At 70.5% G+C, this 53,730-nt stretch carries 63 protein-coding genes and 1 pseudogene (1 of these 64 only partly in view); 28 read left to right on the forward strand and 36 right to left on the reverse strand.

Features of this window, described 5'->3' with window-relative positions:
• Positions 1-189 precede the first annotated feature (189 nt).
• Both IFU40_RS08475 and rpsA read right to left on the reverse strand, forming a co-directional pair.
• Positions 190-363: a hypothetical protein gene (locus IFU40_RS08475; RefSeq protein WP_156458758.1), complete on the reverse strand. Its 174-nt coding sequence runs from the start codon at positions 361-363 to the stop codon at positions 190-192.
• Between the two features lie 107 nt (positions 364-470).
• Entirely contained in the window at positions 471-1,925 is a 1,455-nt protein-coding gene (rpsA, locus tag IFU40_RS08480; protein WP_055835770.1) for a 30S ribosomal protein S1, read from the reverse strand.
• A 415-nt stretch (positions 1,926-2,340) separates the two neighbouring features.
• Between rpsA and IFU40_RS08485 the strand changes: the two genes are divergently transcribed.
• Complete coding sequence (locus IFU40_RS08485) at positions 2,341-3,345, forward strand: aggregation-promoting factor C-terminal-like domain-containing protein (protein ID WP_055835766.1); 1,005 nt, start codon at positions 2,341-2,343, stop codon at positions 3,343-3,345.
• A 28-nt stretch (positions 3,346-3,373) separates the two neighbouring features.
• Here IFU40_RS08485 and IFU40_RS08490 read toward each other — a convergent pair whose 3' ends face one another.
• A complete protein-coding gene (locus tag IFU40_RS08490) occupies positions 3,374-6,331 on the reverse strand; it encodes a DEAD/DEAH box helicase family protein (protein ID WP_191926064.1) in 2,958 nt (985 codons plus the stop codon).
• 69 nt (positions 6,332-6,400) lie between these two features.
• On the opposite strand from IFU40_RS08490, the gene IFU40_RS08495 reads away from it, so the two are divergent.
• A complete protein-coding gene (locus IFU40_RS08495; RefSeq protein WP_191926065.1) occupies positions 6,401-7,522 on the forward strand; it encodes a hypothetical protein in 1,122 nt (373 codons plus the stop codon).
• Between the two features lie 29 nt (positions 7,523-7,551).
• Here IFU40_RS08495 and IFU40_RS08500 read toward each other — a convergent pair whose 3' ends face one another.
• From IFU40_RS08500 to IFU40_RS08530, 7 genes are all read right to left on the reverse strand, one after another.
• The gene (locus IFU40_RS08500) at positions 7,552-9,246 is read right to left on the reverse strand and encodes an ABC1 kinase family protein (protein WP_191926066.1); all 1,695 of its coding nucleotides are present in this window, start codon (positions 9,244-9,246) and stop codon (positions 7,552-7,554) included.
• 52 nt (positions 9,247-9,298) lie between these two features.
• Positions 9,299-9,877 (reverse strand): PadR family transcriptional regulator, encoded by a 579-nt coding sequence (locus tag IFU40_RS08505; protein WP_055835753.1) that lies wholly within the window; start codon positions 9,875-9,877, stop codon positions 9,299-9,301.
• Between the two features lie 90 nt (positions 9,878-9,967).
• Positions 9,968-10,873 (reverse strand): aggregation-promoting factor C-terminal-like domain-containing protein, encoded by a 906-nt coding sequence (locus tag IFU40_RS08510; protein ID WP_191926067.1) that lies wholly within the window; start codon positions 10,871-10,873, stop codon positions 9,968-9,970.
• Positions 10,874-11,250: 377 nt separating this feature from the next.
• Positions 11,251-12,966, reverse strand: a complete 1,716-nt coding sequence (pgi, locus tag IFU40_RS08515; protein ID WP_191926068.1) for a glucose-6-phosphate isomerase — start codon at positions 12,964-12,966, stop codon at positions 11,251-11,253.
• Between the two features lie 27 nt (positions 12,967-12,993).
• Positions 12,994-13,725, reverse strand: coding sequence for an NUDIX hydrolase (locus IFU40_RS08520; RefSeq protein ID WP_055937492.1), 732 nt, complete (start codon positions 13,723-13,725; stop codon positions 12,994-12,996).
• A gap of 88 nt (positions 13,726-13,813) precedes the next feature.
• Complete coding sequence (locus tag IFU40_RS08525; protein ID WP_191926069.1) at positions 13,814-14,338, reverse strand: hypothetical protein; 525 nt, start codon at positions 14,336-14,338, stop codon at positions 13,814-13,816.
• Between the two features lie 81 nt (positions 14,339-14,419).
• Positions 14,420-15,394, reverse strand: a complete 975-nt coding sequence (locus IFU40_RS08530; protein ID WP_191926070.1) for a dioxygenase family protein — start codon at positions 15,392-15,394, stop codon at positions 14,420-14,422.
• Positions 15,395-15,563: 169 nt separating this feature from the next.
• On the opposite strand from IFU40_RS08530, the gene IFU40_RS08535 reads away from it, so the two are divergent.
• Positions 15,564-15,875: a hypothetical protein gene (locus IFU40_RS08535; protein ID WP_055835734.1), complete on the forward strand. Its 312-nt coding sequence runs from the start codon at positions 15,564-15,566 to the stop codon at positions 15,873-15,875.
• Positions 15,876-15,924: 49 nt separating this feature from the next.
• Here the strand turns inward: IFU40_RS08535 and IFU40_RS08540 are convergent, their stop codons facing one another.
• Complete coding sequence (locus tag IFU40_RS08540) at positions 15,925-16,752, reverse strand: SDR family NAD(P)-dependent oxidoreductase (RefSeq protein WP_055835731.1); 828 nt, start codon at positions 16,750-16,752, stop codon at positions 15,925-15,927.
• 186 nt (positions 16,753-16,938) lie between these two features.
• Between IFU40_RS08540 and msrB the strand changes: the two genes are divergently transcribed.
• Together msrB and msrA are read left to right on the forward strand one after the other, a co-directional pair.
• The gene (gene msrB / locus IFU40_RS08545; RefSeq protein WP_070408086.1) at positions 16,939-17,397 is read left to right on the forward strand and encodes a peptide-methionine (R)-S-oxide reductase MsrB; all 459 of its coding nucleotides are present in this window, start codon (positions 16,939-16,941) and stop codon (positions 17,395-17,397) included.
• A 38-nt stretch (positions 17,398-17,435) separates the two neighbouring features.
• Positions 17,436-17,990 carry a peptide-methionine (S)-S-oxide reductase MsrA gene (gene msrA / locus IFU40_RS08550; protein WP_055835725.1) on the forward strand — a complete coding sequence of 185 codons (555 nt, stop codon included), beginning with the start codon at positions 17,436-17,438 and terminating at the stop codon, positions 17,988-17,990.
• Between the two features lie 48 nt (positions 17,991-18,038).
• Here the strand turns inward: msrA and IFU40_RS08555 are convergent, their stop codons facing one another.
• Complete coding sequence (locus IFU40_RS08555) at positions 18,039-18,437, reverse strand: arsenate reductase ArsC (protein ID WP_055835721.1); 399 nt, start codon at positions 18,435-18,437, stop codon at positions 18,039-18,041.
• A 63-nt stretch (positions 18,438-18,500) separates the two neighbouring features.
• Here IFU40_RS08555 and IFU40_RS08560 point away from each other — a divergent pair, with 63 nt between their 5' ends.
• Complete coding sequence (locus tag IFU40_RS08560) at positions 18,501-19,736, forward strand: FAD-dependent oxidoreductase (RefSeq protein ID WP_191926071.1); 1,236 nt, start codon at positions 18,501-18,503, stop codon at positions 19,734-19,736.
• A gap of 32 nt (positions 19,737-19,768) precedes the next feature.
• Here the strand turns inward: IFU40_RS08560 and IFU40_RS08565 are convergent, their stop codons facing one another.
• The 3 genes from IFU40_RS08565 to IFU40_RS08575 are packed head-to-tail and all read right to left on the reverse strand — an operon-like array spanning position 19,769 to position 22,006.
• Positions 19,769-20,284: a GNAT family N-acetyltransferase gene (locus tag IFU40_RS08565; RefSeq protein ID WP_191926072.1), complete on the reverse strand. Its 516-nt coding sequence runs from the start codon at positions 20,282-20,284 to the stop codon at positions 19,769-19,771.
• Complete coding sequence (locus IFU40_RS08570) at positions 20,281-21,234, reverse strand: dipeptidase (RefSeq protein ID WP_191926073.1); 954 nt, start codon at positions 21,232-21,234, stop codon at positions 20,281-20,283. The genes IFU40_RS08565 and IFU40_RS08570 overlap by 4 nt, the downstream gene beginning before the upstream one ends.
• A gap of 1 nt (position 21,235) precedes the next feature.
• On the reverse strand, positions 21,236-22,006 hold the full coding sequence (locus IFU40_RS08575; protein WP_191926074.1) for a sulfurtransferase: 771 nt from the start codon (positions 22,004-22,006) through the stop codon (positions 21,236-21,238).
• Between the two features lie 86 nt (positions 22,007-22,092).
• Here IFU40_RS08575 and IFU40_RS08580 point away from each other — a divergent pair, with 86 nt between their 5' ends.
• From IFU40_RS08580 to IFU40_RS08590, 3 genes are read left to right on the forward strand one after another with little or no spacing between them, the layout of a single operon-like run.
• A complete protein-coding gene (locus IFU40_RS08580) occupies positions 22,093-22,926 on the forward strand; it encodes a glycosyltransferase family 2 protein (RefSeq protein ID WP_342343506.1) in 834 nt (277 codons plus the stop codon).
• Positions 22,926-23,756 (forward strand): endonuclease/exonuclease/phosphatase family protein, encoded by an 831-nt coding sequence (locus IFU40_RS08585; RefSeq protein WP_191926076.1) that lies wholly within the window; start codon positions 22,926-22,928, stop codon positions 23,754-23,756. Before IFU40_RS08580 ends, IFU40_RS08585 begins: the two co-directional genes overlap by 1 nt.
• 40 nt (positions 23,757-23,796) lie before the next feature.
• On the forward strand, positions 23,797-24,384 hold the full coding sequence (locus tag IFU40_RS08590) for a hypothetical protein (RefSeq protein WP_082509377.1): 588 nt from the start codon (positions 23,797-23,799) through the stop codon (positions 24,382-24,384).
• Between the two features lie 45 nt (positions 24,385-24,429).
• Here the strand turns inward: IFU40_RS08590 and IFU40_RS08595 are convergent, their stop codons facing one another.
• Positions 24,430-25,977: a catalase gene (locus IFU40_RS08595; protein WP_191926077.1), complete on the reverse strand. Its 1,548-nt coding sequence runs from the start codon at positions 25,975-25,977 to the stop codon at positions 24,430-24,432.
• Positions 25,978-26,159: 182 nt separating this feature from the next.
• On the opposite strand from IFU40_RS08595, the gene IFU40_RS08600 reads away from it, so the two are divergent.
• Positions 26,160-26,375, forward strand: coding sequence for a DUF2945 domain-containing protein (locus IFU40_RS08600; protein WP_191926078.1), 216 nt, complete (start codon positions 26,160-26,162; stop codon positions 26,373-26,375).
• A 151-nt stretch (positions 26,376-26,526) separates the two neighbouring features.
• Here the strand turns inward: IFU40_RS08600 and IFU40_RS08605 are convergent, their stop codons facing one another.
• Both IFU40_RS08605 and IFU40_RS08610 read right to left on the reverse strand, forming a co-directional pair.
• The gene (locus IFU40_RS08605; RefSeq protein ID WP_191926079.1) at positions 26,527-27,984 is read right to left on the reverse strand and encodes a cryptochrome/photolyase family protein; all 1,458 of its coding nucleotides are present in this window, start codon (positions 27,982-27,984) and stop codon (positions 26,527-26,529) included.
• Entirely contained in the window at positions 27,981-28,136 is a 156-nt protein-coding gene (locus IFU40_RS08610) for a DUF2256 domain-containing protein (RefSeq protein WP_082509373.1), read from the reverse strand. The genes IFU40_RS08605 and IFU40_RS08610 overlap by 4 nt, the downstream gene beginning before the upstream one ends.
• Positions 28,137-28,249: 113 nt before the next feature.
• Between IFU40_RS08610 and IFU40_RS17040 the strand changes: the two genes are divergently transcribed.
• Positions 28,250-28,384 (forward strand): hypothetical protein, encoded by a 135-nt coding sequence (locus tag IFU40_RS17040; protein WP_268773221.1) that lies wholly within the window; start codon positions 28,250-28,252, stop codon positions 28,382-28,384.
• Positions 28,385-28,427: 43 nt separating this feature from the next.
• Here IFU40_RS17040 and IFU40_RS08615 read toward each other — a convergent pair whose 3' ends face one another.
• On the reverse strand, positions 28,428-28,919 hold the full coding sequence (locus IFU40_RS08615) for a pyridoxamine 5'-phosphate oxidase family protein (RefSeq protein ID WP_055835696.1): 492 nt from the start codon (positions 28,917-28,919) through the stop codon (positions 28,428-28,430).
• 51 nt (positions 28,920-28,970) lie between these two features.
• The gene (locus IFU40_RS08620; RefSeq protein ID WP_191926080.1) at positions 28,971-29,327 is read right to left on the reverse strand and encodes a biopolymer transporter Tol; all 357 of its coding nucleotides are present in this window, start codon (positions 29,325-29,327) and stop codon (positions 28,971-28,973) included.
• Positions 29,328-29,856: 529 nt separating this feature from the next.
• On the opposite strand from IFU40_RS08620, the gene IFU40_RS08625 reads away from it, so the two are divergent.
• Positions 29,857-30,060: a cold-shock protein gene (locus tag IFU40_RS08625; RefSeq protein WP_055835690.1), complete on the forward strand. Its 204-nt coding sequence runs from the start codon at positions 29,857-29,859 to the stop codon at positions 30,058-30,060.
• Between the two features lie 246 nt (positions 30,061-30,306).
• Complete coding sequence (locus IFU40_RS08630; protein ID WP_082509371.1) at positions 30,307-31,422, forward strand: fatty acid desaturase family protein; 1,116 nt, start codon at positions 30,307-30,309, stop codon at positions 31,420-31,422.
• An 84-nt stretch (positions 31,423-31,506) separates the two neighbouring features.
• Here IFU40_RS08630 and IFU40_RS08635 read toward each other — a convergent pair whose 3' ends face one another.
• Together IFU40_RS08635 and IFU40_RS08640 are read right to left on the reverse strand one after the other, a co-directional pair.
• Positions 31,507-32,115 carry a M15 family metallopeptidase gene (locus tag IFU40_RS08635; RefSeq protein WP_191926081.1) on the reverse strand — a complete coding sequence of 203 codons (609 nt, stop codon included), beginning with the start codon at positions 32,113-32,115 and terminating at the stop codon, positions 31,507-31,509.
• A 68-nt stretch (positions 32,116-32,183) separates the two neighbouring features.
• Positions 32,184-32,687, reverse strand: a complete 504-nt coding sequence (locus tag IFU40_RS08640; RefSeq protein ID WP_191926082.1) for a metallophosphoesterase family protein — start codon at positions 32,685-32,687, stop codon at positions 32,184-32,186.
• 51 nt (positions 32,688-32,738) lie between these two features.
• On the opposite strand from IFU40_RS08640, the gene IFU40_RS08645 reads away from it, so the two are divergent.
• Together IFU40_RS08645 and IFU40_RS08650 are read left to right on the forward strand one after the other, a co-directional pair.
• Entirely contained in the window at positions 32,739-33,407 is a 669-nt protein-coding gene (locus tag IFU40_RS08645) for a response regulator transcription factor (RefSeq protein ID WP_055835675.1), read from the forward strand.
• Positions 33,400-34,497, forward strand: coding sequence for a sensor histidine kinase (locus tag IFU40_RS08650; protein ID WP_191926083.1), 1,098 nt, complete (start codon positions 33,400-33,402; stop codon positions 34,495-34,497). The genes IFU40_RS08645 and IFU40_RS08650 overlap by 8 nt, the downstream gene beginning before the upstream one ends.
• Here the strand turns inward: IFU40_RS08650 and IFU40_RS08655 are convergent.
• Positions 34,470-34,934: a VanZ family protein gene (locus IFU40_RS08655; protein WP_191926084.1), complete on the reverse strand. Its 465-nt coding sequence runs from the start codon at positions 34,932-34,934 to the stop codon at positions 34,470-34,472. The genes IFU40_RS08650 and IFU40_RS08655 overlap by 28 nt on opposite strands.
• Before the next feature lie 126 nt (positions 34,935-35,060).
• Here IFU40_RS08655 and IFU40_RS08660 point away from each other — a divergent pair, with 126 nt between their 5' ends.
• Entirely contained in the window at positions 35,061-35,444 is a 384-nt protein-coding gene (locus IFU40_RS08660) for a DUF3054 family protein (RefSeq protein WP_191926085.1), read from the forward strand.
• Between the two features lie 57 nt (positions 35,445-35,501).
• Here the strand turns inward: IFU40_RS08660 and IFU40_RS08665 are convergent, their stop codons facing one another.
• Positions 35,502-36,014 (reverse strand): glycine cleavage system protein R, encoded by a 513-nt coding sequence (locus IFU40_RS08665; RefSeq protein ID WP_191926086.1) that lies wholly within the window; start codon positions 36,012-36,014, stop codon positions 35,502-35,504.
• Between the two features lie 61 nt (positions 36,015-36,075).
• On the opposite strand from IFU40_RS08665, the gene IFU40_RS08670 reads away from it, so the two are divergent.
• Positions 36,076-36,354, forward strand: a complete 279-nt coding sequence (locus IFU40_RS08670) for a DUF6412 domain-containing protein (protein WP_055937451.1) — start codon at positions 36,076-36,078, stop codon at positions 36,352-36,354.
• Between the two features lie 164 nt (positions 36,355-36,518).
• Entirely contained in the window at positions 36,519-37,250 is a 732-nt protein-coding gene (locus IFU40_RS08675) for a membrane protein insertase YidC (RefSeq protein ID WP_191926087.1), read from the forward strand.
• Here the strand turns inward: IFU40_RS08675 and IFU40_RS08680 are convergent.
• The 4 genes and pseudogenes from IFU40_RS08680 to IFU40_RS08690 all read right to left on the reverse strand — a co-directional run bounded on the left by IFU40_RS08680 (position 37,180) and on the right by IFU40_RS08690 (position 39,105).
• On the reverse strand, positions 37,180-38,094 hold the full coding sequence (locus IFU40_RS08680) for an MFS transporter (protein WP_342343519.1): 915 nt from the start codon (positions 38,092-38,094) through the stop codon (positions 37,180-37,182). The genes IFU40_RS08675 and IFU40_RS08680 overlap by 71 nt on opposite strands.
• Before the next feature lie 20 nt (positions 38,095-38,114).
• Positions 38,115-38,404: pseudogene (locus IFU40_RS17305) on the reverse strand (MFS transporter); the annotation flags it as partial.
• Between the two features lie 122 nt (positions 38,405-38,526).
• Complete coding sequence (locus tag IFU40_RS08685) at positions 38,527-38,742, reverse strand: SCO4848 family membrane protein (RefSeq protein ID WP_055835654.1); 216 nt, start codon at positions 38,740-38,742, stop codon at positions 38,527-38,529.
• A gap of 9 nt (positions 38,743-38,751) precedes the next feature.
• On the reverse strand, positions 38,752-39,105 hold the full coding sequence (locus IFU40_RS08690; RefSeq protein ID WP_082516519.1) for a TraR/DksA family transcriptional regulator: 354 nt from the start codon (positions 39,103-39,105) through the stop codon (positions 38,752-38,754).
• A gap of 52 nt (positions 39,106-39,157) precedes the next feature.
• Between IFU40_RS08690 and IFU40_RS08695 the strand changes: the two genes are divergently transcribed.
• Positions 39,158-39,511 carry a DUF2834 domain-containing protein gene (locus IFU40_RS08695; RefSeq protein WP_055835647.1) on the forward strand — a complete coding sequence of 118 codons (354 nt, stop codon included), beginning with the start codon at positions 39,158-39,160 and terminating at the stop codon, positions 39,509-39,511.
• A 72-nt stretch (positions 39,512-39,583) separates the two neighbouring features.
• Here IFU40_RS08695 and IFU40_RS08700 read toward each other — a convergent pair whose 3' ends face one another.
• Entirely contained in the window at positions 39,584-40,444 is an 861-nt protein-coding gene (locus IFU40_RS08700; protein WP_191926088.1) for an SDR family oxidoreductase, read from the reverse strand.
• A 92-nt stretch (positions 40,445-40,536) separates the two neighbouring features.
• Here IFU40_RS08700 and IFU40_RS08705 point away from each other — a divergent pair, with 92 nt between their 5' ends.
• The 3 genes from IFU40_RS08705 (at position 40,537) to IFU40_RS08715 (ending at position 42,694) form a co-directional block, all read left to right on the forward strand.
• Positions 40,537-40,905, forward strand: coding sequence for a winged helix-turn-helix transcriptional regulator (locus tag IFU40_RS08705; RefSeq protein WP_070408105.1), 369 nt, complete (start codon positions 40,537-40,539; stop codon positions 40,903-40,905).
• A gap of 27 nt (positions 40,906-40,932) precedes the next feature.
• Positions 40,933-41,964, forward strand: coding sequence for an FUSC family protein (locus IFU40_RS08710; RefSeq protein WP_191926089.1), 1,032 nt, complete (start codon positions 40,933-40,935; stop codon positions 41,962-41,964).
• A 79-nt stretch (positions 41,965-42,043) separates the two neighbouring features.
• Positions 42,044-42,694 (forward strand): LON peptidase substrate-binding domain-containing protein, encoded by a 651-nt coding sequence (locus IFU40_RS08715; RefSeq protein ID WP_191926090.1) that lies wholly within the window; start codon positions 42,044-42,046, stop codon positions 42,692-42,694.
• A 90-nt stretch (positions 42,695-42,784) separates the two neighbouring features.
• Here the strand turns inward: IFU40_RS08715 and IFU40_RS08720 are convergent, their stop codons facing one another.
• The 3 genes from IFU40_RS08720 to IFU40_RS08730 form a co-directional block, all read right to left on the reverse strand.
• Positions 42,785-43,561 (reverse strand): isocitrate lyase/PEP mutase family protein, encoded by a 777-nt coding sequence (locus tag IFU40_RS08720; protein WP_055835633.1) that lies wholly within the window; start codon positions 43,559-43,561, stop codon positions 42,785-42,787.
• Positions 43,558-44,232, reverse strand: coding sequence for an SDR family oxidoreductase (locus tag IFU40_RS08725; RefSeq protein WP_191926091.1), 675 nt, complete (start codon positions 44,230-44,232; stop codon positions 43,558-43,560). Before IFU40_RS08725 ends, IFU40_RS08720 begins: the two co-directional genes overlap by 4 nt.
• 84 nt (positions 44,233-44,316) lie before the next feature.
• Positions 44,317-44,715 (reverse strand): YchJ family protein, encoded by a 399-nt coding sequence (locus tag IFU40_RS08730; protein WP_191926092.1) that lies wholly within the window; start codon positions 44,713-44,715, stop codon positions 44,317-44,319.
• Positions 44,716-44,763: 48 nt separating this feature from the next.
• Between IFU40_RS08730 and IFU40_RS08735 the strand changes: the two genes are divergently transcribed.
• A complete protein-coding gene (locus IFU40_RS08735; protein ID WP_191926093.1) occupies positions 44,764-45,675 on the forward strand; it encodes a 5'-3' exonuclease in 912 nt (303 codons plus the stop codon).
• A 3-nt stretch (positions 45,676-45,678) separates the two neighbouring features.
• On the opposite strand, the gene IFU40_RS08740 is transcribed toward IFU40_RS08735, so the two are convergent.
• Positions 45,679-46,671 (reverse strand): PHP domain-containing protein, encoded by a 993-nt coding sequence (locus IFU40_RS08740; protein ID WP_070408112.1) that lies wholly within the window; start codon positions 46,669-46,671, stop codon positions 45,679-45,681.
• Between the two features lie 6 nt (positions 46,672-46,677).
• The gene (trpD, locus tag IFU40_RS08745) at positions 46,678-47,739 is read right to left on the reverse strand and encodes an anthranilate phosphoribosyltransferase (RefSeq protein ID WP_191926094.1); all 1,062 of its coding nucleotides are present in this window, start codon (positions 47,737-47,739) and stop codon (positions 46,678-46,680) included.
• Positions 47,740-47,872: 133 nt separating this feature from the next.
• Between trpD and ctaE the strand changes: the two genes are divergently transcribed.
• From ctaE to IFU40_RS08770, 5 genes are all read left to right on the forward strand, one after another.
• Complete coding sequence (gene ctaE / locus IFU40_RS08750; protein WP_055835614.1) at positions 47,873-48,544, forward strand: aa3-type cytochrome oxidase subunit III; 672 nt, start codon at positions 47,873-47,875, stop codon at positions 48,542-48,544.
• Positions 48,545-48,560: 16 nt separating this feature from the next.
• A complete protein-coding gene (gene qcrC, locus IFU40_RS08755) occupies positions 48,561-49,373 on the forward strand; it encodes a cytochrome bc1 complex diheme cytochrome c subunit (protein ID WP_055835609.1) in 813 nt (270 codons plus the stop codon).
• 39 nt (positions 49,374-49,412) lie between these two features.
• On the forward strand, positions 49,413-50,471 hold the full coding sequence (qcrA, locus tag IFU40_RS08760; RefSeq protein WP_055835606.1) for a cytochrome bc1 complex Rieske iron-sulfur subunit: 1,059 nt from the start codon (positions 49,413-49,415) through the stop codon (positions 50,469-50,471).
• Entirely contained in the window at positions 50,468-52,309 is a 1,842-nt protein-coding gene (gene qcrB / locus IFU40_RS08765; protein ID WP_191926095.1) for a cytochrome bc1 complex cytochrome b subunit, read from the forward strand. The genes qcrA and qcrB overlap by 4 nt, the downstream gene beginning before the upstream one ends.
• A gap of 220 nt (positions 52,310-52,529) precedes the next feature.
• A complete protein-coding gene (locus tag IFU40_RS08770; RefSeq protein ID WP_191926096.1) occupies positions 52,530-52,937 on the forward strand; it encodes a rhodanese-like domain-containing protein in 408 nt (135 codons plus the stop codon).
• A gap of 218 nt (positions 52,938-53,155) precedes the next feature.
• Here the strand turns inward: IFU40_RS08770 and IFU40_RS08775 are convergent, their stop codons facing one another.
• Positions 53,156-53,584 (reverse strand): hypothetical protein, encoded by a 429-nt coding sequence (locus IFU40_RS08775; RefSeq protein WP_191926097.1) that lies wholly within the window; start codon positions 53,582-53,584, stop codon positions 53,156-53,158.
• 127 nt (positions 53,585-53,711) lie between these two features.
• On the reverse strand, positions 53,712-53,730 hold the 3' portion of the coding sequence (locus IFU40_RS08780) for a hypothetical protein (protein ID WP_191926098.1). 245 nt of this gene lie beyond the right edge of the window; the window shows 19 of its 264 coding nt (coding positions 246-264); the start codon falls outside the window, past its right edge; its stop codon occupies positions 53,712-53,714.

Raw genomic sequence — 53,730 nt, forward strand, 5'->3', positions numbered from 1 at the left:
CTGCGGGGCCTTTCGGCCGCTCCGCTCTCCCCTGTGGGGCGAACAAGTAAAAGACTACGTGCGACACCCCGACTCGGCCAATCCAGCCACATCCCGGGCGTGTCGCACTCCCACACCCCCGGAAACACGCGGGAAACGACGAAGGCCCGCACGACGTGGAACGTCGCCGGGCCCGTGCTGCCGGATCGATCAGACGCGGAGAGCAGCGCTCGAAAACTGCAGGGCAGCCTCGGTGTGTCCACCGGTGAACTCGATCCCGCCGAAGAACATCGCGCCGATGACGAGGGCGAACACGAACGCGATCGACAGGAACAGCACGGCGACGCCGGCGAGGGTGATCAGAAGGGGAAGTCGAGAAGCCATGCATCCATCCTGCCCTGTCCCGCGCCCGGGAAACTAGGGCTTGTCTCCACCAACGACCGAAGGCCGACACCTCCGAAGAGGTGCCGGCCTTCGATGTGAAGCGGTGATCAGCGACCGGAGAGCTTCTCGCGAAGCGCAGCCAGCGACTCGTCATCGGCCAGGGTGCCCTGGGCGGGCGACTCCGACGAGAACGAGCCACCGAACGTACCGGCGTCGGTCGGGTTCGCAGCCTCGGCCTCGAGAGCCTTGGCAACGGCAGCCTTGTGGGCCTCCCAACGACCCTGGGCAGCGGCGTACTCCTGCTCCCACTGCTCGCGCTGGGTGTCGAAGCCCTCGAGCCATGCACCCGACTCGGGGTCGAAGCCCTCGGGGTACTTGTACTCGCCGCGCTCGTCGTACTCGGTGGCCATGCCGTACAGCGCCGGGTCGAACTCGGTGCCGTTGGGGTCGACCGACTCGTTGGCCTGCTTGAGCGACAGCGAGATGCGACGACGCTCGAGATCGATGTCGATGATCTTGACGAAGACCTCTTCGCCGACCGACACGACCTGCTCGGCGAGCTCGACGTGCTTACCCGACAGCTCGGAGATGTGCACGAGGCCCTCGATGCCGTCGGCCACGCGGACGAACGCACCGAACGGAACGAGCTTGGTGACCTTGCCCGGAGCGATCTGACCGATCGCGTGGGTACGGGCGAACACCTGCCACGGGTCTTCCTGCGTCGCCTTGAGCGAGAGCGACACGCGCTCGCGATCGAGGTCGACCTCGAGGATCTCGACGGTGACTTCCTGGCCCACCTCGACGACCTCGGAGGCGTGCTCGATGTGCTTCCACGAGAGCTCGGAGACGTGCACGAGGCCGTCCACGCCGCCCAGGTCGACGAACGCACCGAAGTTGACGATCGACGAGACCGTGCCCTTGCGGACCTGACCCTTGTGCAGGTTGTTGAGGAACGTGGTGCGCGACTCGGACTGCGTCTGCTCGAGCAGGGCGCGGCGCGAGAGCACGACGTTGTTGCGGTTCTTGTCGAGCTCGAGGATCTTCGCCTCGATCTCCTGGCCGAGGTACGGCGTGAGGTCGCGGACACGGCGCAGCTCGATGAGCGATGCCGGGAGGAAGCCACGGAGGCCGATGTCGACGATGAGACCACCCTTGACGACCTCGATCACGGAACCGGTGACAACACCGTCGTTCTCCTTGATCTTCTCGACGTCGCCCCACGCACGCTCGTACTGTGCGCGCTTCTTGGACAGGATCAGGCGGCCTTCCTTGTCCTCCTTCTGGAGAACGAGGGCCTCGACGTGGTCGCCGACGTTGACGACCTCGTTGGGGTCGACGTCGTGCTTGATCGAGAGCTCGCGGGAGGGGATGACACCCTCGGTCTTGTAACCGACGTCGAGGAGGACCTCGTCGCGGTCGATCTTCACGACGGTGCCCTCGATGAGGTCTCCGTCGTTGAAGAACTTGAGCGTCTTCTCGACCGCGGCCAGGAAGTCTTCGGCCGAGCCGATGTCGTTGATCGCGACCTGCTTGATAGCGGGGGCGGTCGTTGCGGTAGTCATGTAGTGGGTTGTCCTAGTGGGTTTGGTATCGGGCTCCGACTCCTGCGCCCAGAGATCAGGGAGACCCGGGCCGTCGGCACTCGGCCGCCCGAGGGCGAACGGATGCCATGAGTCGAAGCAGAGCGGATTGTGTGATGCGGTGCCACGGGGTCGAACGAGAACGGTCGAAGCCCCAGGAGTGACACTCCAGCCTAGCGCACCCATCCACTCGGCACGGTGGTCCGCTCGCGCCCCGTGCGGAATGCGGGCGACGGCATTCGGATTCCGCCTCGGATCGGCAGTTTTGCCCGTGCTGTGACCCGACGTCTGCCCAGGTGGCATCCAGACTGGCATGCCAGGCTCCCGGTTTTGTGCCCGCTGGACGCGGGCCGGACGTGCGACACCCGCGCCGTCCCCTCTACGTGAAACCGGTTCTATGCGCTCTGATTCGACACCCCTGTCCAACCGCCGTGCCCGCCGTATCGCCTCCCGCCGCTCGCGTCGTCGCCCCGTGCTGACGGTCGGGGCGCTCGTCGTCGGCGTCTTGGCCGCCGCCACCCTGACCGGCACCGCTCCGGCCGCGACGGCCTCGCCCGCCGACCTGTCGACCGCGACGTTCACTCTCGCCTCGACCACCACTCCGACGGCCCTCTCGGTCTCGGCCGGCCCCGAGGCCTACGAGGCACGTGCCGCCACCGCCACGGCCACTCAGACCCTCGCCGCGGCGACGGCCGTGCAGAACGACATCGCGGCATCGGGTCTCGACATCGGCCAGCCGGCCGTCGTCGACACCACCGCTCTCGAGCAGGCGACCGATCGACTCGAGGACGCCGCGGTGCTCCCGCCCGCCTTCCTGCCCGAGATCTCCGACAGCGTCTCGGCTCTGACGACGACCGTCGACCAGCGCGTCGCGGAACTGCGCGGCGGTCTCGACGCCGCGATCGCGAAGAAGGCCGAAGAAGAAGCTGCCGAGAAGGCCCGCCAGGAGGCGGAGGCCGCCGCGGCCGCCGCGGAGAAGGCCGCGGCCGAGGCGCGCGAGTCGTCGTCGTCGGGCAGCGGAAGCGGCGGCGGCAACACCGGCGGTGGCGGCGGTGCGTACGTCCCCGCCCCGTCGGGCGGAGGCACCGGCGACAACAGCGTGTCCGGAGCGCAGGCCAGCGCCCGCGCCATGCTCGGCAACTACGGGTGGGGCGACGACCAGTTCGGGTGCCTCGTGTCGCTGTGGAACAAGGAATCGGGCTGGAACTACCAGGCTTACAACGGCGGCAGCGGTGCCTACGGCATTCCGCAGGCCCTGCCCGGCAGCAAGATGTCGTCGGCTGGCGGCGACTGGCAGACCAACGCCGCCACCCAGGTCGCGTGGGGCCTCGGCTACATCTCGGGCCGCTACGGCAGCCCGTGCGGAGCCTGGTCCCACTCGCAGTCGGTCGGCTGGTACTGACCCCGGCGCGCTGATCGGCCTCGACCGGTCAGCGCCACCGCACCATCGAGCGCGTCGCCGCGGAGGATCTTCCGCGGCGGCGCGCTTCGCTGAGCAGCGGAAGATTCTCGGCCGACGTCAGCTCGTGGAGCACGACAGGTCCGACCCTGCGCCGCCACTCCCCCGCGAATCGGACGGCGTCTTCCCGACGGCGCGCGATGCGCGACGGCACGGGGAGGAAATCGCGCGCGGTCGTCGGCGAGGCGCGATCGAGCACCGCGCGGACGATCCAGGGGCCGCCGCGGTCGATCTCGAGCACGAAGCGCGGTGAGCGGATCGGGCCGTACAGCTCGTCGAGGGCCGCCGCGAAGGTGCGTTGATCCTCCGGGGCCGCCTGCGGGATCCGCACGTCGAGTCGCACGCGTCGGGCGTCGAGACCGGTGCCCGTCACGACCGGGGTGCCCGATACCGAGGCGACACGGTCGGTCGTCACGAGCGACTCCCAGACCACCTCCGCCATGCGGCGGTGCGATTCGACGGCGTCGACCGCCTGTCGGCGGACGTTCGCCCATACCCGTCCGACGGGAACCGCGAGCCACACGCCGGTCGCCGTGGCCGCGAGGGCGATCACCGTGCCCACCGCGGAAGGCAGAAGGAACGCCGCCACCACGAGCAGCGCCGGAACAGCCAGGGTGCCCGCGAAGAGCCCGCCGAGGGACCGTGCCGCGCCGACGGTCGTGCGGAACACGGGCGTCGCCCGATCCCGCTCCAGAACCGTGGACACCTCTTCCCGATCGTCGTACGGCTCGCCGATCCGCCACTCGAGACGCGTCTGCGCGCGGGGCGGAACGCTGCGCAATCCGTCGACGTCGGCGAGGGCCACCCCCGGGACCTTCGCGATGACGTCGCTCAGGGCGCGGCGGCGGGCGACATCGAGGGCGGCACCGAGCCCGCGGACGATCTGCGTGGAGTCGTCGGCGTCGAGCCCCCACAGCCGTGCGTGTTTGCGGCGGAGGCGGGCGGCATCCGGTTGCGCCTCCAAGCCCACCGAAGGAGGGAGGACCGCCGTCACGGTCCAGTTGTGCGCGACCTTCTCGGGCCAGTCGGGGTCGAGGCGCAGGGTGCGTCCGCGCAGCTGCTGCGTGGCCGCCGCGGTGGCGACCATGCTCAGATCGATCAGCGTGTTGACCGCCGGGCAATCCCATCCCTCGCCGAACAGGCCACGGGTCCCCACGACGACGTGGATCACCCCGCGGTCCAGCAGGCGGGAGGCAGCGCCCACGATCCCGCTCCCCCCGATCCCCCGCACGACGGCGACCTGTGCGTCGTCGTCGCTCGCCTCGGCCGAGACCTCGACCCCGAGTTCCGCCGACAGCGCGGGCAGCAGCATCGACGCGTCGCGCGCCGCGATGCGCACGGTCGAGGAGGTGACGAGGAGGGCACGGAGGCCGGAGGTCGCGGCATCCGTCACCAGGACCGAGAACGTCCGCACGGCGCCGGCTCCGCCCAGGAGACCGCCGTGGACGTTCCCGTGCCGCACGAAATCGGTGACGACGAGGGCGCGCAGTCGATCGTCGCCCACCTCCCGCCGCTCGATCGCGAGGATGTCGCACGCCCCGCGGTCCTTCGCCGACGACGATGCCAGGACCGTGTCGATCGGGTCACGCGTGCGGCGGATGCCGCGATCGGTGAGGGCGTATCCGAAGTCGGCCAGGACGCGGCGGATCCGCCGCCACTCGTCGGCGCGCTCGGGATCGGGCAGCACCCGATCGAGCGCGTACCGCCCGAGAAGACGCAGGGTCTCGTCGGTGGTCGGTGGGCGCCGCGCGACGGCCGGGAGGCGGGCGATCACCGGGTCGTCGGGAGCGACGAGCGAAAGCATGGCCGCCGCGGCCTCGGCGGCGGGGAAATCGTCGGCGAACGCGGCCGCGAGGCGGCGATCGAGCGCATCGGGGACGGCGCCCGGCGCGGGCGGGGCGAGCGGATCGGTCGGGGCCGGCGCAGCGAGGGGCGGCTGGAGCACGTCGAGCAGGAAGGCGCGGCCGGGTCCCCCCGCGAAGGTGGTGCGCAGCGACACCTGCAGGGCCTCGGCGTGCGCGGAGAGGAAGAGCTGCTCCTCGGGTGTCGGCTCGACGACGTGCACGAGATCGCGGTAGGGCGCGAGATCCCCCTCCCGCACGACCGCCGGCACCGGCACCTCGAGATCGACCTCGCCGAGCAGCGACACGTAGTTGTCGTATTCGTCGGCGTCGTCGGGAGACGGGAGCGTCGCCGTCAGTCCGATGACCAGCGGCTCGCGTCCCCCCGCGCGGATACGGGCGAGCAGCGCGGCGACGACGAGCGCCCAGTGGTCGAGCAGGTGGTGGCATTCGTCGAGCACGACCGTCTCGACCCCGGCCTCGACGAGCCGGTCGAGCAGGGCGCGGGCGTTCGGGTGGAGCGCGGAGGCCAGAACATCGGCGTCCTCGCGGGCGAGGGACCGGCGGATCGACCGCGAACGCGAGCGGATGCCGCGCCGGTAGGCCGCGGGATTGCTCTCGGCGAGGGCGCGGAGCCACTCAGCCGCGGCCTCCGGCGTGCGGTCGTCGGCTTCGAGCTGGGTCTCCCACCGGCGATGCGCCAGCGCGGCGAAGGGCGAGGTCGCATCCTGCACGCTGATCGCCTGATACGTCAGCGCCGTGAGGTCGGCGGGCGCGGAGGGATCGTCGGACACCGCCGCATCGGACACCGCCGCATCGGACACCGCCGCGTCGGATGACGCGAGGCCCCTCGCCGCATCGACCCACTGCGCACGGATGGCGGTGGTCGGGGCGAAGACGACGGTGCGCCGGCCGCGGCGCGCGGCGAGCAGCAGCCCGAGAAGCGTCTTGCCCGAGCCGGGAGGCGCGACCAGATGCACGGGCGAACCGGCGTCGACGTCCACCCGGGCGAGCGCATCGGCCTGATATGCGCGCAGCGTGCCGTCGAAGCGCCACGCCGAGAGCGGGCGCGGGGTTTCGGGCGTCACCGGGCCAGTCTAGGTACGCGCCCACGAGCGGGCGGGAGCGGGCGCGAGACCCGCGGAACAGGAGTCGGCGTGGATCTGCGCTGGTTGGACGCCCCCGCCGCCGACGTGGCCGCCGCTCTCGCCGCCGCGGCCCCTCGACCACGGCCACCCTGGGTACCCACCCGGCGGCAGTTCGCGCTGCACGTCAACAACGGGTTCTTCCTGTGGTTCCTCTTCTTCGCGTTCCTGTCGATCGGCATCCGGGTCGACGGTGTGCAGGACGGCGTGGTGCGCGAGGCGGATGCCACGGCCTTCGTCGTGTCGTCGGTGATCGCCGCGCTGTGGCTCGCCGGAACGGCCGCGCTGTGGTGGTGGTCGCGGCAGCCGATGGCCTCGCGCACCCGTGTGCGTCACGGTCGCCGCGACCTCACTGCGCTGGCCAACGGGTACGAGCCGTCGCCCAGCTCCGCGGCGACGTTCTCGTCACTCGTCACCGATCACCGCCTCGGGGTGCGCGAGTATCCGCGGTTCACCGCGGGGCGGGTCGAGTTCGGCACCGTGCGCCCCCGCACCGCGCGCTCGCGACCACGACAATACGTCACCGTCACGCTCGCCTCGCCGCTCCCCCACCTCGTCCTCGACGCACGGGGCAACGACGGATGGGGCGCCGCCCTTCCGGCATCCATTGCCCGTCACCAACGGATCTCGCTCGAGGGCGACTTCGACCGGACGTTCCGCACCTACTCCCCGCGCGGCTACGCCGGCGACGCGCTGTACGTGCTGACCCCCGACGTGATGGCGGGGCTCGTCGACCACGCGTCGGGCTTCGACGTCGAGGTCAAGGACGCCCGGGTCGTCTTCTTCCGCTCGGTCGACGCCGACTACACCCGCGCCGACGATTGGGAGAGCGTCGACGCCGTGCTCACCCACGTGGCGCCGAAGATCCTCGCGTTGTCGCACCGCTACGTGGACGAGCGCGTCGACGGGCAGGACGCCGTGCAGGTGTCACGGGCATCGCGGGACACGGCCGCGTGGCGACCGCCCCACCCGATCATCGGACCGAGCGGGCGACGCCTGGACGCGCGCACCCCGCAGACGGGGTGGTGGCCCCTCGTCGGCCGAGTCGCCTGGGTGGTCTTCCGCACGGGCCTGTACGTCTTCCCGGCGATCTTCGCGTTCGCCGGGTTCATGTCGATCGTCGACGGGCGCTGAGACCGCGCCGCACAGGGGCGTCCGAGGCGTCAGGCTCCGTTGCGGCGCGCGATGAAGCCGGCGAGCAGGGCGTGCGACAGCGGAACCACCGACACGATCATCAGGATCGTGCCGAGCACGGACTGCTCGACCTGCAGCAGCACGCCGCCGACGAGCAGGCCCGTGAACAGCACCGACGACACGACTCGACGGATCATGCGCTCGAGATCGCGCAGACGACGCTCGATGCGCGGCGTCTCGACCGAGAGCGAGCCCTCTTCCAGGCGCGAGATGAGGTTGTCGGCCCGGCGCGGCAGGCGCGCGGTGACAGCGGCGACCGCTCCCACCTCGCGAACGAAGGCCTGAGCGGTGTTGCCGCTCTCTTCGCGGATCAGGCGCTGGGCGTAGGGCTCGACGGCATCCCAGATGTTGAAGGACGGGTCGAGCGCGCTGCACATTCCGCTGGTCAGCGACATGGCACGCACGATGAGGAGGAAGTTCTCGGGCAACTGGAACGGGAGGGCGCGCACCACGTCGCCGAACTCGATCGCGAACGACCGGAACTCGCGCGGATCGACCTCTTGGAGCTCGGCGAAACCCATTCCGCCGAAGCGCGAGAACAACTGGGTCATCGCGCGTTCGAGCTGGATGGTGTCGGCGGAGGGCAGCAGCACTCCCACATCGCGGATGCCGTCGACCAGACCCTTGCCGTCACGCGAGGCCGCGGCGATCAACACGCGTCGAAGCCCCCGACGGAGGCTGGGAGGCACCTCGCCCATCATCCCGAAGTCGATGAACGTGAACCGCCAGGCCGGGGTGGCGGCATCCGGGGTCGAGACGGGCGTGACGAAGACGTTGCCGGGGTGCGGGTCGGCGTGGAAGAACCCGTCGTCGAAGAGCTGGTCGAACATCACGGCCGCGAAACGCGCCGCCACCTCGGACGGGTCGATGCCCGCCGCACGGAGCGCGTCGACGTCATTGATCTTGATGGCCGTGACGTCTTGCAGGGTCAGCACGCGACGGGTGGTGCGCTCCCACACGACCTCGGGCACCGCGACTCCCCCCTCGCCGCCGAAGTCGGCGGCGAAGCGCTCGGAGTTCGCGGCCTCGTGCAGGTAGTCGATCTCTTCGAGGCTGGTGATCGCGAACTCCTCGACGAGCGAGGGCATGTCGACGCGGTCGCGGACGAGCGCGACTCTGCTCAGCCAGACGCCCACCTTGCGGAGCGCCCGCAGGTCGACGTCGACGATCCGGTCGATTCCGGGGCGCTGGATCTTCAGCACCACCGCGCTCAGGCCCGTCTCGGCGGCCAGCTCGTCGGTGAGAGTCGCGCGGTGCGCCTGGCCCAGCGACGCCGCGGCGAGCGGACGCTCGTCGACCCGGGCGAAGGCCCGTTCCAACGGCATCCCCAGCTCGGCCTCGGCGCGGGCGCGCATCTGGGCGAACGGCACCGCCGGCACCTCGTCCTGCAGGCCCTCGAGCTGCTTGGTGATCGAGGGGGGCAGCACGTCGAGGCGCGACGACATGAACTGTCCGACCTTGATCATGAGACCGCCCAGGTCGACGGCCAGCACGTGGAAGCGCTGGGCGATGCGCTCGAGCCGCCGGGTGCGGCCCCGGGCGGAGATCCACCCGAGACCGAACCGCGGCAGGAACAGCTCATACCACCAGGCCTGCACGAGGTATCTCGCGGCGAACCGCGTGATCCGTCGGTAGCGGGCCTTCATGAGGGCGTCGTCGGTCATCGAATCTCCTGGATGCCGACGAGCGCTCCGCACGCGTCGAGCTCGGGCAATCTCAGCCCTGGGCGAGGATGGAGTAGAGCTTGCGACGCGCCTCGTCGAGGATCTCGACGGCCTGCGCGACCTGCTCCTTGTCGCCCGTGCGCGCGACCTGCGCCGCCGCCTGGGCCAGCTCGACGCCGGCCTTGGGCAGTGCCGTCATCCGGCCGCTGTCGCGCGAGGTCGCGGACTCCCACGGCGCGGTGCGCTCGGTGGTCTCGTCTCCCGCGGCCGCGCGGCCCTCGGCGGTGAGCGAGTAGGTCTTGCGACCGTTGGACTCCTCGGACTGCACGAGTCCTTCGTCGGTCAGCAGCTGCAGGGTGGGGTACACCGAGCCGGGGCTCGGCTTCCACGATCCCCCGCTGCGGTCCTCGATCTCGCGGATGATCTGGTAGCCGTGCATGGGCTGCTCGATCAGGAGCGAGAGGACGGCCGAACGCACGTCGCCCTTGTTCATACGCGGGGCGGCGTTGGTCTTCTGCTCGAACTGCGTGCGCAACTGCTCCATCGCGTCGAGGATGTTGGACATCGGCCAGCCGGGGGTGTTGTTGCCACCGCGTCCGCCGAACGCGTCTCCCAGGAATGAACCACTCATGACGACCTCCTTCGCGCGGACCCGATCTGGGTCAGCGATACATAACGATATATCGCTATCGGTCGGCGAAGGTCGCTCGCGGGCGAATTCTCAGTACCAGTTCACCGACTGCGAGTGCCCCCAGGCGCTGCACGGCGTGCCGTATCCGCGCGAGATGTAGTCGAGGCCCCACGCGATCTGCGTGGCGGCGTTGGTCTGCCAGTCGTCGCCGAACGACGCCATCTTGCTGCCGGGCAGCGACTGCGGGATCCCGGTGGCACCGCTGGAGTTGTACGCCTGGTAGTTCCAGCCCGATTCCTTCTGCCACAGCGACGAGAGACACGAGAACTGGTCGCTTCCCCAGCCGTACTTCTGGGCGGAGAGCTGCGCGGCGTAGTCGCGCGCACCGTCGGGGGTGTTCACGCGGGCGAGCATCGCGGCGGCGTCCGCCTGTCGCTGCGCCTCGGCGGCGGCTGCGGCCTCGGCCTGTCGCTGCGCTTCGGCGGCGGCATCGGCGGCCGCCTTGGCGGCCTTCGCCTCGTCGAGGCTCCCCTGCACCTGCGCCACGCGCGCGGTGACGCGCTCGGTCTCGGTCTGCGCGTTCTGGCTCAGTGCGGGCACGAGCAGGACCGGCAGCAGGTCGGTCGAGTCGAGGCGCTCCACCGCGTCTTGGAGCGCGCTCGTGTCGATGGAGGCATCGCCGATCGACAGCGGAAGGCCGGTCGTCGCGACATCGGCCTCGACGGCCGTTGCGCTCGACAGCGCGGCCTGCGCCGCCGAGGTCGCGTTGGCGGCGCCGGTGCTGATGGCGTCGAGGGTCGGCGCCGTCGACACCGGTGCGGCGGTGCCGGGAGCAGAGAAGGAGGATGCCGAGGCATCGGGCAGCGACGTGGGCGCGGCGATCGCGAGCCCCGTGGTCGCCACGAGCCCGAAGGCGAGTCCGGCGCACGTGGCGGCAGTGACGAGGGTGCGACGGGCGCGGTGGACGTGGGCGAGCTTCAGGTCGGAACGCAGCAAGGAGGAATCTTTCGTCGGGGGCGCGACTCGTCGGGATCGAGCGCGAAATCGTGCCGTCGGGTCGGCACAAGTCCCCGAGTGTGGGTGGCGCTTCTGAGCGTTATCTCTTCGTTACCTGGGAGGGGCGTGAGAGCGCAGTGTCACGGGATCCCCGTGGGCGGAGGCGGAGCGGGGCACGGCCGTTCGCATCGGACACGGCGGAACGGGGAGACCGATAAGCCCCTGACCAGGCTTTTCTCTTCTCTTTCGCGCGCGCGGTCTCGAGTCACCAGCCTGCTGCGCGGGCATCGCCAGCGCTCCCACGCGAAACGGGCCGATCCGCGAGCGAAAATTCTCGGCGGATCGGCCCGTTCGGCCGCGGTCGGCGGAATCGACCGTCAGGCTCGGTGCGCGCGGTAGTACTCGAGCAGGGCGGCGGTGGAGGCGTCTTGGGCGGCGAGGGCCTCGTCGTCGCCCTCGATCGCCGGAGCGATCTGGAGGGCCAACTGCTTGCCCAGCTCGACACCCCACTGATCGAAGGAGTTGATGCCCCAGATGGTGCCCTGCGTGAAGGTGATGTGCTCGTAGAGGGCGATGAGCTGGCCCAGCACCGACGGCGTCAGCGACGGCGCGAAGATCGACGTGGTCGGGCGGTTGCCCGGGAAGGTGCGTGCGGCGACGAGGGCGCCGGTCGTTCCTTCGGCCTCCACCTCTTCGGCGGTCTTGCCGAAGGCCAGGGCCTTGGTCTGGGCGAGGAAGTTCGCCAGGAACAGCCCGTGCACGTCGCGTCCGTCGTCGGCGAGCGGGTAGGCCGGGTTCGCGAAGGCGATGAAGTCGGCCGGGATGAGCCGCGTGCCCTGGTGGATCAGCTGGTAGAACGCGTGCTGACCGTTCGTGCCGGGCTCGCCCCAGAAGACCTCACCGGTGTCGGTGGTGACGGGAGTGCCGTCCCACCGGACCGACTTGCCGTTGGACTCCATCGTGAGCTGCTGCAGGTACGCCGCGAAGCGGTGCAGCTGCTGGGCGTACGGCAGGACGGCGTGCGACTGCGCGCCGAGGAAGTTGGTGTACCAGACGTTCAGAAGGCCCATCAGCACGGGCACGTTCTGCTCGACGGGCGTGGAGGCGACGTGCTCGTCGACGACGTGGAAGCCGGCGAGCAGCTCGCGGAACGCGTCGGGGCCGAGGGTGATCGCCAGCGACAGACCGATCGCCGAGTCGACGGAGTAGCGGCCGCCCACCCAGTCCCAGAAACCGAACGCGTTGGTCGGGTCGATGCCGAAGGCGGCGACCTTGTCGAGCGCCGTCGACACGGCGACGAAGTGGTGGGCGACGGCCTCGGTGCGCGCGGCGTCGGTGTCGTCGATCGCCCCCGCTGCGGCGAGCTTCTGCCACAGCCAGTCGCGAGCGAGGCGGGCGTTGGTCAGGGTCTCGAGCGTGGTGAAGGTCTTGGACGCGACGATGAACAGCGTGGTCTCGGGGTCGAGATCAGCGGTCTTCTGCGCGATGTCGGTGGGGTCGATGTTGGAGACGAAGCGCGCGTGGATGCCGGCGTCGGCGTACGGAAGAAGGGCCTCGTAGACCATGACCGGACCGAGGTCGCTGCCGCCGATGCCGATGTTGACGACGGTGGTGACCTTCTTGCCGGTCACCCCGCGCCACTCGCCCGCCCGCACGCGATCGGCGAAGGCACTCAGGCGGTTGAGCACCTCGTGCACGTCGTGATCGATCTGCTGGCCGTCGACCACGAGGGCAGGCGCGGCGCCCGCCGGGCGACGCAGGGCCGTGTGCAGCACCGCGCGGTCTTCGCTGGTGTTGAGGTGTGCGCCCCGCAGCATGTCGGCGAAGCGCTCGCGCACGCCCGTCTCGCCCGCGAGAGCGACGAGGGCGTCGAGCACCTCGGCGGTCACGAGGTTCTTGGACAGGTCGACGTGGAGGTCGCCGACGCTGCGCGTCAGGGTGCTCGTGCGGTCGGCATCCGCGGCGAACCAGCCGCGCAGGTCGGGATCGAAGGCGTCGCGCAGGGCGGTCAGTCGGGACCAGGCGGCGGTGGTGGTGGGGTCGATAGGCGCAGTCACGAACTCCACGCTAGCGATCCGGACGGCAGCGCACATCGCGGATGACGAAGCCGGGGGAACACGCTAATGATCAGCGGTGTGGGGAGAAGGGGTCGAGCCCGGGTCGGGGAGCGCGATCTCGCGCTCGGCATCCCACGGCTCGGTCCAGCCCAGGCGGTCGAACAGCCCGTCGAGCACCATCGCGGTGAACCCCCAGACCGTCTGCGGACCCCCGGCCGTCTCGAGCGAGAACGCAGGCCCCCTCCACTCCCGTCCGTCGCGGCGGATCACCGTCGACCCGCGACGCGCCGGGTCGAGCAGATCTGCGACGGGCGCGCGGAACACCTCGGCCGACTCGGCCCGGTCCACGGCGCGCACGGGCGTCGGACGCGACCACCAGCCGATCACCGGGGTGACCTCGTGCCGGGAGAACGCCAGGGGGACGGCGTCGAGCGCGCCCAGCACCTCGACCCCGGCCGGATCGAGCCCCGTCTCCTCTCGTGCTTCCCGCAGCGCCGCCGCCACGGCATCCGCATCGTCCGGGTCGACCCGCCCACCGGGGAAGGCCACCTGGCCGGGGTGGGCGCGCAGCGTGCTCGCCCGAGCCAGAAGCAGGACGTCGAGGTCGCTCGGAACGTGGGTCGCCCGTCGCCGACTCGGGATGCCGTCGAGCACGCCGAACAAGATGAGCACGGCCGCCGCGCGCGCCTCGCCCTCGACTGGCAGCGCCTGCAGGGCGGTGAAGGCGTCGGCGGGTGCCGGTCCGGTCCGCGGCCGACGGACGAGGTCTTGCAGTTGTGCGCGGGGCGAGGGCATGGATCGATTAGATCACCGCGCCCGCCGCTCGCTCAGCCGTTGCAGGCCCAGCCGTCGCCGTCGCGTGGGTCGGTCAGTCTCGGCGCGATCAGCCCGCCGCCCGGAAAGCGAACCTGTCGTCGGGCGACCATTCGTGCTGGTCGTCGCAGCGGTATCCCCGCAGCCAGGGTCGGTCGTCGATCACCCTGAGGTAAAGGCCCGCCGGGAAGTCGGGGTCGTCTCGAAGGCGCGGAGCGGCGACGGTGAGGGATCCCGACGGCGCGCGACCGGCGCTCAGCACCCTGTCGGGGGCGGACGCCTGGTCGTGCAGAGCCAGTCGCAGGTACGCCGCGGTGACCGGGGGGCAGAGTCCGAGCCCGTGGGCCAGCGCGCGTTCGTAGATCTCAGGCAGGGTCCCCCCTTCGGGAAGACCGAGCTCGCGCACCGAACGCTCCACGATCACGAGCGTCTCGGCCTCGGAAGGGCTTTCGACCGCCGCCGCGGCCAGGAGCGTTTCGGCGTGTACGTTGAGGAGGACGCCCGCGTCGCCGAGTCGCGCGAGAAGCTCCTCGTGGGAGAGATCGCCGACGAGAACACGCCGCCCCGGCGTCGCATCGTTCTGAAGTCCTGTCACTCACCGAGGCTACTCGCGGCGAGATCTCACCGTGAGGCGGTGGCGTTCAGGACGGTGAGGGTGGGGTGGGGTCCTCGTCGGTCAGCCGCGTCCGCCGGGAGCGGCGCCCGCGGTCGGGGTGGTGGTGTCGACGCGGACGCCCAGGGCGACCGTCCAGCCGGCGGCGTTGTCGCCGGAGGCGGTGGGGAGCTCGAGCGCTCCCCCGTCGTCGCCGAACACGTTGTCGCTGTCGAGCGAGACGCGGGAGAGATTGGATGCCGACGACGGATACGCCGCGTCCGCATAGACGACGTCGCACGCGGCCTGCGGCAGGGCCACCTGCGAGGTCGCGATCGCCTGGGAGGCATCGGTGATGGCATCCACGTTCGGATACACCTCGAAGTGGATGTGGGGCCAGCGGCCGTCGTAACAGCCGGGGAAGATCGAGGTGAACGACACGACGCCGTCGGATCCGACGACCTGCACGCCCCGGAGGTACGTCTGGTCCTCGATGCCCGAGGAGTACATCGAGTAACGCCCCTCGGTGTCGCAGTGCCACACGTACACGGCGGCACCGGCGAAGGGCACGTCGCCGCCGGCGGTGTCGAGAATCGTGAGGTTCAGGGTCATGGGCACGCCCGTGGCCGTAGCGCCTCCGTCGAGGCTCGTGCGCAGGTCGCTGCGCACGATGCCGGACCGCTCGAGGACGTCGGGGCCGTTCGACCCGTCACCCGGGTAGGGCCCCGCGGTCTCATCGGGGATCTCACCGGCGGGCAGAGCGGCGGCCGCGCTCGCGGCCGAGGCGGTGGGTGTCGCCGAGACGGTCGGGGTGGCGGTGGGCGTGGCGGTGGGCGTCGTTGTGGGCGCGGTCGTCCCGGTCGCGGCCGGGGTGCAGGCGGCGAGCGCGACCGCACCGGCACTGAGGGTGACGAGACCCAGGATGCCGCGGCGCGATACGAGCGTTCGGATGTCGAACGGTGCCCCCTGGTCGACGACCGGCTCGTCGGCCCGGTCGAGCAGACGGCCCTCGTACGCGGGGCCGTCGGGGGTCATCTGGGTGTCGGGGATCCTGGTCATGGCCGCCTCCGGGTATCGGGTGATGTCGATGGGTCGACTGTGCGCGACGCACCCTGTCCGAGACTTGACCGATCCTGTGCGCGAGCTATGCGATCCGCCGCCCCGCGATCGTCGCCCGCGACCCGCGCGCGGAATTCGCGTGTGAAGATGAAGCGACAGGAGGTGGGCGATGTCCGAGACGCTGCACGCGGTGACGCTGGTCGTCGACATGCCCATCACCAAGATCGACGCGTTGGATGTCATCGCGCTCGCTGCCGACGGAGGGGTCGACGACGCCGGAACGGCGCGCCCCCGGGTCTGGTTGGCCCCGCACGCCTGGGCCGAGGTCGAGATCCCGAAGTTCGCCGATCCGCCGCCGTTCGCGATCGACGTCTACTCCGACGTGTCAGGAGAGATCGCCTGGGCGCAGGCGCGCCGCTTGCACGACGGCCTCGAGCGCCTCGGATGGAACGTCGGGCCGCCGCGCGCGGGAGTGCGCTGACCGCACCCGCGGGAGCCGTCCGCGCGGCGGCGACCCGCGACCGCTCGGCTCAGAGCGGCAGGTCCGCCAGCACGGCGCTGCGCTCCCAGAGCTGTCGCGCCACCACGGGGTCGTCGGCCAGCCGGTTGGTCTTGGCCGCCTTGTTGTTCGAGTAGAAGCCGCCGGGCACCCAGTCGACGCCGGGCTTGCCGAGGGCGAGCCAGGTCAGGCGCGCGCCGCCGACCGACGTCGACGTCATGAGGCGTTGGGCGAGGGGTCCGCCGTAGAGGAACTTCCACGGTCCGTCGCTGGTCGATCCGAAGTTCGAGGCGATCACGCCCGGGTGGAAGGCCACGGCCGAGAGACCGGCATCGCCGAAGCGACGGTTCAGCTCCTTGGTGAACAGCACGTTCGCCAGCTTCGCGTTGCCGTACGCCGCGGTCGACGAGTAGCGGTGCTCTCCCTGCAGATCGTCGATGTCGAAGCGGGGGAAGAGCCTGGCCGCGGCGCTCGAGGTCTGAATCACCGACGCCTGCGACTCGATGAGCCGCTCGCGCAGCAGGTTCGTGAGCAGGAAGGGCGCGAGATGGTTCACCTGGAACGTGGTCTCATAGCCGTCGGCCGTCAGGGTGCGCTCGCCGAACACGCCCCCGGCGTTGTTGGCGAGCACGTCGATGCGGGGGTAGCGCTCCAGAAGGGAGGCCGCGAGCTCGCGCACCTGCGACAGCTCGCTGAAGTCGGCGACGAACGACTCCACCCCGAGCGTGCGCGCCACCCGGGCGGTCTTCTCGGGGTTGCGCCCGACCACCACCACTTCCTCGCCGAGCTGGGCGAGTTGTTTCGCGGACGCGGCGCCGATGCCGTCGCTGGCGCCGGTGATGACGATGGTGCGGGTCATGCGAACCTCCTGGTCGATGTCGTCACGCTAGTGCGGGCACCGGTGACAACCGCGGGGCTTGCCCTCGGCATCCGCCCTCCCCGACAACTCACAGCCCGCTCCCAGCCCCACGGGACCAAAACCGGCGGCGACGACGTTCTTCCCCGTATCGCCCGATTCCGGGCGTCTGAACGAGAGGACACACCCGTGAGCACGGAGTACCGGAAGACGTCGGAGGCGTTGAGCCGTCTCACCGACCGCCAGTTCGCCGTCACGCAGGACGACGCCACCGAGCCGCCGTTCCGCAACGAGTACTGGGACAACCACGAGGACGGGATCTACGTCGACGTCGTGTCGGGGCAGCCCCTGTTCTCGTCGAGGGACAAATTCGAGAGCGGTTCGGGCTGGCCGAGCTTCACCCGCCCCCTCGACGACGCCGCCGTCGTCGAGAAGAAGGACCGCACCCTGTGGATGACGCGCACCGAGGTGCGCTCCGCCGGAGCGGACAGCCACCTCGGGCACCTGTTCGACGACGGCCCCCGCGATGCCGGCGGGCTGAGATACTGCATGAACTCGGCGGCGATGCGTTTCGTGCCGGTCAACGAGCTCGACGCCCAGGGGTATGGCGCGTACCTCCCCCTGTTCCGCGAGAGCCCCGCCTCGTGAACCTCTTCCCGTTCCGCAACCGCAAAAGGAGCACCACCATGACCAGCGGACCTTCCGACACCGGCGAGATCACCCGCCGCCCCGGCACCGAGACCGCCGTCCTCGCGGGCGGCTGCTTCTGGGGTGTCGAAGACCTCATCCGTCGCCAGCCCGGCGTGCTCGACACGCGCGTCGGGTACACCGGCGGTCAGAACGAGCACGCCACTTACCGGAACCACCCCGGGCACGCCGAGGCCGTTGAGATCGTCTTCGATCCCACGCAGACGAGCTACCGCGACATCCTGGCGTTCTTCTTCCAGATCCACGACCCCTCGACCCTGAACCGTCAGGGCAACGACGTGGGTACGAGCTACCGTTCCGCGATCTTCCCGCTCTCCCCCGAGCAGGAGAAGGTCGCGCGCGACACGATCGCCGACGTCGACGCCTCGGGCATCTGGCCCGCGAAGGCCGTCACCACGATCGAGCCCGAGGCCGCGTTCTGGGAGGCCGAGCCCGAGCACCAGGACTACCTCGTGCGCATCCCCCACGGCTACACGTGCCACTTCGTGCGCCCCGGTTGGGTGCTGCCGAAGCGCGAGGAAGCCTCCGCGTAAGTCGCCTGACGAGGGCCCGGATGCCACGGCATCCGGGCCTTCGTGGCGTCAGGCGAGCAGTTCGTCGAGCAGGCGCTGCACCCGGGTCTTGATGTCGTCGCGGATCGGCCGCACCTCGTCGAGGCCCTTTCCCGCCGGGTCGGTGAGCTCCCAGTCCTCGTAGCGCTTGCCGGGGAAGATCGGGCACGCGTCGCCGCAACCCATCGTGATCACCGCGTCGGAGGCGCGCACGTCATCGGTCAGCAGCAGCTGCGGCACCTCGGCGCTGATGTCGATGCCCTCCTCGGCCATCGCCGCGACCGCCATCGGGTTGAGCGTTGCGCCCGGGGCGCTGCCTCCGGACAGGACGGTGACGCGGTCGCCGCCGAGCGCGCGCGCGTAACCGGCGGCCATCTGCGAGCGTCCGGCGTTGTGGACGCAGACGAAGAGGACGGTGACGGATTCCATGCCCTCATCATCGCGCACGGCAACCCCCGCTCCCACCCGTCACGCGCTGCATAGGCTCGCCGGATGAGCGCATACGACGTCATCGTGGTGGGCGCGGGCCTGGCCGGGCTCCGCTGCGCGATCCACCTGGCCGAGGCCGGCCGCGACGTCGTCGTGCTGGAGGCCGGCGACACCGTCGGCGGACGAGAACGCACCGACGTCGTCGACGGGTTCCGCCTCGACCTCGGGTTCCACGTGCTGAACCCGGCGTACCCGGCCGTGCGACGGTGGGTCGACGTCGACGCCCTCGCCCTCCGGCGCTTCCCCGTCGCCGTCGGCGTGCGGCTCGACGACCGTCTCGCACGGCTGGCGCATCCGCTGCGCCACCCGCTGTCGATCCCCGCGACGCTGTCGAGCGGACTCGTGCGACCCGCCGACCTCGTCGCCCTGGCGCGCTGGGCGGCCCCCACCCTCGCCTCCGGCCGCGCGGCGAAGACCGGCCCCGACCGCACGCTCGCCGAGGCGTGGGATCGCACCGGGCTCCGCGGCGCGCTGCGCGAGAGCGTGCTCGAGCCGTTCCTCGCCGGTGTCCTCGCCGACGATCGGCAGGAGACCTCCGACGCCTTCGTGCGCCTTCTCATCCGCAGCTTCGCCCTCGGCCGCCCGGGCGTCCCCGCCGCGGGCATCGGCGCGCTTCCCGCGCAGCTCGCCGACACCGCGCGGCGCGCCGGGGCCGGCATCCGGCCGTCGCACCGGGTCGTCTCCACCCGCCGCCGCGCGCACGGCTGGCACGTGGGCGTCGAGGGCCACGAGGCCGTGACGGCGCGCGCCGTCGTCGTCGCCACCGGGCTCGCGCCCGACCTCGACGTCCCGCTCCCCCGCCCGCGGGGCCTGCAGACGTGGTGGTTTGCCACCGATCGAGCGCCCAGCACCGACGCCGCCCTGCGCGTCGACGGGCGCCGTCGCGGACCGATCGTCAACACCGCGATCATGACGAACACGGCCCCCACCTACGCGCCGCGCGGGCAGCACCTCGTGCAGGCGACGTGCGTGATGCCGTCGGAGGCGTCGGAGGACGGCATCCGTCGCCAGCTCGCCGAGATCTGGGATGCCGACACCCGCCCCTGGCGCCTGCTCCGCCGCGACGACGTCGTCGGCGCGCTCCCCGCGCAGGACCCGCCGCTGCGGCTGCGTCGACCCGTCAGGCTCGACGACGGACGGTACATCGCGGGCGACCACCGCGACACCGCGTCGATCCAGGGCGCGCTGGTGTCGGGGCAGCGGGCCGCCGAAGCCGTGCTCGCAGACCTCGCCGGCTGAACGGGCACCCGGGCGGTCGGCGGAATGCCGTCTCAGACCGCTCCGGCGACCTCGCCGCGCGCCGCCAGCGCCGTCAGCGCCTCGCCGGTCACGCGACGCGTCGTCCACTCCTCCATCGCCTCGGCCCCGAGCGCGCGGTAGAAACCGATCGCAGGCTCGTTCCAATCGAGCACCGTCCACTCCAGACGCGTGTACTGCTTCTCGAGGCACTCCGCGGCGAGCGCCGACAGCAGGGCGACGCCGTAGCCGTGCGAGCGGTACTGCTCGTGCACGTACAGGTCTTCGAGCCAGATGCCGTGGCGGCCGGTCCACGTGGAGTAGGTGAGGAACCAGATCGCGATGGCGCGGATGCCGTCGGGCCCCTCCACGACGAACGCGAAGGCGCGGGGATCGTCGCCGAACAGGGTCTCGGCGATCATTCCGGCCGTGTTGTCGACGGCATCCGGCTCCTTCTCGTAGTCGGCCAGCGCCTGGATGCACGCCAGGATGCCGTTCTCGTCGCGGGCACGCGCGGCGCGCAGCACGGCGCCGTCTCGAAGGTCGGTCATGGGCGGGGCTCCCAGCTCTCGGCTGCGACCCGGCGGAAGTTGCCGCCGAGCACCGCAGCGACGTCGGTGTCGCTCCATCCTCGCGCCTGCAGCGCTGCGCCCAGGTCGACGAACGTCTCGGGCGGCATCCACTGCATCGGCCCCCACCGGGTGTAGCTCTCGTCGTACAGCTCGGGGGTCCCGGCGATCGTGGCGCGGAAGGTCTGCCAGTCGAACGAGAAGTCGGTGCTCACACCGACGTGCCGGATGCCGACGACCTCGACGGCGTGATCGAGGTGGCGCACCATCGCCTCGAGGGTCGGGGTGTTGGGGCCGAGGAAGATCCCCACCCCCGTGATGCCCACCACTCCCCCGGTGTCGGCGACGGCTCGCGCCTGGTCGTCGGTGATGTTGCGCGGGTGCTCCCACACCGCACGCATGTTGGAGTGGCTGAAGACGACCGGTCGGGTCGAGACCGCGCACAGGTCGAACGTCGTCCGCGCACCGACGTGCGAGCCGTCGGGCACCATTCCGCGCGCGTTCATCTCGGCGACGAGGTCGCGTCCCCACCCGGTGAGACCGTCGTCGACCGCGTCCAAGCAGCCGCCGCCGGCGCGGTTGGCGTGGTTGTAGGTCGGCGCCAGCGTGCGCACGCCCTGCGCGACGAGTCCCTCCACCGCGTCGAGGTCCCCGCCGAGCGGCGCGCAGTCCTCGAGGTCGAAGGCCACGGCGGTGTCGCCTCGCGCGGCGATGCGGTCGATGTCGGCGACCGTGGCGGCCAGCTCGAGCCCGTCGATCGCGGTCACCTGCGCCCGGAAGGAGCGGAGCAGGGATGCCGTGAGCGCGGGCGGATGGGGAGCGAAACCGACGTTGAGAGAGACGTATCCCCCGCCGCCGCCGCGATAGCGGAGCAGTTCGCCGAGGTCGGCCGTCTCGACGAGCTCGACGCAGGCGTGCTGATCCCAGAGCATCTCAGACGCCCGTGGGAGAGACGCCCGCGGGAGCGAGGGCCGTGCCCGTCGGGGCGAGCGCCGGGTCGACGGCCTCGCGCTCGTCGAAGACGAAGCACTCGCCGTTCCAGTGCGCACCGCCCTGGGCGGCGAACCACCCGAGGATGCCCCCGTCGAGCTGATAGGCGTCCAGCCCCTCGTCGCGCAGGTACAGCGCCGCCTTCTCGCAGCGGATCCCCCCGGTGCAGAAGCTCACCACCGTCTTGCCTGCGAGTTCGTCGCGGTGGGAGTCCGCGGCATCCGGGAACTGGGTGAAGCGCTCGATGCGCCAGTCCTTCGCACCCGCGAAGGTGCCGTAGTCGACCTCGAACGCGTTGCGGGTGTCGACGAGCACGACCTCGCGGCCGTCGTCGTCGCTGCCCCGATCCAGCCACCGGCGCAGGGTCTCGGGCGACACGGCGGGAGCCCGGCCGTCCTGCGGGCGCACCTCGGGGCGGTCCATGCGGATGATCTCGCGCTTGACCTTCACCAGGAGCCGCCCGAACGGCACGGCGTCCGACCAGCTGTCCTTCGTCTCGAGGGCGGCGAACCGCTCGTCGGCGAGCAGTCGGTCGACGAAGGCGCGCACGGCCTCCGGCGCTCCGGCCAGGAAGAGGTTGATGCCCTCCTCGGCCAGCAGGATCGTTCCCCGCAGTCCCGCCGCCCCGGCCCGATCGCGGAGCGTCTCGCGCACGACCGCGGGATCGTCGATGCGTGTGAAGAGGTACGCCGAGACGTTGAGGACGGATGCCATGTCTCCAGCGTACGAAAGCGTCAACCCGGCGAGCGCCCCTCGACGCATCGCTTAGCGTGGCAGGACGACCCCGTCTGGAGCCCGCCGTGCCCGAAAGATCCGCTGCGACGCCCGATACTGTGCCGCTCAACACCGTGTCGGTCGTCATCCCCGTTCTCGACGACGGACCGCACCTGCGGCGGTGTCTGCGCGCCCTGGCGGCGCAGACCACCGTCGCCGACGAGATCGTCGTCGTCGACAACGCCTCGACCGACGACAGCGCCGACATCGCCCGCGCCGCGGGTGCCCGCGTCGTGTTCTGCGGCGAGCGCGGCATTCCCGCCGCCGCTGCCGCCGGATACGACGCCGCCCACGGCGACCTGATCCTGCGTCTCGATGCCGACAGCATCCCCGAGCCCACGTGGGTGGCGAGCATGATCGACGCGCTGAGCGACCCGGCGGTGGATGCCGTGACCGGCGGCGCCGTCTTCCACGACGGTCCCGTCGCCGGACGGGTGGCCCTGTCGCGCGCCTTCTTGGGCACATACGCCGCCTTCGCTTTCCCCGCGCTGGGCCACACGCCGCTCTGGGGGTCGAACATGGCGTTCCGGCGACGCGCCTGGAACGCGGTCCGCGGTGAGGTGCACGTGGACCCCGAGCTCCACGACGACCTCGACCTCGCGTACCACCTCGGCCGACGTCACCGTATCCGCTTCGTCCCCGGCCGGCACATGCGGGTGTCGTCGCGCACGGTCGAGCCGCGCCGCTTCGTCCGCTGCTTCCGCCGCGGGGCGGGGACGGTGTTCGCACACTGGCCGGGCGACCTCCCGCCCGCACGGTGGGCGCGGCTCGTGCGCCGACGCGCGACCCGTGGCGATCGCGCCCGCGAGGTCAGCGCGCCGGGTGAGTCGCGCGGCTCGCGCAGCGGGGCTGCTCGCTGATGGCCGGCATCCTGTTCCCGACCGTCGACGCACCCGACCTGCACGTCATGAGCTTCAACGTGCGACGCCGCTTCGAACGCCTCACGTGGCCGCCCGCCGACCGGTGGCCCCTGCGCAAGCAACGCCTGCGCACCTTCCTCGGCGCGAACCGCCCGCATCTGCTCGGCTCCCAGGAGGCGATGCCCGACCAGGCTCGCTGGGTGCAGGACTCGCTGGGCACGCGCTACGGACGGGTGGGCCTCGGTCGCGGCAAGGATCGCGGCGGCGAGGGCACACCGCTGTTCTACGATCGCGACCGCATCGAACTGGAGGACTGGGAGCAGGTCATGCTCTCCGACACCCCGACCGTGCCGGGTTCGACGGGGTGGGGCAACACCATCCCCCGCGTCGCGGTGATCGCGCAGCTGCGCGACCGCGCGACCGACGCGCGCTTCACCTTCGTCAACACCCACTTCGACGCGTTCTCACGACGAGCCCGCAAGCGCTCGGCCACGTGGCTGCACGACCTGGTCGCCGACCGCACGCGACCGCTGCTGTTCACCGCCGATGTCAACGCGCCCATCCGCTCAGACGAACTCGCCGGGATGTTCGCCGCGGGTCTGCTCGTCGACACCTGGTCGTACGCCCCCACCCGACGGACCGCCGAGTGGGGCACCTTCAACAACTACGCGCGCCCGAAGCTCGGCGCTCGGCGCATCGACGCCGTGCTCGCGACCCCCGACGTCGGGGTGCGCGCCGTGGGCATCGACCCCCGGCCGACGGGCACCCAATGGCCGAGCGACCATCTGGCCGTGCAGGCCGTCCTGCGCATTCCCACCGTGGCGGCGTGATGGCGAACGGACGAGCTGTCGACACAAGGGAGGGGCACCCGTGATCCGGGCCATGTACGCCAACCTGAAGCGCCCGCCGCGAAGCGTCACGGATTGGGTGACCGATGCCGTTCGTGCGCTCGCCATCGTGCTCGTGATCGTCTCGCTGTTCACCCTGCCGTTCACGGACTTCGCGGTGCTGTCGATGTCGCTGCCCGCGGTGATGCTCTCGCGCATGATCGGCCTGCGTTCGGGCCTCGACCTCGTCACCTGCGTCACCGTGTTCGTCGCCGCCGGCAGCAACGTGCTCGAGCTGTATCGGGCGTGGACGGGATGGGATCTCGTCGTTCACCTCGCCTGTACCGGTCTGCTCGCCGCCGTCGCCCTCGTGCTGCTCGACGACGCCGGAGTCGTCGCGCCGACCGGGCGTCGCCGCACGCCGATCGTCGTCGCCACCCTCGCGGGCCTCGCGCTCAGCGCCGTGTGGGAGATGATCGAGTGGTTCGGCTACCGCTTCATCACCGACGCGATCTTCGTCACCTACGACGACACCATCGGCGACATGATCGCGGGCGGGGCGGGAGCACTCATCGCCGGCGTGCTGGCCTCCCGCTTCCGGCTGACGCGCGAGGAGCGCGCGCCGCTCTGAGCGACGAACCGGCGACACCCCGCGGGGCGCCGCCGGTCGCCGACCTCAGATCTTCCCCGCCACATCCGTTCCGACGAGGTCGCCGTCGGGGTTCGGCTCGCTCAGCTGCTCACCGGGCGCAGTCGACCCCTCGAGCGGGGGCAGTGCGGCCTCGACGCGTGAGCCGATCTCGGCATCCACGTTCTTCCAGTACTGCACGGCGCGCTCGCGCACCTCGGCGCGGGTCACTCCGCCGACGTGCCCGGTGATCGTCTCGACGAGGCGGTCGCGCTGCTCGGCCGACATGACCTCGCGCACCAACGTGCCCGCCTGACCCCAGTCGTCGTCTTCGACGTGCAGGGTGGCCGCCGAGCGGACGAGGTCGCCGTCGCTCTGCCAGCCGCCGTCGCCCGCGCGGCGCGGGTCGGCCGCGGGGCCGCCGACCGAGTTGGGCGCGTACACGGGCACCTCGGGCGGGTTGTACTCGTAGCGCATCGCGCCTTCCTTCGAGTACGAGTGCACCTCGGTGTGCGGCCGGTTGACCGGCAGCTGCTGGTAGTTCGTTCCCACGCGATAGCGGTGCGCGTCGGCGTAGCTGAAGATGCGGGCCTGCAGCATCTTGTCGGGGCTGCCGTCGATGCCGGGCACGAAGTTCGACGGCTCGAAGGCCGCCTGCTCGATCTCGGCGAAGTAGTTGCCCGGGTTACGGTTCAGCTCCATCGCGCCGACCTCGATCTCGGGGTAGTCGCTGTGCGGCCACACCTTGGTCAGGTCGAAGGGGTTGAACCGGTACGTCTTGGCGTCGTCGTACGGCATGATCTGCACCTTGAGCGTCCACGTCGGGAACTCGGCCCGCTCGATCGCGGCGTAGAGGTCGCGAATGTGGAAGTCGGCGTCTTGACCGGCGATCTGGTCGGCCTCGTCTTGCGTGAGCGTCTTGTGGCCCAGGTCGGTGTGGAAGTGGTACTTGACCCAGAACCGCTCCCCCTCGGCGTTGATCCACTGGTACGTGTGCGAGCCGTAGCCGTTCATGTGACGCCACGAGGCCGGGATGCCGCGGTCGCCCATCAGCCAGGTCACCTGGTGCGCGCTCTCGGGAGACAGCGTCCAGAAGTCCCACTGCATCGTGTTGTCGCGCAGGTGGCTGCCCGGCAGGCGCTTCTGCGAGCGGATGAAGTCGGGGAACTTGATGCCGTCCTTCACGAAGAAGACCGGGGTGTTGTTGCCGACGAGGTCGTAGTTGCCCTCGGTCGTGTAGAACTTCAGCGAGAAGCCGCGCGGATCGCGCCAGGTGTCGGGGCTGCCCTGCTCGCCGGCGACCGACGAGAAACGGGCGAGCATCTCGGTCTCGACGCCGGGCTGGAACAGAGCGGCGCGCGTGTAGGCCGACACGTCGCCGGTGGTGCGGAACGTGCCGAACGCTCCGCCGCCCTTGGCGTGCACGACGCGCTCCGGCACCCGCTCGCGGTTGAATTGCGCGAGCTTCTCGATGAGGTAGTGGTCGGTGAGGGCGAGGGAGCCGTCGGCTCCGACGCTCTGCGAGTGTTCGTCACTGGCGACCGGGGCGCCGTTGTTGGCGGTGGTCGGGCTCTGCGGGGTGGTCGGCTCGGTCATGGCTCTCCTGACGTCGTGGGCCGCGAAACGAAGGCCCACCTCGACGCTACGCAGGGGCTCCGACATCACTCGGGCATTGCGGTTGCGCGCCCGACCACGTAGTGGGTGCAGCCGGTGTCAATCCCCCGAGCGCGCCCTCGCGCTGCCGAGAGCATGAGCGCACACGAACGGAAGGACGAACCATGCCGAAGGATCTGTCGAAGGGCGAACGGGTCAGCTGGGGCACCCCGCAGGGGCGCACGCAGGGCGAGGTCGTCGAGAAGAAGACGAAGGATTTCGAGCACGACGGCCAGAAGTTCACGGCATCCGATGACGAACCGGCCTACATCGTGAAGTCCGAGAAGTCGGGCGCGAAGGCCGCACACAAGGGTTCGGCACTGAACAAGCTCAAGGGCTGACCGGGCACGCGGTGCCGAACTCCTGAGTTCTCGGCGGTCGGGTGCGTATATCGCCCCGACGCGGCGCGGACGCGCGAAAACTCAGGAGTTCGGCGCGCGGTGCCAACGGCTTCGCCGACCGCCGACGAAAGCGCGGCGCCCGAGGGACCGCCTACTCTTTCGCGTCGCGCCGCTTTCGCATCTGAGCCAGTGCGAGGCTCAACCGGTGGTTGCCGGCCAGCACGTCCTCGTGGCGTTCGAGGAACGCCCAGTACGCCTCGGTGAACACGGAGTCCTTGGCATCCGCCGCCGACGGCCACCACGAGCCCATCTTCTGCAGGTACGCCCCGCCCGACACGTACGGCTTGGTCGCCACGAAACCGCCGTCGGCGAACTGGCTCATCCCCATGACGTTGGGCACCATCACCCAGTCGTACGCGTCGACGAACAGCGCCAGGAACCAGTCGTTCACCTGTCGCGGGGCGTAGCCCTGCAGCAGGAACCAGTTGCCGAGCACCATCAGCCGCTCGATGTGGTGCGCGTAGCCCCATCGGTGCACGCGTTCGAGCACCGTGCGCACCGGGATCGGCAGGGTGCTCGGCATCCGTTGCGCGGTGTACCAGTACTTCTCGATGCGCTGCTCGAGGTGCAGCGCGTTGACGTGCTCCAGCTTCGGGTGCGCCCGGTACATGCCGCGCATGTACTCGCGCCATCCGATCACCTGGCGGATGAACCCCTCGACGGATGCCAGCGGGGCATCGGTCCGCGTCGCTGCGGCGACCACCTCCTCGACGGTGAGCAGGCCAATGTTCAGCATCGGCGAGATGATCGCGTGGAAGATGAAGGGCTCGTCGGCCCTCATGGCGTCCTCGTACCGGCCGAAGTCGTTCAGGCGCTCGGCGACGAACACGTCGAGCCACTGCCTCGACTGCTCCGGCGTGACCGGCAGCCAGAACTCCCCCGCCGCGCCGGGCTGGTCGGGGAAGAGCTCGTCGACCTCGGCGATGACCTCCCGGGTGATGTCATCATGCTCGGGCTGCGGCAGTGCCGGGATCTCGACCCCCTTCTTGGGCAGCGGCTTGCGGTTGTCGGCGTCGAAGTTCCAGCGGCGCCCCGCGGGCTTCCCCCCGTCCATCAGGATGCCGGTGCGCCGGCGCTGCCAGTGGTAGAAGTCCTCCATGAGCGGCGTCGGGTGCTCGGCGAACCACTGGTCGAGCTCGTCTTCGGGGGTGAGGAACAGCCCATCCGAGAGGATGTCGGTGTCGACTCCCCGCTTCTCGCACAGACGGGCGATGCGATCGTCGACCGGGCGGTTCGGGTCGCTCATCCACCGCAGCGTCCCGACGCCGTGATCGTCGAGCAGCCGCGTCAGGCCGGCCGCGAACCCGAGATCGTCGCGCAGCGTGATCCGGCGCACGGTGCGCCCCTCGGACTCGAGCCGTGCGGCGGTGTGCCGCATCGCCGACACGAGCAGCACGATCTTGTGCCGGTGGTAAGGGAGCTTCCGGAACCTCGGGGCGGATTCGATGAAGAAGAACTCATCGATGTCGTCGTCGGCGTAGGCGGGGTGCTCCTCGAACTGCTGCGTCGCCAGGATGAGCGCCGCGGTGACCTTCGTCGACGCACTCACGCGCTCCTCCGAGCGGCGGCGGCCTTGGCTCGGCATCCGCGCGAGCAGTAGAGCACCTGATCCCACTGATCGCGTCCGCTCCAGCGCTTGCGGTCGGTGAAGGGCCGGCCGCAGAACGCGCAGGGCTTGGAACGCACCTCGGGTCGTGACATGCCGACATCGTCGCAAGACCCGACCGTTCGCCCCGGGGGCTTGCGCCTCGCACACGGGTACGGTCCGCGCAATCCCCGCGCGCGATGAGCACGGGCCGTGGTCGGGTGTCGGCATGAACTCGACACCCGGCCACGGCCACGACGACACCGCCGATCAGCCCGACGAACTCGAGACGGCGGACGCCCCCGAGATCCCCGACACCACCGACGGCGACGACGCGCCCGTCGACAACCCCTCCGGCGGCTGAGCCGACGCCCCCCGCGCGGCGAGCCGCCGCGGGGGGTGTGCTCTCAGTCGGTCAGGTCGAACGTCTCGTTCTCGCCGCCTCGAGGACGTTCGCCGGTGACCTTCGACGTCACCAGGGCCACCGCCGTGGCGATGCGACCGCCCGCACTCCCCCAGTACTCGCCGGTCAACGCCGACACCTTCAGCAGCGTCACACCGGGCGACTCGGGCCCCTCCGGGAACCACGCCTCGACGCTGGTCGACCACAGCTCCTTGAGCTTGGCCAGGTCGTCCACCACCTCGCCCTCACCGGCGAGCGAGAGCCAGAGACCGTCGGAGCTGAACGACAGGCCCACCTTCGGGTCGCGCCGCACGTGCTCGACGGCCGACGCGTGCGTCCCCACGATGAACCACAGGTCACCGTCGGACTCGGTCTCCTGCACCGTGAGCGGGTGGGCATGCAGGTCGCCGCCCTCGGCGCGCGTGGTGACCATCGCGAACCGGAACTTCTTGAGCAGATCGTTGAGCTTCTCGAGCTCGGACGGGGTGGAGGACATGACGGTTCCTTTCGTCGGAACTCTCAGCAGAACCCGACGGCGCGCGGCACGCTACGGATTGACCTCGCCGTCGGCATCTGCTCCCGAGGCGGGCGGTGCGAGCCCGTCGAGCTCCTCGATGGCGTCGGTCGCGCGACCGACGCGCGCGTCGACCTCGTCGTCCCACCAGCGCGGGCCGCGCTCGCCGAGCCCCGTCTTCGCCAGGCCCACCCGGCGGCGCGCCGCAGCGACCGCGTCGTCGTCGCCCGCGCGCTTTCCGGTGCGCACGGCGGAGCGCGCCCGGCCCAGATGCGAACGCAGACGTGCGGCAAGGTCGTCGGGCAGGGCGGGGTCGGTACGCCGCCAGCGACGGCCGTCAATGACGAGCCACCGCTCGTCGTCGGAGGGGGAAGAGTCGCCGGATGCCATGACTCCAGTGCACACGTTCGACGCCGTCAGCATCCTCTCGGGCACAGAACCGGTATCCGTGATAACGTGGAGGCATTAATTCTGGGACTTGCTTCATGGACGACCGCCTCATCGCAGAGATGCCGGGCGCACAGCGCCGAGCCGTGAGTGACAGCATTCCCTCCCCCTACCATCGCGTGCCTCGCTCGACGGCTTCGGTCCTCGCCTCGCACTCGCGGAAAGTTTCTGTGTCCTTGCTTCACCTTTCGCCACTATCGTGGCGCCAGGCCGATCTCGACGTCTTCGTCGCGATGGCCGGATCCGACTACGCCGGTTTCGTCGGCGCGGGCACCTCGGGCTTCGAAGCCCAGGGTCCGCTCGGCGAGAATCTCGGTGTCCACACGTCCGTCGACGCGGCTCAGGCCGCCGTCAACGGGCATCGCGTACGAGCCACCAGTACGGTGACTCGGCGTAACCCGTCCGCTCCGCACGCGCCGGAGCGGCGCCCACGGCCGCGACTGCGGCCCAACATGAATAAAGGAAGAACACGATGGCCACTGGCACCGTGAAATGGTTCAACTCCGAAAAGGGCTACGGCTTCATCGCTCCCGATGACGGCTCCGCCGACCTGTTCGCGCACTTCAGCGCGATCCAGGGCAACGGCTTCAAGGAGCTGCAGGAAGCGCAGAAGGTCGAATTCGACGCCGAGCAGGGCCCCAAGGGCATGCAGGCTGCGAACATCCAGCCCCTCTAAGCTCCGCTTACCTCGGAAGCCGGGACCCGTCGCCTCGCGACGGACCCGGCTTTCGTCGTTCCCGGGGGGCGTCGGCGACCTCCGCGTCCGCGCCGGCGTCGACTCCTTCTCTTCGCATTTCCCGTGAGCCTCCTGCACATGTGGATGTATTCCGAACGCCCCATACGGTCCCCCGTAGTGTGATCCTCAGACCGGGGTATCCACCTCGGCTCCCGACCACGGTCAACCCGATTAGAGGAGCAGTCCATCGCCTCCACCATCGTCGAGTCCCGCCTCGGCCCCGTTCGTCAGACGTACTCCGGCACCACCGAATTCCCCCCGATCGCGAAGGCCTACACAGAGTTGTCGTCGGTCGTGCGCGAGAGCGGCCTCCTGGCCCGCACCCCCCGGTTCTACCTCGTGGTGGGCATTGCGATCACCCTCGGGTTCGCCGCCACCATCACCGGTTCCATTCTTCTGGGCGACAGCTGGTTCCAGCTTCTGATCGCCGCGGCACTCGGCATCCTGTTCACCCAGGTCGCATTCCTCGCCCACGAGGCGAACCACCGCCAGATCCTGGCATCCGGTCCCGCGAACGACCGGCTGGCACTGTGGATCGGCAACGGCATCGTCGGCATGAGCCAGTCGTGGTGGGCGTCCAAGCACACGCGGCACCACGCCAACCCGAACCGCGTCGGCAAAGACCCCGACATCGAGATCGACACGATCTCGTTCCTCGACGAAGACGCCGCCAAGGCCCGCGGCATCCAGCGCTGGATCACCCGGCGGCAGGGATGGCTGTTCTTCCCCCTGCTCACGCTCGAGGGCCTGAACCTGCACGCCCTCGCCTTCCGCCACCTGTTCTCTCGTCAAGAGGTCAAGGGCCGCTGGCGCGAGTTGGCTCTGCTGGCCGTGCGCCACGCGCTCGTGCTCACGCCCATCTTCGTGTTCCTGCCCCTCGGCATGGCGTTCGCCTTCCTGGGCGTGCAGCTGGCCGTCTTCGGCGTGTACATGGGAGCGTCCTTCGCCCCCAACCACAAGGGCATGGCCGTCATCGAACCCGGAGCGAAGCTGGACTTCTTCAGCAAGCAGGTGCGCACCTCGCGCAACATCTCCGGCGGCTGGTGGGCCACCTGGCTCATGGGCGGTCTGAACTACCAGATCGAGCACCACCTGTTCCCGAACATGGCCCGCCCGCAGCTCAGCCGCGCCCGCGCCATCGTCCGCGAGCACTGCCAGACCCTCGGCGTGCCCTACGTCGAGACGACCCTGCTGCAGTCCTACGGAATCGTCATCCGCTACCTCAACGAGGTCGGACTTGCGGCCCGCGACCCGTTCGACTGCCCGCTGACCGGCTCGTCGCGTCACCTCGCGGTCAAGTAGCAGCACGCAGCCTCACGACGGCGCCGCCTCCTCCGGAGGGCGGCGCCGTCGCTGTATCACCCGCGTGCCGTCACCCGGGGGCTGTCACCCGCGGGCGTCGGTGCGCGGCTCGGGGCAGTCCTCCCCGTCGCGGGTCGCGCGCTCGAAATGCCACCGCTCGTTCGCGTACGTCTGGCAGAGCCCCCACGCGCGACCGTGCTCGATGAGCCACAGCTGCGCGTCGAGCGAGCCGATGTCCACGGCCCGGCCCGTCACATGACTCGACCGCTCGGGCGTGGCCACGAGCTCACGCGCCGTCTCTTCACTGCCGGAGGTGGCGATCGCGTCGGCCAACAGCCACCGTTGATAATCGGCGCTGCGCCACCCGCTCGTGATGTCGAAGGTGACGCCGTCGTCGAGGGCGGCGACCTGCGCCGCGCGCAGGGCCTCACGCAGACCGTCGTCGAGGCGCACCATCGCGGGATGTTCGTCTTCGTCGACGCTCAGCGGGAGTGCCGCGTCGACGACGCCGTCGTCGATCGTGGGGGCGGATCCCGTCGCCGCGAGCACGCCCGAGGTGAACGAGATGGCCGTCGTCGAGGCGGCCAGGGTGATCGCCGCCGTGAGGACGACGACGAGGCCACCGCCGATGGTGAGCAGCGCCAGACGGCGTCGGTGTCGAGAAGAAGCGGGAGCAGAGGTCGGGGGTGCCATGGACCCAGTCGAGCGCCCGCCGCGTTGCAGGATCGTATGCGACGACGCATATGCCGCCGATACCGCGTTCAGTCGCGCGACACCTCGTGCAGTTCGACGTCGTGCACCCCGGCGTCGGCGAGGGTCAGCGTCATCACCGTGCACGCCGGCTGACGCCGCCGGTCGGTGGGCGACCCCGGGTTGAGCAGTCTCAGGCCTCGCGGAGTCACGGTGTCCCAGGGGATGTGGCTGTGCCCGAACACCAGCAGATCGGTGTCGGGGAACGCCGCGTCCATTCGCCGCTCGCGCCCCGCCGCCGCGCCCGTCTCGTGCACCACGGCGACGCGCACGCCCTCGGCGTCGGCGCGGGCGACCTCGGGCAGACGCGCCCGCAGGTCATCGCCGTCGTTGTTGCCCCACACGCCGAGGACCGGTCCGAGGGCGCTCAGCTCGTCGAGGACCACCGCCTCGACCCAGTCGCCCGCGTGCACGATGAGGTCGACTCCGGATGCCGCCCGCCGCACGGCATCCGAAAGCACGCGCGCCCGCTTCGGCACGTGGGTGTCGGCCAGCAGGAGGAGTCGCGTCGCCATGCCCCCACGCTACATACGCCCGCGATACACCGGTCGGCCTACGATCGCGGTATGCGTGTGCTGATCGTCGAGGACGAGCCCTACCTCGCCGAAGCGATCCGCGATGGTCTGCGGCTCGAGGCGATCGCGGCCGACATCGCCGGCGACGGCGACACCGCCCTGGAACTGCTCGGGTACACCGCCTACGACGTCGTCGTGCTGGACCGCGACATCCCCGGCCCCAACGGCGACGAGATCGCGCGCGAGCTCTCGGCTCGGCCGGCGGCCCCGCGCGTGCTCATGCTCACCGCCGCCGACCGACTCGACGACAAGGCCCGCGGGTTCGAGAGCGGCGCCGACGACTACCTCACCAAGCCCTTCGTGCTCAAGGAGCTCGTGCTGCGCCTGCGCGCCCTCGCCCGGCGCCCCGCGGCCGGGACTCCCCCGGTGCTCGAGCGCGACGGCATCCGCCTGGACCCCTTCCGGCGCGAGGTCTACCGCGACGGACGCTACGTGTCTCTCACCCGCAAGCAGTTCGCGGTGCTCGAGGTGCTGCTGGCCGCGGCCGGCGGGGTCGTGAGCGCCGAGACGCTGCTCGAACGCGCGTGGGACGAGAACGCCGATCCCTTCACCAACGCCGTCCGCATCACGATCTCGACGTTGCGCAAACGGCTCGGCGAGCCGTGGCTGATCCAGACGGTCGCCGGGGTGGGCTACCGCGTCGGGTCCGCCGATGAGTGAGCGCCCGGCGGGACTCTCGGTCCGGCTCAAGCTCACTCTCAGCTACGCGGCCTTCGTCGTGGTCGTGGGCGTGGCGGTGTTCGTGCTGGGCTTCCTCGTGCTGCGGTTCCTGCCCGAGGGCAACCTCTCGTCCGAGAGCGGGGCCTTCACCCCCGGCCGGCGCGATCTGGTCGAGGCGTTCGTGCGATACGCCTGGTACACCGTGATCGGGCTCGCGGCCCTCGGCCTCGGCGGCGGATGGTTCGTGGCCGGTCTCATGCTGCGCCCGCTGACGCGCATCACGGACGCTGCCCGTGCCGTGCGCGACGGAGACCTGCAACACCGCGCGGCGTTGCCCGGGCGCCGCGACGAACTCACCGATCTCGCCGACACCTTCGACGCGATGCTCACCCGCGTGGGCGAGACCCTCGACGAGGAGAAGCGCTTCGCGGCCAACGCGTCGCACGAGCTGCGCACCCCGCACGCAACGATGCGCACGCTGCTCGAAGTGGCGCACGCCGATCCCGCGGGCGTCGATCTGCCGACACTTCTGCACCGCCTCGAGGTCACCAACGAACGCGCCATCGACCTCACCGAGGCGCTCCTCGATCTCGCGCGGGTCGACCTCGCGGTCGCCGGACGAGCCGGTGAACGGCCGCGGCACACGACCGATGTCGGAGCCCTGGTCACCGCGGCGGTCGACGACGAACGCGACGCGGCCGCCGCCGCCGGCATCGATCTCGCCGTCCCTGCCGCGACGGGCGTCGTGGCGCGCGTCGATGCGACCCTGGTCCGCCAGGCGGTGGGGAATCTCGTCCGCAACGCCGTCGTGCACAACGTCGCCGGCGGCTGGGTGCGGGTCGCGGTGAGCGGCGACGAGACCGACGTCATCGTCGACGTCGCGAACTCGGGGGCCCCGCTCGCACGCGAACTCGTCGCCACGCTCGCCGAGCCCTTCGTGCGCGGAGCGGGCCGCACCCGTGGCCGGTCCGACGGAACGGGTCTCGGGCTCGCCATCGTCGCCTCGGTCGCCCGAGCGCACCGGGGCCGGCTCGAGCTGTGGCCGAGGGCGGACGGCGGGCTTCACGCCCGTCTGCGGCTGCCCCGCTGAACCGCCCCGCGATCCCCGCGGAACATCACCCGCGCGAAGACCACGACGACCGTGCCGACCAGGGCGCCGGCGGTGTTCGCCACCACGTCGCCCGGATCCGACACGCGACCGGGCAGCACCGTCTGCGCGACCTCCACCGTGAGCGACACCGCCGCCGACACGAGGACGGATGCCGGAGACCACCGCAGCGGCAGCAGGAGCGCGAGCGCGGCGCCGAGCGGCACGAAGAACGCGATGTTCAGCGCGGTGTCGGCGTTGCCGCCGAGTAGCAGGTCGGTCCACCGCGGTGGGAGGTGGTCGATCGCCTCGAGGACGAGCGTGCGCGCGGGCCAGGCGACGGCCCGCGGAGCGAGCGTCAGCCCCGCCACGACGGTGAGCACGGCGGTAGCGAGCAGGATGCGCGCGGTGGTCGGAGAGGGGGCTGAGCGATCGGACACGGGAACCTCCAGCAGAACGGGAACCTCAGTCCATCGCCCGCGGTGTTGCCGCAACGTCTGCGCCCGGCGATACATCCGCGATATCCCGCGCGCGCGTTCGCCCTGCGGGGCGAGGACAATGGTGGGGTGCCGACTCCTCGCCGCTCCCCCGTCCTGCCGTTCGTCCTCGACGCCGTGCTCGTGGTCGTCTTCGCCGGCATCGGACGCTCCACGCACGACGGCGACGTGTTCGGACCGTTCGGCTCGCTGCTCGCGATCACGGCGTGGCCGTTCCTCGCCGCATTGGCCATCGGCTGGCTCGTGACGCGCGCCTGGCGTCACCCGCTGGCGGTCGTGCGCGCGGGCCTGCCGCTGTGGGCCATCACGGTCGCGCTCGGCATGGTGCTGCGCGCGGTGAGCGGTCAGGGCGTCGCGGTGGCGTTCGTCATCGTCGCCGCGATCACCCTGGCGCTCCTGCTCGTCGGATGGCGCGGCATCGCCCGGCTGGTCGCGCGGTCACGCCGACGCTGAGCGACAGCCCGACGCTCCCCGCCGCGGGGAGGAGTCCCCGCCGCCTCCGCGTTCGGACTACTCCAACAGCGAGACGTCGACCTGGATCTCCGCCGCGAGGTGCTCGAGGTCGGCCACCAGGTCGTCGACGACGACGTCGGGCCCCAGAGTGGCGGTGATCATGGCCTCGAACAGGCGACCGCCGGCCATCGCGGCATCCGTCGTCTGCGTCGACATGCGTTCGATGCTGGCGCCCCGCGCGCTCAGCGCGGTCGAGATCTCGCGCACGATCCCCGGCCGGTCGTTGCCGACCACGTCGAGAGTGACGGTGCGGGGAACGGATGCCGCCGGCGCGGGCGTGCGGGCATGCACGGTGACGGTGAGGGTTCCGGCGAGGCCCTCGAGGGCGGCGCGCAGGCCATCGGCGCGGTCGGGCGCCACCGACACCTCGACGATCCCGGCGAACGCCCCGGCCAGTTCGGCCAGTTCGCTGTTCTCCCAGTTGCCGCCGTGGGCGTCGACGATGTCGGCGACCGCCGAGACGAGTCCGGCGCGATCGTCGCCGACGACGGTGAGCACGAGGGTGGTCATCGCCCCAGCGTAGCGAGCGGGCCCTGCTAGCGTGGAGCCCGACCGCAGAGGGGGTGGCCACGTGTTCGCATCGCTGATCAGCATGCTCACGGTGCTGTTCGCCTCCGCCGAGCTCGCCCTCACCCCCGGCGACGGCGCACCGCTCCTGGCGATCGTGCTCGCCGCGGCGGTCGTGGTCACCGCGGTCGTGGTGCTGGTGGTGCTTCCCGCGCTGCTGGCGTCGGTCTCGCCACCGTCGTCACGGCCGATCGATCCGTCGGCGCCCGTCGCGCAGAGCGACCCCGACGCGGCCGGTCATCCTCGTCCCCGCGCGCCGGGGCACGCGGTCCGCACCGCGTAGTCCCGCGCGCCGAGCCGTCTCTCACGACGGTGTCCTCGGCATCCCGGGACCCGCGATGCCGGTCGCCCGCGCTCACGCGCGCCGCACGCCCGCCCCGGATGCGTGCCGTCGTGCCCGCGCCCCGCGACCGATCGACCCGTGATCGCCGCACCGAACGGACACCCGTGGACCTCTTCGCCCTTCCTCCCCTCGCCCTGCTCCTCGACCTCACCACGCGAGCGATGCTCGCCCTCACCGCCGCCCTCGATCCCGTCGCCGGCACCGCCGCGGCCGCTCTCGCGGTCGTCGTCGTGACACTCGCTGTGCGCCTCCTGCTCATTCCCGTCGGCGTCTCGCAGGCTCGGGCCGAGCAGACCCGCGCCCGTCTCGCTCCGCGCCTGCGGACGCTGCACGAACGCTGGGGGAAGAATCCCGAGCGCCTGCAGCGCGAGACCCTGCAGCTGTACCGCGATGAGGGAACCTCTCCCGCGGCGGGATGCCTGCCGATGCTCGCGCAGGCTCCGATCGTGGGACTGCTCTACGCCGTGTTCCTGCATCCGAACGTCGGCGGTCAGTCCAACGCCCTGCTCTCGCACGATCTGCTGGGCGTGCCGCTCGGACGCAGCCTCATCGGCGCGCTCGGCTCGGGAACGGTGGATGCCGCGACTCTCGCCCTGATCGGAGCGCTCGTCGTGGTGATCGCGGGCGTGGCCGAGCTCACGCGGCGGCTCCTGCGGCCTCCCGTCGACCCCTCGGCCCCCGCGTGGACGACGGGCATGGTGGGCGCGCTGCAGTTCACCACCGCCGTCGTCGCCCTGTTCGTGCCGCTCGCGGCCGGGCTCTATCTCACCGTGACGACGGTGTGGACCCTGGTGCAGCGTGTGCTGCTGCGACGCCGGTACCCGCTGCCGTCGTGACGGCGTCCCATCGTGGGGCGGCGGAGGCGTTCAGCGCGGCCATCGCCAGCACCAGCAGGGCCGCGACCGCGGGGAACAGCATCGCGGTCTGCACCGAGACGCTCTCGGCGACGGCGCCCGTCACCGCCGACGACAGCGCCTGCGCGAGGGTGAGGGCCGAGGCGAGGATCGTCATGGTTGACGCCGTGCGCCCGCGTGGTGCGCGGTTTCCGGCGAGGCTGAAGAGCGTCACGAGCGAGGGGCCGACGCCGATCCCCATCAGGCACAGCACGGTGGTCACGGTCGCGACCGAGCCGCCGACCGTGTACGCCCCGGCCGAAGCCGTGAGGACGATCGAGAACGCCACCAGGCGCCACCGGAGTGAGAACCGCACGGGGAGCGCGGCGACGGCCAGCGCGAGCACGGCCGACCCCACCCCCATCACGCCGTACAGCAGTGCCCCCGCCTCGGGTGCCCCCTGCGCCTCCATGAACGCGGTGAGCGAGGTGAGCGTCGAACCGAAGAACAGCCCGACGCCGAAGACCGCGGCCACCAGCACGAGCATGCGCGGATGCACCAGCTCGCGGAAGGGGGCCATCGCCGCACGCGCCGAGCGTTCGGGCACGGCCCGCCCGGTCGGGTGCAGCGCGAAGGCGGTGACGAAGACGAAACTCAGCACCGCGGCACCGGCGATGGGCGCCCACGGGGCGATGAGGGCGGCGAGCACACCGACGACGAACGGTCCGATGACGAAGGCCGTCTCATCCGCGGCGGACTCGTAGGCCATGGCCCGCGAGAAGGTGCGTTCGCGACGCGCGGGGTCCACTCGGTCGCCGATCAGGGCCATCACACGACTGCGCGACATCGCCGCCGTCTGCGGTCCGNGGGAAGATCGCGAGCAGGATGCCGTTGGCCACACCGACCGGCACGAGCACGCGCCGCTGCCCGAAGCGGTCGGCGAGGTCGCCGAGCACGGGACCGGCGATCACCACGCCCAGGCCCACGGCCGCCGAGGTGAGACCACCGAGAGCGACGGAGCCGCGCATCGCGACGACCAGGGCGAGCACGCCCACCGTCATCATCGCGAACGGCAGTCGTGCGACGAACGCGACGGGGAAGTACCAGAACCCGGTGTGGTGGATCAGCGGGCGATGGGCGGCGACGGGCGTGGTCATGCAGCGTTCTCCGGTGGGGGCGATGGAACGTGCCGCCTTGCCGGTGAGGTAGGTAGTTGCACAATGTGCGGCGGGCGAACCCGCGACCCGATTCTACCGTGGGGCGCGCATGACCGCCCCGATCAGCCGACGAGGGCGGCGATGCCGGCGATCAGGGAGGCGAGCGCGAGGGTCAATGCCAGGGCGATCAGCACGGTGTGCACGATGAGGAACGGCGTGGCCTTGCCCGCGGCGTTCTTGGCACGGGGGTCTTTCGCCACGCGCACGTAGAAGCGCGGCCAGACGACCGCGTTGAAGACGGCATTGGCGAACAGCAGCGTGATGAGCACGGGTTCCATGCGTCGAGCCTACGGGCGTCGCCCGCTCGCGCAGTCGATGCAGCGGCGGGCGAAGGGGCGGGCCTCGAGCCGGGCCTCGGCGATCGGGCGGCCGCAGTTCTCGCAGATGCCGAATGTCGCGGCGGCCACGCGTTCCCGCGCCGCGAGGATCTCGTCGCGCTCGGCCTCGGCGCCGCGCCGCAGCGCGTCGACCTGGGCCCATTCACCCGACAGGGTCGAGCCCTCGGGGTCGTGCTCGTCGTCGGCCGTGGCGTCGGCGCGGTCGTGACGCAGGCTCGCTTCGTCTTCGCGCAGGCGCGACAGCCGGTGGTCGACCTCGCGCTGGCGCTCGTCGAGCATGCGGGCGGCTCGTTCGGCATCCATCCCCCGACGCTAGCCCCCACCTCCGACACCCGGGGTGCGCGAGGATCGGGTCATGAGAGAGCTCCGTCGTCACTGGACCCCGACCGCCGTCGTCTTCCTCGCGTTGGCCGTCGCCGGCCTCGTGGGCACGTGGACCTTCAACGTCTTCGCAATCGTGCAGATGCGCGACTTCGTCGGCGACCTCGTCTCGAGCGGACCGGCCGTGTCGTCGATCACCGTCGACCTGCTGGTCGTCGCCGTGGCGGGGAGCATCTTCGTCATCGTCGAGGCGCGTCGTATCGGAATGCGCTTCGGCTGGCTGTACGTCGTGCTGTCGGGGGTGACGGCGTTCGCGTTCACGTTTCCGCTCTTCCTGGCGATGCGCCAGCGTCACCTGACGGCGCACCCCGACCGCAGAACGGCGTGAGGAGCCGAGAATCGTCGCTTCGAGGGGGCACGAAGCGACGAATTCCGGCTCCTCACGCGGTGGTCAGCGCGCTCAGCGGGCGGCGAGACCGGCGCGCAGGCCCTCGACCAGCGGAGTCGTGGGCCGACCGATGATGCGCGCGAGCGTGCCGTCGGTGCGCGACAGCGCGCCCCGGGCGATCGCGTCGTCGATACCGGCGACGAACGCCGCCGTACCGGCATCCAGTCCCGCCGCCTGCAACCCCGCGGTGAGCTGCTCCACCGACACCGACGTGTAGGTCACGGGGCGACCCACGACCTCGGATGCCGCCCGCGCCAGCTCGTCGTAGTCCCAGGCGACGTCGCCGCCGAGCTCGAGCGTCTGACCGCGGAACTCGTCGCCGATGAGCGCCACGGCATCGGCCTCGGCGTAGTCGCGCCGGCTGGCGCTGGCCACGAGGGCCTCGCCGACGGCGGCGACGATCTCGCCCGTCTCGGTCGCCCGGGCGACGGCGTCGAGGTAGTTCTCGGTGTACCAGTTGTGGCGGAGGATCGTGGCCTCCACCCCCGAGGCGGCGATCGCGGCCTCGGTCGCCTTGTGGTCGGCGCCGAGGGCGTAGTCGACCTCGTCGACGCGCGGGGCGCTGGTGTAGACGAGGCGCTCGACGCCGGCCGCGCGCGCGGCGTCGATGACGTTGCGGTGCCCCGCGACGCGATCCGCATCGGTTCCCGAGATGAGCAGCACGCGGGTCACCGACGCGAACGCCGGGGCGAGCGTCTCGGGGCGGGAGTAGTCGAGCTCGACGACGCCCACGCCGCGAGCGGCCAGGTCGTCGGCTTTGGCGAGGGTGCGCACGCCCGCGACGATGTCGGATGCCGAGACCCCGCGTTCGAGCAGGGCGTCGATGACGAGACGGCCGAGGTGTCCGGAGGCGGCGGTGACGAGGAGGGTCATGGGGTGTCCTTTCGATCGGTACGACGAAGCCAACGTCGATCCGTTCAGCGCATTCCGGAATGCAGGTACCCACTTTCTGGTTAGGTACTCACATGAACGTCAGTCTTGCGGATCTCCGCGCCGAACAACCGGGTGTCTTCCAAGACGGGTGCCCCACCCGCACGGTGCTCGACCACGTCATGGGCAAATGGGGCGTGCTCGTGCTGATGGCCCTGTCCGACGGCACCCAGCGGTGGGGCGTGCTGCGGCGCAACGTCTCGGGGATCAGCGAGAAGATGCTCGCCAGCACGCTGAAGACCCTCGAGGCCGACGGTCTCGTCGACCGCACCGCCTACCCCGAGGTGCCCCCGCGCGTCGAGTACCGCCTCACCGACCGGGGGCGCGATCTGATGGAACGAGTGATCCCGCTCATGCAATGGGTCGCCACGCACGCCGATGACATCGTCTCGCGCCGGGGCTGAGACATGCGCGCCGCCTAGGCTCGATTCATGCGCGACAGCCTGACGTTCCGCTCCGCCCGGCGCATCCCTCTCCTGCAGGTCGCGAAATCGGCCGTCGCGGTCGTGGCCGCCTGGCTGATCGCCGGGTGGCTCGTGCAGGGCCCGCCGCCGATCTTCGCCGCCATCGCGGCCCTGCTCGTGGTGCAGCCGAGCATCAACCAGTCGTTCACCCGCGCGGTCGAGCGCAGCGTCGGCGTGATCGTCGGCGTCGTGATCGCCGCACTGCTCGGGCTCGTGTTCGGTTCCCAGCCGTGGGTGGCGCTGCTGTCGGCGGGCGTCGCACTCGTCGTCGCCTGGGCCGCGCGCATCTCGCCCGGAGCCACGAACCAGATCGCGATCAGCGCCCTGCTGGTGCTCGCCCTCGGGACGGCGACCCCCAACTACGCCCTCGACCGCGTGCTCGAGACCCTCATCGGCGCGGCGATCGGCATCGTCGTCAACGCCGCGCTCGTGCCTCCCGTGCTCGTCCCCGCCGCACGCGAGAAGGTCGAGGTGCTGGGGCGGGAGCTCGCCGAAGCACTCGAACGCCTGGCCGACGCGCTCGAGGCGCCGCAGACCCCCGGCTCGCTCGAGGAACTGCTACTCGAGGCCCGTCTGCTGCGCCCCGTGCGCGACGGCGCCGCCGATGCGATCCGCGACGCGGCGGACTCCCTGGCCCTGAATCCCCGCAGCGGCCGTCACCGCAGCGATCTGGCCGCCATGGGCGACCTGCTCGAGCGGTTCACCCCCGTCGTCACGCAGACGATCGGCATGACCCGAGCGGTGTACGACGGGTACGAGAAGACGATCGTCGACGAGCCCGCCGTGCGCGCGATCGCCGAGCAGCTGCACCGGGCGGCCCACGACGTCCGCCTCGCGTTCGCGCTCGACGCGGGTCCCGAGCGGGTGGTCGTCGAGGAGCCCGCGCTCACCCGCCCCCTGCAGATCCGCACGCCCTCGACGGCGCACTGGGTGCTCGTCGGGTCGCTGCTCATGGATCTGCACCGCATCCACGAGACCCTGCGCGACGACGACGCGTGACCCCGCTCGCGCGGACTGCTCGCACCCCGGATGCCGCCGCCGCGGCCCCGACGCGCACGCACGCTGGTTGACTGGAACCATGGGTACCGCGATGTTCCCCCTGGGCGCCGTCCTCTTCCCGCACACGCCCCTGGCGCTGCGCATCTTCGAGGAGCGCTACCTCGTCATGCTCGGTCGGCTGCTCGATGAGACCGACCCCTCGTTCGGTGTGGTCCTCATCGAGCGCGGCAGCGAGACCGGTGGGGGCGACCAGCGCTTCGCCGTCGGCACGATGGCGCAGCTGAGTCACGTCGTGCCGCAGGCCGGCCAGATGCAGATCGTCGCCCGCGGTACCGAACGCTTCGAGATCGTGGGGTGGCTCGACGACGCACCGTACCCCCGGGCCGATGTGCGGGCCCTCCCCGACCTCGAATGGAACGACGCGCTCGCCCCTCTGCTCGAGGAGGCCGAGCGCATCGTGCGGCGGGTGCTGGGGCGTGCTCAGCAGTTCGGCGGCACCCGGTGGGATGCCGAAGTCGAACTGTCGGAGGAACCCCTGCCCCGGGCCTGGCAGATCGCCGCGATCGCGCCGCTCGGCGAGCTGGACCAGATGGAGCTGCTGCGCTCGGCGACCCTCGGCGGTCTGCTGCGCGCCACGATCGACCTCACCCTCGCCGCGGAGCCCCTGCTGGCCGATCCCGTGCCCGATGGCGTGATCGTCGTCGACGACGAGGACGACGACAGCCTCTGACCCCGGCGCGACGGGCTCGTCCACCGCGACCCCCCACGACGACGAGGCCGGCCCCTCGTTCGGGACCGACCTCGCCGTACGGATGCGTCGTCAGTTCAGTGCGCGCACCGACGAGGGGATGACGCCGTCGCCGTAGAGGTCGATCGCCAGATCCTGCAGGGCGGTCAGGGCGACGCGCTGGGTCTGCGGACCGTACGAGATGCGGGCGACGCCGAGCGCCTCGTATTCGGCCGCGGTGAGCGCGCCCGGCACGCCGATGACGCTGAGCGTGCGCTCCCCCAGCCCCTCGACCAGGCGCCGGGTGGTCTCGGCATCCAGCAGTCCGGGCACGAACACCGAGGTCGCCCCGGCAGCGAGGAAGGCGCGGCCGCGCTCGATGGCATCCGCCACCTTGTCGTCGAGCGGACGGTCGGCGCCCTTGAGGAACACGTCGGTGCGGGCGTTCAGCACGAACGGCACGCCCTCGGCCTCACCCGCCGCGATGACGGCCTCGACCGCGGCGACCGCGTCGGCCAGCGGCTTCACCTTGTCTTCGACGTTGGCGCCGACCACACCCACGCCGATGGCGCGGCGGGTCGTCTCACCGGGGTTGCCGAAGCCGGAGTCGAGGTCGGCCGTGACCGGCACATCGACGGCGGCGACGATGCGACCGACCATGTCGAGCATGAGCTCGACGGGGATGTTCTCGCCGTCTTCGTAGCCGAAGGTCGCGGCGATCGAGTGACCGGCCGTCGCGAGGGCCTTCGTCTCGGGCAGGGCGGCGATCGCCCGCGCCGAGACGACGTCCCAGATGTTCACGACCCGCAAGATCTCGGGGGCGGTGTGCAACCGCGCGAACGACTGTGCCTTGTCGCTGAGAGCGCTCATGCGTGCACGCCCCCTTCGTTGTTCGATCCGTCGGCCAGGGCTTCGGCGATGAGGGTCTCTCCCCCGCCGAACCGGATGAAGCGGCCGATGGCGGCGGGCTGCACGAGCGCCGCCGCGGCGACGGCGGCGACATCGGCGCGGCCGACCTCGGCCTTGCCCTGCGGCGCGGTCGTGATGCGTCCCGAGGCGGGGTCGTCGGTCAGGGTGCCGGGGCCCAGGATCGTCCAGTCGAGGTCGCTCGCGCGCAGGTGGTCGTCGGCGGCGAGCTTGGCGTCGGCGTACGCGTAGAACGCGTCGTCGGGGTCGATGCCGTGGTCGGGGGTCGATCCGATCCACGACACCATGACGAACCGGCGCACGCCCGCGCGAGATGCGGCGTCGACGGCGCGCTGCGCAGCGTCGCGGTCGACGGCGTAGGTGCGCTCCGCGCTGCCTCCGCCCGCTCCCGCGGACCAGATCACGGCGTCGGCGCCCGAGAAGGCCTCGGCCATCTCATCGGTGTCGGCGTTCTCGACGTCGAGCACGAGCGGCGTCGCGCCGGCCTGCTCGATGTCTGCCGCCTGGTCGGGGTTGCGGATGACCGAGGTGGCCTCGTCTCCGCGCTCGGCCAGCAGCCGAGCGAGATGCAGGGCCACCTTTCCGTGGCCCCCGATGATCACGATGCGTTCCATGTCGTTGTCCTCCCGCGTTGTCGATCGTCGTTCGTGATCGACCGTACGCCGCACCACCGACAGCCGCGGGCGGGGTTGACGCCCTTACTCGACGTCTCCGTCCACGTAGACCCAGCGGCCCCCGCGGCGGACGAACCGGCTGCGTTCGTGCAGCTCCCCAGCCCGCCCGTCGTGGCGGTACCGGGCACGGAACTCCACGATCGCGGCATCCCCGTCTTCGCGGGCCTCCACCACCTCGAGGGCCGTCCACTCGGTGCCGTCGTCGGCGACGACCTCGTCGGGGCGGGTCCGCGGATGCCACGACCGCACCAGGTGCGTCGTGTGACCCACGACGAACGCGGTGTAGCGCGAACGCATGAGCCGCTCCGCGCTCGGCGCCGCTCCCCCGTCGAGGATCGGCGCGCAGCACGTGGCGAAGATCCCACCGCCGCACGGACAGGGTGCCGCCGCAAGAGGACGACGGGAAGCCGAGCCGAAGGACATCCCGACAGCCTAGGACGGAGGCCGTGCCCCCGTGCCAGGATGACTCCCGTGACCGATCGCATCATGCTCCTCGACACCGCGTCGCTGTACTTCCGCGCCTTCTACGGCGTTCCCGACAAAGTCAAGGCGGCCGACGGCACCTCGGTGAACGCCGTGCGGGGCCTGCTCGACATGATCGCGAAGCTCGTCTCCACCTACGAACCCACGCGTCTCGTCGCCTGCTGGGACGACGATTGGCGCCCGGCGTGGCGCGTCGACCTGATCCCGAGCTACAAGGCCCACCGCGTCGTCGAGGCCGTTCCCGTCGGCGCCGACGTCGAAGAGGTCCCCGATCCGCTCGAGGCCCAGATCCCGCTCATCCGTAAGGCTCTCGCCGTGCTCGGCATCCCCGTCGTCGGCGCGGCCGAACACGAGGCCGACGACGTGATCGGCGCCCTCGCGACCCACGCCGACGTCCCCGTCGACATCGTCACGGGCGACCGCGATCTGTTCCAGCTGATCGACGATGAGCGCGGCGTGCGCATCGTCTACACGGCCCGCGGCATGAGCAACCTCGAGATCGTCGACGACGCGGCCGTGCTCGGCAGGTACGGCGTGCACGCCGCGCAGTACGCCGACTTCGCGGTGCTGCGCGGCGATCCCTCCGACGGCCTGCCCGGTGTCTCGGGCATCGGCGAGAAGTCGGCGGCGTCGTTGCTCACCGCCCACGGCTCGCTCGACGGCATCCGGGCGGCGGTCGCCGACGGTTCCGCGGGCACCCCGAGCCAGCGTGCGAAGATCGCCGCTGCCGCCGACTACCTCGACGTCGCGCCCGCCGTGGTCCGCGTCGCCCGTGACCTCACCTTCGCGCCCTTCGACGATCACCTGGGGGCCGCGGACGAGCCCGCCGCTCACGCACTGGCCGAGAAGTGGAACCTGGGATCGTCGATGACCCGCGCGCTGACCGCGCTCGACCGCTGAGTCTCAGCGCGAGCGTTCCAGCCACTCCCGCAGGCGATCGAGGGGCCACGTCGTGACGATGCGATCGACGGGCACCTTCGCCGCCTCCGCGCGTGCGGCTCCGTAGTCCAGCAGCGACAGCTGCCCGGGCGCGTGCGCGTCGGAGTCGATCGAGAAGAGGCACCCCGCCTCGATCGCCAGGGCCAGCAGCTCGTCGGGCGGGTCCTGACGCTCCGGACGCGAATTGATCTCGACCGCCACCCCCGAGGCCGCGCATGCCGCGAAGACCGCCTCGGCGTCGAAGTCCGACGGCGGACGCGTCCCCCGCGCCCCCTCGACGAGCCGCCCGGTGACGTGCCCCAGCACGTCGACCCGCGGGTCCCCCGCCGCGGCGACCAACCGTCGTGTCATCGGAGCGCGTTCCATGCGCAGCTTCGAATGAGCGGATGCCACCACCACGTCGAGCTCGTGCAGCAACGCGTCTTCCTGGTCGAGGTCGCCCTCGTCGAGGATGTCGACTTCGATCCCGGTGAGCAGCGTGAAACCGTCACCGCGGTGCCCCCGGACGATCTCCATCTGCGCCCGCAGACGCTCGGGCGAGAGGCCATTGGCCACGGTGAGGCGCGGCGAATGGTCGGTGAGAGCCAGGTACTCGTGACCCAGCCCCCGCGCGGCCTCGACCATCGCCTCGATCGGGGTGAGCCCGTCCGACCATTCGCTGTGGCTGTGCAGGTCGCCGCGCAGCTTCGCCCGCACGTCCGCACCGCCCACCGGCGCGTTCTCGGCCCGCAGGGCCGCCAGTCGCTCCGGGACACCGCCCGCCAGCGCCTGCTGGATCACCGCGAAGGTCGACTCGCCGATCCCCGCGCGTCGCCGAAGACCCGGGTCGCGCAACTCGTCGTCGCTCAGCCCCTCGATCGCGGCCGCGGCGGTGCGGAACGCCTTCGACTTGTATCGCGACGACCGTTCCCGCTCGAGCAGATAGGCGATCTCGGTGAGCGCGTCGAGCGGGTGCACGACGGCCTACTCCGCCAGAGCCTTCGTGGTGTCCACCCAGTCGGTGAGCTTGGCTGCGGCACGGCCGTCGTCGACGGCGGCGGCGGCGTCGGCCATCGCCTCGGCGAGGCGTTCGATGATCGGACGCTGCACCTCGGCGGCATCCTGGAACAGTCGGTACGACACCAGACCCGCGGCGGCGTTGAGCAGCACGATGTCGCGCACCGGACCGGTCTCGCCTCCCAGCACGCGCCGCACCACCTCGGCGTTGTGATCGGGGGAACCACCGAGAAGGTCGTCGATCTCGGCGAGGGGGATGCCGAGATCCCGGGGATCGAGATCGTGCTCGTGCACGTCGCCGCGACTGATCTCCCAGACGCGACTGTGGCCGGTCGTGGTCAGTTCGTCGAGGCCGTCGTCGCCGCGGAACACGAGCGCCGTCGCGCCGCGGGTACGGAACACGCCGGTGATGAGGGGAACGCGATCGAGGTGCGCGACACCGACGGCGTTCGCCTCGGCGCGCGCCGGGTTGCACAGCGGCCCGAGGAAGTTGAAGACGGTGGGAACGCCCAGCTCCGCGCGCGTCGAAGCCGCGTGGCGGAACCCCGGGTGGAACGCCGAGGCGAAGGCGAAGGTGATGCCGGTGCGCTCGAGCGTCGCGGCGACCTGCTCCGGAGTCAGCGTCAGCGCGACGCCCAGCGACGAGAGCACGTCGGAGGATCCGGATGCCGAGCTCGCCGCCCGGTTGCCGTGCTTGACCACGGGGACTCCCGACGCCGCCGCCACCACCGCCGCCATGGTCGACACGTTCACGGTGCCGTACCTGTCGCCACCGGTGCCCACGATGTCGAGCACCTCGGCGCGCACGGGAAGCGGCACGGCCGCCTCGAGGATCGCGTCGCGGAAGCCGACGATCTCTTCGACCGTCTCGCCCTTGGCCCGCAGGGCCATCAGGAATCCGCCCAGCTGCGAGGGCGTCGCCTCGCCCGCCATGACCTTGCGCATGGCCCACGTCGACTCGGACACGCTGAGGTCGTTGCCGGCCAGCAGCGCCGAGAGCAGATCGGGCCAGGTGAAACGTTCCGCCATGCCATGATCCTTCCACACGCGTGTCGCCGATCCGCGCGGTCCGCGCGTCTGATGGAACCCACGCCGTACCGGGGATTCCTTGCAGATTCTGAGGCTTCCCTAAGTCTCGACGATGGAATATCTCAAGTTGAGGATGGGAATATCGGGCTCCGTCATCGCGCATAATGGAACGGTGACGACCTCAGCGACGTATTCCCAGGCCGTGCGTGCCGTGAAGCGGCCCGACCCGGTCGCGGTGGGCACCATCGTGTGGCTGGGCAGCGAGGTCATGTTCTTCGCCGGCCTGTTCGCGATCTACTTCACCCTGCGCAGCACCTCCGCGCCCCTGTGGGCCGAAGAGACGCAGCTGCTCAACGTCCCCTTCGCGACCGTCAACACGATCATCCTCGTGTTGTCCTCGGTCACGTGCCAGATGGGCGTCTTCGCCGCGGAGCGGTACCAGCCGTACCGCACCGGCAAGGCCACCGGCATCCTGAAGTGGGGAATGGTGGAGTGGTTCTACCTCACCTTCATCCTCGGCGCGGTCTTCGTGTCGGGTCAGGTGTGGGAGTACGCGACGCTGGTCGCCGAGGGCATGCCCATCAGCGCCAACCCCTACGCCTCGGCCTTCTACATCACCACCGGCTTCCACGCCCTGCACGTGACGGGTGGCCTCATCGCCTTCCTGCTCGTGATCGGTCGTGCCTACGCCGTGAAGAACTTCGGCCGCAAAGAGATGACCACCTCGATCGTCGTGTCGTACTACTGGCACTTCGTCGACGTCGTCTGGATCGCCCTGTTCTTCGTCATCTACTTCCTCAAGTAAGAGAGCTGCACTTCACATGGCACGCGAGAAGAAGACTCGTCGGGCGTCCGGACGCCGTAGTCCCCTGGCCGCCGCTGCACTGATCGGCATCGGACTCCTCCTCACCGGAGGCGTCTACGCCGGCGCATCGGCCGCGATGGCGGCGACCAACGCCACCCCCACGAGCGAAGCGAACTCGGCGACGGCGGTCGAAGAGGGCCAGAAGCTCTTCCAGGCCAACTGCGCCACCTGCCACGGCCTCGACCTGCAGGGCAGCCAGCAGGGCCCGTCGCTGTTCGGCGTCGGTGAGCTGTCGGTGCACTTCCAGGTGTCCACCGGCCGCATGCCCCTGCAGGCGCAGGGTCCCCAGGCTCCCGTGAAGCCGGTGCAGTTCACCGACGAGCAGATCAACGCGATCGCCGCGTACGTGCAGTCGTCGGCCCCCGGCCCGACGTACCCCACCGACGAGCTGGTCGACGGTGAGGGCGACCTGTCGCACGGTGCCGAGCTGTTCCGCATCAACTGCGCGATGTGCCACAACGTCGCCGGCGCCGGTGGCGCGCTCACCGAGGGCAAGTGGGCCCCCGACCTGCACACCGTCAGCCCGGTCAACATGTACGCCGCGATGGTCACCGGCCCGCAGAACATGCCGGTCTTCAACGACCTGAACCTCACCCCCGAAGACAAGCGCGACGTCATCTCGTACCTGATGTACCTCCAGAAGTCCGAATCCCCCGGCGGTTACGCCCTCGGGTCGTTGGGTCCGGTCTCGGAGGGTCTGTTCATCTGGATCTTCGGTATCGGGGCGTTGATCGCCCTCACCGTGTGGATCACGGCGAAGTCCAACTGACCGTCGTTCTCGACATTACGTAAACGCACGAGGAGCACCATGGCACACGAGGACGACGCACTCGAGCACGAGAGGGCTTCCTGGAAGCCCGGCTCGGGGCTCGCCGTCGCGGTTCCCGACGCCGTTCAGAACCCCGGCCTCCCGGGGCACCGTCAGCGCATGACCGATCAGGACCCGCAGGCGATGAAGCGTGCGGTTCGCACGGTCTACACCCTGTTCTACTTCTCGGTCGCGGCGAGCATCTGGGCGAGCATCGCCTACATGATCTTCCCGATCGAGTCGGGCGCGTTGATCGACATCCGCTACAACAACCTCTTCATCGGTCTGGGCATCGCCTTCGCGCTGCTCTCGATCGGTATCGGCGCCATCCACTGGTCCAAGTCGGTCATGTCCGACAAGGAGTACATCGAGGACCGCCACGCCACCCGTGGGCGCGACGAGGTGCGCGAAGCAGCCATCAACGTGTTCGTCGAGGGCGACAAGGAGTCCGGCTTCGGCCGTCGCGAGATCATCCGCAACTCGCTGTTCGCCGCTCTCGCCGCCTCCGTCATCCCCGGCATCACGCTGTTCCGCGGTCTTGCTCCGCAGGATCAGGACCCCGTGAAGCTCCTCAGCCACACCATGTGGAAAGAGGGCTCCCGCCTGTCGCACGACCCGTCCGGTCGTCCGATCCGTGCGGCCGACGTCACCATCGGCTCCGCCTTCCACGTCATCCCGGAAGAGCTCGCCAGCCTCGGCCACGACGAGGGCTACCTCGAAGAGAAGGCCAAGGCGATCGTGCTGCTGATGCGTCTGCAGCCCGAGCAGCTGAACCCCGACACCAACAACATGGACTGGTCGTACGACGGCATCGTCGCGTACTCCAAGGTCTGCACGCACGTCGGCTGCCCCGTGGCGCTGTACGAGCAGCAGACCCACCACCTCCTGTGCCCCTGCCACCAGTCGCAGTTCGACGTCGCCAATGGCGCGGCCGTCATCTTCGGCCCGGCCGCCCGTCCCCTGCCGCAGCTCCCCATCTCCGTCGACGCCGAGGGCTACCTCGTCGCGCAGAGTGACTTCCACGAGCCCGTCGGCCCCAGCTTCTGGGAGCGCTCATGAGCACCGGTACCCATCCCACCGAGAACGTCACCTCCGCGCCCGCGGTGCACGCAGGTGCCCCGGCGACCGCCGGCCGCGACGGCAAGCCCCTGGGCGGACGCTTCGTCGGTGCCGCTGCGAACTATCTCGACGAGCGCACGAGCATCTCGGGCATCGTCAAAGAGATGGGTCGCAAGATCTTCCCCGACCACTGGTCGTTCATGCTGGGTGAGATCGCGCTGTGGAGCTTCGTCGTCGTGCTGCTGTCCGGCACGTTCCTGACGTTCTTCTTCCAGGCGTCGATGGTCGAGACGCACTACAACGGCGCCTACGAGCCCATGCGCGGCATCGCGATGTCGGCGGCCATGGAATCGGCGCTGCACATCTCGTTCGACCTCCGCGGTGGACTGCTCGTCCGTCAGATCCACCACTGGGCCGCCCTGGTGTTCGTGGCCGGTATCGGCGTTCACATGCTGCGCGTGTTCTTCACCGGTGCGTTCCGCAAGCCGCGCGAACTCAACTGGGTCGTCGGCTTCATCCTCTTCATCCTGGCGATGGCCGAGGGCTTCACCGGCTACTCGCTCCCTGACGACCTGCTCTCGGGCAACGGCCTCCGCATCATCGACGGCATGATCAAGGGTCTGCCGATCATCGGCACGTGGACCTCGTTCCTGCTGTTCGGCGGGGAGTTCCCCGGCACCGCGATCGTGGGCCGTCTGTACACGCTGCACATCCTGCTGCTGCCGGCCATCCTGGTCGCACTGCTGGCCGTGCACCTCATGTTGATGATCATCAACAAGCACACGCAGTTCGCCGGCCCCGCCCGTACGAACAGCAACGTCGTCGGCTACCCGATCCTCCCCGTCTACGCGTCCAAGATGGGTGGCTTCTTCTTCATCACGTTCGGTGTGATCGTCTTGATCGCCGCGCTCGTGACGATCAACCCGATCTGGAACTACGGACCCTACGACCCGTCGCCGGTGTCGGCCGGAACCCAGCCCGACTGGTACATCGGCTTCGCCGACGGCATGCTGCGCCTCATCCCGCCGCACCTCGAGTTCGTGCTGTTCGATCACACGTTCTCGTGGAACATCATCATCCCCGTCGGCGTGCTGGGCCTGTTCATCGTCCTCGTGCTGATCTACCCCTTCATCGAGGCGTGGGTCACCGGCGACAAGCGTGAGCACCACATCGCACAGCGTCCGCGCAACGCGGCGACGCGCACCGCCATCGGTGCGGCGGGTGTGACGTTCTACGCGGTCATGTGGGCGGCGGCGTCGTCGGACATCATCGCCACGCACTTCCACCTCACGATGGAAGGTGTCATCCACGTCCTGCAGGCCCTGCTGATCGTGGGCCCGATCCTCGCCTACTTCGTCACCAAGCGCATCTGCATCGCGCTGCAGAAGAAGGACCGTGAGATCGCACTGCACGGCTACGAGTCCGGACGCATCGTGCGCCTCCCCGGTGGCGAGTACATCGAGGTGCACCAGCCCGTCGACGAGTTCGAGCGCTGGAAGCTGGTCGACAACGAGGAGTACGCTCCCCTCGTCGTCCGCCCGAACGCGAACGGGCAGATCCCCTGGCACGAGAACCTTCGTGCGTCGGTGTCGCGCTGGTTCTTCGAGGACCGCCTCGCGCCGCTGACGCAGGCCGAGCTCGACGCGGCTGTCGCTCACCAGCACCACGAGCTCGACCACATCGCGCACGAGGAAGCCGACGAGATCGCCGGCGCCAACGCCCGTGCCGATGAAGACGGCCGCCCGCCCATGGCGATCGGTGAGCGCACCGAGGTCGAGCTTCCCGCTCCGAAGGGCCTCGAGGAGCGCAACCGCCCTCACGGTGACAAGAGCGAGTAACCCTCGATACGAAACCCCGGTGCTTCGGCACCGGGGTGTCGTCGTTTCCGCCGGTGCGCACCGAGGCGCACGTGCACCCCACCCGCCATCGCAACGTACGCCCGTCGGCATCCACCAGGTCGCACCCGCGGCGGTGCGCGAGACCGACGTGGCAGGATGCTGCGGAGGGCTGGCGTGTCTGCCCCTCCCCCGACTCGGCGTCCGACCATAGCGTGGGAGCATGACCCTCGCACACGAGTACTTCTCGACACGCCTCGCCTTCGAGACGGATCCCTCCGATGTCTACGCGGCGCAGAAGGCGGGAGAACGTTTCGTTCTCATCGACGTGCGAGGAGACGACGCGTGGCTTCAGGGCCGCGTCTCGGGCGCCGTTCACATGCCGTACCGGGACATCGCCGAGCGGGCCGCCACCGAGATCCCGGCCGACATGCCCGTCGTGGTCTATTGCTGGAGCCCCGGGTGCAATGCCGGGCAGAAGGGTGCACTCGAGTTCTCGCGGCTGGGCTACGCGGTCCGCGAGATGATCGGCGGGTACGAGTACTGGGTGCGCGAGGGGCAGCCGTTCGAGAACGACGAGGGTCCGTGCGAGCGGGTGTTCGATCCGACAGTCATGGTGGTGCGTCGCTGACACTGACCGGCGGCTCCTAGGAGACCGGGGCCCCGTTTCCTCGCAACGCGCCAGGGCGGGCCGCCGCGCCCATCAGAGAAGGCGGCGCACGGCCTCTGAGAGCATCGCCGCACCGTCTCGTCGGCGCTGTCACCGCCGCACTGCTCGCCACCGAACTGACAGACAGTCAGTGACGCAAAAGCCGCGCGGACGCGATGAGCAGTACTGACCGAGCCACCTCAGCACGTCGACTGGGCAACTCCACCTGCCAGGACGATGATGGTCGACAGAATGAAAGTCCACGCCAGCGAAGAGACGACCATGCGCCGCAAGGACCGCGCCGCAAGAAGCGCAACCACGTTCGCACCCACCAGCGCGAGCGACGGTGCAATCGAGACGATTGCGCCCGACATCATCTCCGCCCCCCGTGACGAGCCGCCGCTGAGTCCGAAGGACAACGAAGCAGCGATGACCACTCCGTAGAGCCCGAGGACGATGACCGAGCAGACAAGGGCGAGCCAGAGGAGCCACGCCGCCCCACTGACGCGGGCGGCCAACATCGACAGCGCACCCGCACACACAGCAAGAACAGTCACCCCGATCGCGGAGCCTCCGAGCATCGCCGGGTCGAGCAGGCTGCACTGTGCCACCTCGCGCCACACCAGCACACCCGCCCACCAGAGACCCGCAGCCGCACCCACCGACCACAGGACTCCTGCGGCTGCGACCACGAATCTCAAGACCGACCGCGTGCGAGCGTTCCCCGCGAGGGAGCTCATGGCTTCCGTTCCGGGCTCACAGCGACTGGCCTCGC

The sequence above is a fragment of the Microbacterium sp. CFBP 13617 genome, from assembly GCF_014839445.1.
Lineage (GTDB): Bacteria > Actinomycetota > Actinomycetes > Actinomycetales > Microbacteriaceae > Microbacterium.

Bases quoted from the DNA above. Each gene is read 5' to 3' on its own strand.
- IFU40_RS08555 (WP_055835721.1), bottom strand. From the start codon at position 18,437: ATGGAATCCGTCACCGTCCTCTTCGTCTGCGTCCACAACGCCGGACGC.
- IFU40_RS08530 (WP_191926070.1), bottom strand. From the start codon at position 15,394: ATGACCAGGATCCCCGACACCCAGATGACCCCCGACGGCCCCGCGTAC.
- qcrC (WP_055835609.1), top strand. From the start codon at position 48,561: ATGGCACGCGAGAAGAAGACTCGTCGGGCGTCCGGACGCCGTAGTCCC.
- IFU40_RS08725 (WP_191926091.1), bottom strand. From the start codon at position 44,232: ATGGAACGCATCGTGATCATCGGGGGCCACGGAAAGGTGGCCCTGCAT.
- IFU40_RS08710 (WP_191926089.1), top strand. From the start codon at position 40,933: ATGCGCGACAGCCTGACGTTCCGCTCCGCCCGGCGCATCCCTCTCCTG.
- IFU40_RS08610 (WP_082509373.1), bottom strand. From the start codon at position 28,136: ATGTCACGACCCGAGGTGCGTTCCAAGCCCTGCGCGTTCTGCGGCCGG.
- ctaE (WP_055835614.1), top strand. From the start codon at position 47,873: ATGGGAATATCGGGCTCCGTCATCGCGCATAATGGAACGGTGACGACC.
- IFU40_RS08625 (WP_055835690.1), top strand. From the start codon at position 29,857: ATGGCCACTGGCACCGTGAAATGGTTCAACTCCGAAAAGGGCTACGGC.
- IFU40_RS17040 (WP_268773221.1), top strand. From the start codon at position 28,250: ATGAACTCGACACCCGGCCACGGCCACGACGACACCGCCGATCAGCCC.
- IFU40_RS08690 (WP_082516519.1), bottom strand. From the start codon at position 39,105: ATGGATGCCGAACGAGCCGCCCGCATGCTCGACGAGCGCCAGCGCGAG.
- qcrA (WP_055835606.1), top strand. From the start codon at position 49,413: ATGGCACACGAGGACGACGCACTCGAGCACGAGAGGGCTTCCTGGAAG.
- IFU40_RS08600 (WP_191926078.1), top strand. From the start codon at position 26,160: ATGCCGAAGGATCTGTCGAAGGGCGAACGGGTCAGCTGGGGCACCCCG.
- IFU40_RS08570 (WP_191926073.1), bottom strand. From the start codon at position 21,234: ATGCTCTGGGATCAGCACGCCTGCGTCGAGCTCGTCGAGACGGCCGAC.
- IFU40_RS08770 (WP_191926096.1), top strand. From the start codon at position 52,530: ATGACCCTCGCACACGAGTACTTCTCGACACGCCTCGCCTTCGAGACG.
- IFU40_RS08705 (WP_070408105.1), top strand. From the start codon at position 40,537: ATGAACGTCAGTCTTGCGGATCTCCGCGCCGAACAACCGGGTGTCTTC.
- msrA (WP_055835725.1), top strand. From the start codon at position 17,436: ATGACCAGCGGACCTTCCGACACCGGCGAGATCACCCGCCGCCCCGGC.
- IFU40_RS08695 (WP_055835647.1), top strand. From the start codon at position 39,158: ATGAGAGAGCTCCGTCGTCACTGGACCCCGACCGCCGTCGTCTTCCTC.
- IFU40_RS08565 (WP_191926072.1), bottom strand. From the start codon at position 20,284: ATGACCGACCTTCGAGACGGCGCCGTGCTGCGCGCCGCGCGTGCCCGC.
- IFU40_RS08730 (WP_191926092.1), bottom strand. From the start codon at position 44,715: ATGTCCTTCGGCTCGGCTTCCCGTCGTCCTCTTGCGGCGGCACCCTGT.
- IFU40_RS08595 (WP_191926077.1), bottom strand. From the start codon at position 25,977: ATGACCGAGCCGACCACCCCGCAGAGCCCGACCACCGCCAACAACGGC.
- pgi (WP_191926068.1), bottom strand. From the start codon at position 12,966: ATGTGCGCTGCCGTCCGGATCGCTAGCGTGGAGTTCGTGACTGCGCCT.
- IFU40_RS08685 (WP_055835654.1), bottom strand. From the start codon at position 38,742: ATGGAACCCGTGCTCATCACGCTGCTGTTCGCCAATGCCGTCTTCAAC.
- IFU40_RS08620 (WP_191926080.1), bottom strand. From the start codon at position 29,327: ATGGCATCCGGCGACTCTTCCCCCTCCGACGACGAGCGGTGGCTCGTC.
- IFU40_RS08665 (WP_191926086.1), bottom strand. From the start codon at position 36,014: ATGACCACCCTCGTGCTCACCGTCGTCGGCGACGATCGCGCCGGACTC.
- rpsA (WP_055835770.1), bottom strand. From the start codon at position 1,925: ATGACTACCGCAACGACCGCCCCCGCTATCAAGCAGGTCGCGATCAAC.
- IFU40_RS08650 (WP_191926083.1), top strand. From the start codon at position 33,400: ATGAGTGAGCGCCCGGCGGGACTCTCGGTCCGGCTCAAGCTCACTCTC.
- IFU40_RS08615 (WP_055835696.1), bottom strand. From the start codon at position 28,919: ATGTCCTCCACCCCGTCCGAGCTCGAGAAGCTCAACGATCTGCTCAAG.
- IFU40_RS08575 (WP_191926074.1), bottom strand. From the start codon at position 22,006: ATGGCATCCGTCCTCAACGTCTCGGCGTACCTCTTCACACGCATCGAC.
- IFU40_RS08700 (WP_191926088.1), bottom strand. From the start codon at position 40,444: ATGACCCTCCTCGTCACCGCCGCCTCCGGACACCTCGGCCGTCTCGTC.
- qcrB (WP_191926095.1), top strand. From the start codon at position 50,468: ATGAGCACCGGTACCCATCCCACCGAGAACGTCACCTCCGCGCCCGCG.
- IFU40_RS08560 (WP_191926071.1), top strand. From the start codon at position 18,501: ATGAGCGCATACGACGTCATCGTGGTGGGCGCGGGCCTGGCCGGGCTC.
- IFU40_RS08540 (WP_055835731.1), bottom strand. From the start codon at position 16,752: ATGACCCGCACCATCGTCATCACCGGCGCCAGCGACGGCATCGGCGCC.
- trpD (WP_191926094.1), bottom strand. From the start codon at position 47,739: ATGGCGGAACGTTTCACCTGGCCCGATCTGCTCTCGGCGCTGCTGGCC.
- IFU40_RS08645 (WP_055835675.1), top strand. From the start codon at position 32,739: ATGCGTGTGCTGATCGTCGAGGACGAGCCCTACCTCGCCGAAGCGATC.
- IFU40_RS08475 (WP_156458758.1), bottom strand. From the start codon at position 363: ATGGCTTCTCGACTTCCCCTTCTGATCACCCTCGCCGGCGTCGCCGTG.
- IFU40_RS08535 (WP_055835734.1), top strand. From the start codon at position 15,564: ATGTCCGAGACGCTGCACGCGGTGACGCTGGTCGTCGACATGCCCATC.
- IFU40_RS08720 (WP_055835633.1), bottom strand. From the start codon at position 43,561: ATGAGCGCTCTCAGCGACAAGGCACAGTCGTTCGCGCGGTTGCACACC.
- IFU40_RS08485 (WP_055835766.1), top strand. From the start codon at position 2,341: ATGCGCTCTGATTCGACACCCCTGTCCAACCGCCGTGCCCGCCGTATC.
- IFU40_RS08505 (WP_055835753.1), bottom strand. From the start codon at position 9,877: ATGAGTGGTTCATTCCTGGGAGACGCGTTCGGCGGACGCGGTGGCAAC.
- IFU40_RS08500 (WP_191926066.1), bottom strand. From the start codon at position 9,246: ATGACCGACGACGCCCTCATGAAGGCCCGCTACCGACGGATCACGCGG.
- IFU40_RS08585 (WP_191926076.1), top strand. From the start codon at position 22,926: ATGGCCGGCATCCTGTTCCCGACCGTCGACGCACCCGACCTGCACGTC.
- IFU40_RS08640 (WP_191926082.1), bottom strand. From the start codon at position 32,687: ATGGCGACGCGACTCCTCCTGCTGGCCGACACCCACGTGCCGAAGCGG.
- IFU40_RS08520 (WP_055937492.1), bottom strand. From the start codon at position 13,725: ATGCCCTCGCCCCGCGCACAACTGCAAGACCTCGTCCGTCGGCCGCGG.
- IFU40_RS08715 (WP_191926090.1), top strand. From the start codon at position 42,044: ATGGGTACCGCGATGTTCCCCCTGGGCGCCGTCCTCTTCCCGCACACG.
- IFU40_RS08680 (WP_342343519.1), bottom strand. From the start codon at position 38,094: ATGTCGCGCAGTCGTGTGATGGCCCTGATCGGCGACCGAGTGGACCCC.
- IFU40_RS08635 (WP_191926081.1), bottom strand. From the start codon at position 32,115: ATGGCACCCCCGACCTCTGCTCCCGCTTCTTCTCGACACCGACGCCGT.